Consider the following 47,806-nt stretch of genomic DNA (forward strand, 5'->3'; position numbering starts at 1 on the left):
TTGCTTGACGCTGCTCTTCTACTTTCTTGAAGAAAGCATCAGCTTGTGCACGTTGCATTTCCATTTGCTTCATTACTTGTTCAAAGCTAGCTGCTTGTGGCATGGAGTAGCCAGGCATCATCATTTGAGCAGGCATTTGTGGTTGCATCATTGGCATCTGACCTTGAGCCGCAGGCGCTTGCATCGTTGGTGCTTGCATCATGTTTGGCATACCGTAGCCAGCCCAAGGGTTGTTGCCGTAGCCGTTACCATTCTGGGAAGTGTTGCTGTAGCCGTACATGTTGTTGTAGCCATTGCCGTAGCCATAGCCGTTACCTTGCAGGTTGCTGGCTGCGTTGCCACGGCCATTGCCTGCAACGTCAGAATCCATGTTGGTTTTGCCTTTGCCTTTGAATGTGATGCTGAAGTCAACATCGCCGTCAGCATTGCCGTTACCACGACCCCAGCCATTTACGTCGCTAGCGCCAGTGCCGTAGCCTTGACCAGTACCACTGGTGCTACCTTGGCTTGAACCGTAGCTTTGGCCTGTGCCGCTACCATTGTCAAAACCATCGAAGAATTCAGCAGAAGCGATGCCGGAAGCAGCCAGCAGAGTAGCCATCAGTGCGATTTTTGTAAGTTTCATGAAATATTCCTCTAGCAGATTAAAGCGCTTGGTGAAGCGCAAATAGGGTTTACTTAATATAAGCAAATCATAATATACTTATTGTTAAAAGGCAATATCTGTTAGGTGGTTTTCCAGTTTTTTCATGACGGTTTTTTGATTTAAGTTAGAATAACGGCTTAGTTTGCTGAATGGATAACAACATGATTACTTCGGAAGAAGCTGCCCGCGTATTGGCAGAGGCTGACCTGTTACACTCTGCGGAAGAAGTCAGCGCCATGCTGGATACAATGGCTGCGGAAATTACTGCAAAACTGGCGGATAAAAGCCCGTTGGTGCTGTGTGTAATGACTGGGGGCGTTATCGTGACCGGACATTTGTTGACGCGCCTAGGGTTCCCGCTGGAACAGGATTATTTGCACGCCACCCGCTACCGGGGGGCGACCAGTGGCAGCAAGACCATTACTTGGCTGCACAAACCAGAAACGGCATTGGCAGGCCGTCACATCTTGTTGGTTGATGATATTTTGGACGAAGGCTATACCTTGCGCGAAATTTGCCACTGGTGTCGGGATCAAGGTGCGGCTTCGGTAAACGTCGCCGTGTTGGCAGACAAGCAGCATGAGCGTCGGGTGGAAGGTATCCACCGCGATTTTTCCGCGATCGAATTGGCCGACCGCTACGTGTTTGGCTTCGGGATGGATTATAAGGAATACTGGCGCAACGCCAACGGTATCTACGCAGTAAAAGGACTCTAACACATGACAATTGAATTTGCCGTGATCGGCGGAACCGGCCTGACCGCTATCGAAGGGTTGGAAGTCATCCATCGCGAAGTGGTGCATACCCCTTATGGGGAGCCTTCCGGCCCGGTGACGCATGGCATGATTGAGGGCAAGCGTATCGCGTTTTTGGCGCGGCATGGCTACACCCACAATATTCCGCCACACAAGGTTAATTACCGCGCTAATTTGTGGGCGCTGAAAAGTTTGGGCGTGGAAAAGGTCGTGGCAATGGCCGCCGTAGGGGGAATTACCCCAGAAATGAAGCCAACCCGTTTGGTAATTCCTGATCAGATTATCGACTACACCTACGGGCGGGCGCATACCTTTTTTGAGGAAGGGCTGACGGACGTTACCCACATTGATTTTTCGTGGCCGTATTGCCCTGAAGTGCGCAATGCTTTGCTGGCTGCGGCTGAATGCGCCAAGCTGGATGTTGTGCCACGCGGCACTTACGCCGCCACCCAAGGCCCCCGGCTGGAAACAGCGGCAGAAATTGCGCGATTAGAACGTGACGGTTGCGATCTGGTGGGGATGACCGCGATGCCGGAAGCCTCACTCGCCCGCGAATTAGGCTTGTGCTACGCCAGTTGTGCAGTGGTGGCAAACTGGGCAGCGGGCAAAGATACCGACGAAATCACGATGGCAGAGATTGAGCAAAACCTGCTGCTTGGCATGGCGAGTGCGCGTGCTTTGTTGCGTGCGCTGGTCTGCTAAGCCGCGTTGGATAATCAGCCGCCCTTGTATTTGCAGCCAGTGGCTTCGCGCCAACTGGCTGTTTTTATGGTGGGAACGCATGGGTTAGCAGCCGTCGTGGTGTTGCTGATGCCTGCTTTGGCGCTGGGGTGGAAAATCCCTTTGTGGTTGTTGGTGGCGTTTTCGTTGCGCTATTTCTGGCGTTTGCATATTTCCCGTACCGCACCACAAGCGATTCAGGAGGTGCGCTTTTATCAGGTCGACAATTGTCTGGTGCGCCTGAGGGCAGCGGGTGTGTTTGCGCGGCTGGATGACAGCAGTTTTTTGCAGCCGTGGCTGTGTGTGTTGAATTTGCGAACCAAGGCGGGCAAGTTGCATAGCTTGGTTTTGTTGCCAGACAGTGTGCCGCCGGATGTGCTGCGGCAATTGCGGGTGCGGGTGAAATTCAGTAGCGTTGATGCTCCCACAAAATAAAAACCCTCCGGCGCAGGAGGGTTCAAGGCATTAAGGGCTGTGAATTTTTATTTATGTCATATTTTAAGGGACTCTTGGGCTTTGAGTTCTCTATGGTTAACGATTAAGCTCGGTTTCGGTTGACACACAATGAGAGTTTTTTAGTAAATCCATGCAAACCCTTGATGCCAAAGCTGTCCCGTTAGCGGGAACTAACCTGATCGAAGCCAGTGCCGGAACCGGCAAGACTTGGACTATTTCTTGGTTATACCTACGCCTAGTGGCGGTGTATGGCTTGCCTGTCGACAAGGTTTTGGTGGTAACTTACACCGACGCGGCCACCGCAGAGTTGCGCGACCGTATCCGCAAACGCTTGGCCGATGCGCTGGCCTATCTGGAAAACCGCCCGCACGAAGAAACTTACGCCGAATTACTGAGCGAAACCGCCTCACCGCAGGACTGTATTCAGCGTCTACAACTGGCGTTGGTCAGTTTTGATGAAGCAGCCGTGTTCACCATCCACGGTTTCTGCAAGCGGGTACTATCAGAAAATGCGTTTGAAGCTCGCCTGCCGTTTGAAAGCGAACTGATGACGAATGAAGATAACCTGCTGACAGAATTGAGCGATAAATTCTGGTATCAATACTTCCTCAAGCCTGACCCGCTGCACTTTATGCTATTGCAAAAAGGCAACCTGACCCCGGATAGCTTACTGGCAACGGTACGCCATTTCATCGGTAAGCCTTATTTGCACGAAGACATCGCCGAAGTCACCGTGGAAACCTTCAGCGCCTGCAATAATGCCTTTTTGGCGCAAGTCGAGGTTTGTGCCGCTTGCTGGCATGACGCTGGCGCGGCTATCCGCGAGTTGTTGCTGAATGCCTTGCAGGCCAAAGTGTTAAACGGTCAAAGCTATAAAGCCGACAAACTACCTGAGTGGTTTGCCACCTTAGATACCTTGTTTGCCAACAAAGTGATGCCCAAAGGTGCGGAAAGTGTTCTGGAACGGCTGACCACGCCTTACCTGCAACAAAAAACCAATAAGGGTAAACAGACCCCAGCCCATGCCTTTTTTGACGCACTGGAACAATTGCTGGTGTTGCAGCAGCCTTTACAGGCGATGTTGCCGCTGGCGCTGGAAAATGTCCGCCTGAAATTGCTGCACCACTTGCGTCAGGAATTGCCGATCCGCAAGCAGCAACTCGGCGTCTTTACCTTCGATGACTTATTGCTGCATTTGCGGGAGGCGTTAGAGCGACATCCTGAACTTGCGCCGCGATTAGCAGCGAAATATCAGGCGGCCTTGATTGACGAATTTCAGGATACTGATCCGATCCAATACGAGATTTTCGAGCGCATTTACCGTGACCAGCCAGAACAGCCCGTGTTTTACGTCGGCGATCCCAAACAGGCAATTTACGGCTTCCGTGGTGCAGATATTTACACCTATTTGAAAGCCGCCAAAGCGACCAGCCATCACCATACCCTGACGTATAATTTCCGTTCCCACCCGAACTTGTTGGCGGCGCTCAACCACTTGTTTGCGCAGTCAGACCAGCCTTTCCGTAGCGATATTCGCTATGAAGCGGTGGAAGCGGGTAAAGCCCAGGATGATTTGGTGGTGGAGCCAGCACTCTCGGCAGTGCGCCTGTGGGATTGGGATTCGCTGGAGGAAAGTGATAAGTCCAACGTACAAATGGATGTCGCCGCCGCAGTTGCCAATGATATTGCCCGCTTATTGAATGCTGCGCGTGCAGGCAAAGCCCGTATCGGTAATCGCAGGGTCATGAGCAGCGATATTGCTGTGCTAGTGCGTGAAAATAAGCAGGGCGAACAAGTGAAGCAGGCATTGCTGGCACGCGGTATTGCCAGTGTGCAGAAATCTCGGGATAGCATTTTCAGTACCCGTGAAGCTACCGAATTTCGTGCTGTGTTGCGGGCGATTGCTGAGCCGGGTAACGAAGCTGTTTTGAAGTCAGCGCTCGTCACGGAATTATTTGGGTTTACTGCTCAGGCGTTATTTGAGCTGGATGAAAACCCCTCGTTGTTGGAAACCGAGTTGGAGGCTTTTCAGCGTTGGCATAAAACGTGGCATTCGCACGGGTTTATGCCGATGTTCCGTCAGTGGATGTTACAACGTGGCCATTATGCGCGTTTGCTGAGGTTGTCGGATGGTGAGCGCCGTCTCACCAATTTGTTGCACCTTGCGGAGCTGGTTCATGCCGAAAGCCGCTTGCAAGGCCACGGGATGCACGCCTTGATCCGCTGGTTGCAGCAAAAGGCAGAAGCCTCTGAAAAGAACGATCTGCATGAGTTGCGGCTGGAAAGTGACGAGAATTTGGTACAAATCACGACTATCCATAAAAGTAAGGGGCTGGAGTATGGCATTGTCTATTGCCCGTATTTGTGGTTGGAACGTGATGCAGATGTCAAACCCAGCACTTGGTTCAGTTGGTATGATACGGATACTGAAGGGGGAGTTTCGCGTCTACAAGCGGAAACCTTGGCCAGTAAGATTGCTCAGCAGCGTTATCGTGAAGCCGAAGAGGCTGAAAATTTGCGATTGTTGTACGTTGCACTGACGCGTGCCAAATACCATTGCACGCTTGTGCTGGCCAGTGGGCACATTAAATCGTTCGATTATTACTCGGGATTGGGCTGGTTATTGTTTGGTAAGCTAGCACAGGGGGACGATATCCTTGGTAAATGCTGCTCTAAGGGGGTGATGCAAGCACCCGAGCGTCAAGCCTTGATGCATCAGCAACTGGCGCAGATTGTCGCGACGTCTGCTGGGAAGATCAGTCACGAGTCCTTGCCGGTGGCTGACTCGCTGGTGCTGTGCGAGCCTGAAGCAGGTGATGTGCAAACCGCTATTCGGCGTTATCAGTCGCATTATACGATGATACCTAAGGTTGGTAGTTTTAGCGGGCTATCGTCAGGCAAGGAAGATGAGCGCCCGGATTACGATACGCTGGCATTCGCTGCGGTCACGTTTGCGGCGACTACGCCCAACGACCGGAACGCGATGTTCCCTCGTGGGACGAAAGCGGGCAGTTGTTTGCATAAAATGTTGGAGGAGCTGGATTTTACCCAGCCGTTGGACGGGCAACGTGAGAAGGTGTTATTGCCTGCGTTGAAGCGGCACGGCTTGCCAGAACGCTGGCGGCCAGCAGCCGAAGTTTTGCTGGAAAATACCCTCAAGACACCTTTGTGGAAAGCAAGTACGCAGGGACAAGAGGGTATGTGTTTGGCTGGTTTGACGAAAGAGCAGCGTTTGGATGAGCTGGAGTTCTATTTTCCGGTGAAGTGCTTGACGCTCAAGAAGTTGCAGGCGTTATTGCATCAGCATCTGCCGCCCGAGTGGGAGATTATTCATGCGGCTATCGACAAGTTGAAGTTTGCTGATTTGACGGGCTATATGAAAGGCTTCATCGATCTGGTGTTTGCGGCGGATGGGCAGTATTTCGTGGTGGATTACAAGTCCAATGATTTGGGGGCAACCCCGGCAGATTACACCCATGCAACGATGCAGCAGGCGATGGCGGATCACCATTATTACTTGCAATACCTGATTTACTGTCTGGCCTTGCACCGTTATTTGCGGCAACGGGTGGCGGGGTATGATTGGGATGTGCAAGTTGGGGGGGCGTTGTACCTGTTCTTACGTGGCATGACGCCGGATCAGGCAGGTTCTGGGGTGTTTTTCCATAAGCCGGATGCTTGCCTGATCAGGGCGTTGGATCATTTGATCCAGTAAACCACTGCGACCAATATGCCGATACTGACAACCAGCCAACGCAAGGTGGTGGGGTTGATACTGCTTGCGAGTTTGCCGCCGAGTACCCCACCGATGAGTGCGCCAATGGCCATGACAAGGGCGAGTGACCAGACGACTTTGCCAGAGAACAGGAAAAAGCCTGCCGTGGCGATATTCACCCCAAATGCTACCGCTTGTTTCAGGGCATTTAGGCGTGTCAGGGAATCATCCAAAATCAGTGCCAGTGCTGCGAGCACGATAACACTTAAGCCCGCGCCGAAATAACCGCCATACACGGCTGCTAGCAGGATTAAGGGGACGACCCATACGGTAGGAATGCCTTGAGCGCTGTGTGCTTGTAAGCGCCGGTTGAGCCAGCCTCGCAGGGGGGCTTGTACCGCCAGCAACAGCGAGGCGGAGAGAATCAAAAAAGGCACGAGTGACTGAAAAACCTTTTCGTCGGTATTTAGCAGTAAGATGCCACCTAGCACACCGCCGATGATGGCTGCGGGTAATACCAGCCACAAACGCTGTGATTGGCTGCGAATGTCATTCAGTTGTGCGAGGGTTGCGCCGAAGTAACCAGGGCACAGCGATACGGTGCTGGTGATATTGGCAGCGATGGGGGGAATGCCTAGGGCAATTAAGGTCGGAAAAGTAATCAGTGTGCCACCACCTGCCAGTGCATTAATCGCACCCGCTGCTAAGGCTGCTAAGGCTGCAAGTAAATAGGCAATCCAATCAGGCATGGTTATTCCTTAACAAGGTAAAAGATTTTGCTTGGGTTAATGCGGTAAATCGCGAGCATATTCGAGCAGCGCTGTTTCTAACATGGCGAAAGCTTCCGGTTTTTTACTGGCACCTGGAAAACTTTGGTAGAGCAGTTGTTTTTGCTGGCCATCAATGCTGATGTCTAGGCGTTGAGTGTAATGACGTTGGCCAGTTTTTGCACCTCCAAATGTTTCATGCTTGAGTGCTAAAACACCACTCTTTTTTACAATGCTGTAAAGGTTATCAAGGTCGGCGTTGGGTAAAGCCATGCTGATCGTTTTTAAATCATTCTTTTCCCAGCACGGGCTATTTTTTATCCATTTTTCACAGCGTCCGGTGGTGTCTTCAAAATAGGTGTAATTGAGAATGCCATGGGTGAGTTTGATTTCAGTGTAAAAACTTTCACCTGTTGCTAGAAAACGCAGGGAGAATTCGCTGCCCGGTAGGCTTTGTTGGGCAATATTGGGGATTTTTAGGGCGTTGGGTTTATCCAGTTTAGTTGGGCTGATTGGCATGGCGTTCGGCTCCGTCGTAGCAGGTGGTGGGGAAGGCTGCATCGCTATGGCTGTGGTGTTGGCTGCGGGGGCAGTTGTATCCATGGATGTTGAAGCAGGTTTTAGCTGGTCAGCTTGCGGGATAAGCACAGGTTCGGCTTGAGGTGGGGGCGGTGTTTCATTACGTTTGTCGCAGCCGTGTAGGCTCAATATGACAAGCCCGGCGAGCAGGCAGTAAACGAAGGTGTGGGAGCTTGGTAGTTTCATCCCCTGATTTTAGTCTATCAGGGGATGCTTGGGGAGATTAACGCTTAGCCATGACCGGGTGCAGACGTTTGATCATTTCCTTGAAGACTTTGGGATTGGCTGCAACCACATCGCCAGTTTTCAGGAAGGTATTGTCACCTCTCATGTCGCCGATCAGGCCACCGGCTTCTTGCACCAGCAAAACACCAGCAGCCATATCCCACTCATTCAGGCCAAATTCCCAGAAGCCATCAAAGCGGCCACTGGCAACATAAGCCAGATCCAGCGCGGCAGAACCCGGGCGGCGAACACCTGCGGTATCTGGTAGCAGTGCTTTGAGGGTTTGCAGGTAAAGGTCAAGGTTTTGATTGGCACGGAACGGTATGCCAGTACCTAGCAAGGCACTTTGCATGGTAGTGCGCTCGGAAACACGAATACGACGTCCGTTCAGGGTGGCTCCTTCACCACGGGCTGCCGCAAAGGTTTCATCACGTAGTGGGTCATATACCACGCCGACTAACAGCCTGCCATTGTGTTTCAGGGCAACTGACACGGAATATTGGGGTATGCCGTAAAGGAAGTTGGTCGTACCGTCTAAAGGGTCTATCACCCATTCATAATCACTGTTGGGGCCATGTTTGCCACTTTCTTCGCCTATGAATGCATGATCGGGGTAAGCACGTTGTAACAGGCGCACGATGATTTGCTCGGCCTCTCGGTCGACGTTGCTGACGAAATCATTGTGTGCTTTGTTTTCAACATCCAACTTTTGCACTTTGTTGGCGTGGTGGCGGATCGATTCACCTGCTTCGCGGGCGGCTTCAATGGCTTTTCTGAGCATCGGGTGCATCAACAAACTCCGGGTATTGGGCAATATTACGGGGCATCAGGATAGCACATGCGCCCATGTTTCTGCACGGTGTTACGCAAGGGGATCGGGGAAGAACCATCCAACAGTTTTTTTTATTTACATTAGAAAAAAAATCAACTGGCGTTTTCGCTTGTGTAAATTATGCTCAATAGGGTAGTGAAAAAAAAGTTCCCTAATCATAAATACGGCACGGAGGCATATAAAATGATGAGCGAAACAGTTTATAAAGGATTGGTGGTTATGTCGTTGATGTTGGCATCGCTAGTGGGTGTACAGTCTAATGCGATGGCAGATGTGACATTATCAAAAGTATTATTGGTGGCTACTGTAAATAGTGGTCCTGCAATGCTACCACTGACATGGAAAATATACCGTTTGGATAAGGATAAGTCGACTTTAGCGACGTCTTTGAGTCGTCATTCGGCCAATATCCAGTTAGAACCGGGTGTTTATCGTGCAGATGTCACGTTTAATGATGGCAGCGTGAGTCGTTCTCGGACATTCGATTTACGCACTGTTAGTAGCAGTAACGTGATTGTCGCTATGGATTGAATAGTGAAAAAATGAATTCAAGTCTATCTTCACTTTGAAGTGGCGCGAGGTGCTTTTAAGCATCTTCGTGTGCTTATTATTACGACATAGTATTTTTTTGTAAAAAAGTTCCAACAGTTTTTTTATTTAAGTCAGAAAAAAAATCGAATTGTTTTTTATTCACAGTAACTTACTCTTATATGGTGGTAACAAGGAAGTGTTACTGAATCATAAATACAGCAATGAGGTATATAAGATGATAAGTAAAAAATTGAGTAAAGGGTTAGCCGTAATATCGTTTGTTTTTTTATCACTAATGTCAGCACAATCTAATAGTGCTCCAATTAATGCGGTAGCAGGTGCGGATGCACCGTTATCAAAAGTATTGTTAATGGCTACGGTCAATAATGGGCCTGCTATGCGCCCAGTGACGTGGACAGTGTACCGTTTAGATAATGGCAAGTCTGTTTGGGAAAGATCCTTGAGTCGTCATTCAGCTAGCATTGAATTGAGTCCGGGTGTTTATCGTGCAGATGTGACGTTCAGTGATGGCAGTGTGAGTCGTTCTCGCACATTTGATTTACGTACGGTTAGTAGTAGTAATGTTATTGTGGCGATGGATTAATAATGATAATGAGCTTTAAGAGCAGATTCGTATAATTATTATGCGAACCTGCTCATTTAGTATGGCTCGTATTAGTGCGTAATACGCGCTTTACCGTCTTGGCTGGTTAATATTTTAACTTGTTCGCCGATTGTAAAATGTTCATCTGCTAATTGAGCAATAGCGACTGTGCGGTTATCTTCCAGCTTTACCGTAATTTCAACCCCCTCTTTGGATTGAATACTGCGATCGAGTGCAATGCCGACTGTGCCACCAATGACAGCTCCGGCAACGCTACCGATAATTTGCCCTTTACCCTCGCCTAAATCGTTGCCTGCAACGCCACCGATTACGCCGCCTGCGACTTTGCCGGTTTCAGCATTGTCTTCGCGGATCATCACATTGCGTAAACCGACAACCGTGCCGAATTTAACTTCCTGCAAGGTGCCTGCCTGTGCGGTGGTGTAAGTGTTGCTGGATGGCATAATCGAACAAGCACCCAATGCCAGTGGGAACAACAGCATCCCCATATAAAAGCCCAATTTCATTGTATTTCCTCATCGTTTTTTTAAGCACTCAAGATACGCTGCCTCATCCGGTGCTGTCTGGTTGCGCTGGGTAAGCCAGATGCTTTCTGCCAGACAGTCCATCATGCGGTGTTCAGCGTCGTTATTGCCGTATTGGATCACTAATTGTTGGTAAAGTTCGCGAATTCCCGTCGGGCGGTTAGTGGCTACCTGTTCACGGATACCGAGATGCAAGCCCATGTGCAAGAACGGGTTGGTTTCACCGTTTTCGGGTAGGTAGTCGCGTTGCAGGGCGCTGTCAGTGCGTTCCAGCAAGGCGTGGTATTCTGGGTGTTCGGCAATGACGCTGGCAACTTGTTGTTCCAGCGCATCCATTGGCTGCTTTTGCTGGCGCTTCTGCCAGCATTGCAGGTAATAGCGGCGCATACTCTCACGGTCGTTGCCAAACATCAGCAGGTTTTCTCCTTGAAATCACACAGGTCAGCGATGATGCACTGCCCGCATTTGGGGGTACGTGCCACACAAGTATAACGCCCGTGCAGGATAAGCCAATGATGGGCATCCAGCAGGTATTCCCTGGGGATGTGCTTGAGCAAGCCCTTTTCGACCGCTAACACGTTTTTGCCGGGGGCAAGGCCAGTGCGATTGGCCACCCGGAAAATATGCGTATCCACTGCCATCGTCGGCTGGTGGAATGCTGTATTGAGGACAACATTGGCGGTTTTGCGCCCGACACCGGGTAAGGCTTCGAGCGCCTCGCGCTGTTGTGGTACTTCTGAATGATGTTTGTCGATCAGGATGCGGCAGGTTGCCATGATGTTTTTGGCCTTGCTGTTGAATAGGCCGATGGTTTTGATGTAATCCTTCAAGCCATCTTCACCCAGAGCATAGATGGCTTCCGGGGTATTGGCGACGGGGAACAGGTGTGCGGTGGCTTTGTTGACACCCTTGTCGGTGGCTTGTGCTGAGAGGATCACCGCAATCAGCAATTCAAAGACGCTGTGGTATTCCAGCTCAGTGGTGGGGCTAGGGTTGGCCTCACGCCAGCGGCGGAACATTTCCGCCCGCTTGGCAGGGTTCATGCGGCCTCACCGAGTGGTTGGCGGGTAATGGGCTGGCTGGCTTTGGCGGTTTGTGCCATGCGCTTGTCGATGTAATTTTTCAGCGCGACCAGACAGCCCAAACCGATGAAGGCACCGGGGGGCAGAGCAGCCAGCAATATGCCCTTGAAGTCAGTACCCAAACTGATAGTCATTCCGCGTGCGGCCTCACCAAACATCAGGTGGGCTTGCGCAAACAGCGTGCCATTGCCCACCAGTTCACGCAGCCCGCCCAACACCATCAGCACTAGCATGAAACCGATACCCATCATCAAGCTGTCGTACCCGGCGTGTAAGGGCGGATTTTTCGAAGCATAGGCTTCGGAGCGCCCAATCACGATACAGTTGGTCACAATCAGCGGGATGAAAATACCGAGAATGGCGTACAGTTCGGGAAAGTAAGCGTGGATCAGCATTTCAATCAGGGTGACATTGCCTGCAATGATCAACACGAAAGCGGGGATGCGGATTTCTGCCCGGATATAATCCCGCACCAATGAAATGGCGAAATTGGAAGATACCAGTGCTAGCAAGGTAGCCAGCCCTAGCCCCAAGCCATTGACAACGTTGGTAGTGACCGCCATCAACGGGCATAAGCCCAGCAGTTGTACCAAGCCGGGGTTATTGTTCCACAGGCCAGCAAGGGTCAGTTCGCGGTAAGTCGCATTCATGGCTGTGCTCCTTGGGAAGTCGCATTGGGGGTGAACAGGCTGTCAAAATGTTGTTGTGACCATTCAAGGGTGCGTTTGACTGCTTTGACGACGGCGCGGGGTGTGATGGTAGCGCCAGTGAACTGGTCGAATTCGCCGCCATCTTTACGCACTGCCCAGCCTTCGAGCGTTGGATTTTGCAGCGACTTGTTGGCAAAGCCCAGAATCCAGCTATTTTTTTCTGCATCAACTTTATCGCCCAGTCCGGGGGTTTCTTTGTGTGACAATACCCGCACGCCCGCAAGTGTCTGATCGGCCTTGATGCCGACCACCATGCGTATCTTACCGCTGTAGCCATCCGGTGCTGTCACAATGAATAGTGCTGCCACGGGTACGCCTTGCTTGCTGGCGCGATAAACCACTACATCTTCAGCACTGCCGAAATCGGCAGCCGGTAAGGTCAGGGTGTTTGCCAGCAAGTCATTGCTGTAAGACGAGGCAGGCACTAACACATTCAATTGCTTCAAGGTGGAGGCACGTTCATTGGCTTCCACTTTTGGTAAAGTTAAGTCATGGAAAAAAGCCAACGCCAGTGCTCCCAATAGGGCAAATCCAGCAAGGAAAGCCCCCGACTGGAGAATGTCTTTCAAGCGTTTGTCGCTCATCCTTGCTGCCTCTTGGTGCCGTATACGCGTGGCTGGGTGTAGTAGTCGATTAAAGGAACGGCCATATTCAGCATGATGACCGAGAAGGCCACTGCATCCGGGTAGCCACCCCAAGTGCGGATAATGTAGGTAAACGCACCAATCCCACCCGCATAATACAGCTTGCCCAACGGTGTGGTGCTCGCAGAAACCGGGTCGGTGGCAATAAAAAATGCCCCCAGCATGGCTGCACCACTGAACAAATGGAACAATGGCGAAGCGTAGACTTGCGGGTTGATCATCCAGAAAATACCCGCCATCAACGCGAGCGAACCCAACAACGCTACCGGAATGTGCCAACTGATAATGCGTTGCCAGAGCAGCCACAAGCCACCCAGCAACCACCCCATACTGACCCATTGCCAGGCTTGGCCTGCCAACAGCCCAAACTGCCCATTGGCATAAATCTCGTTCAGGGTTTTATGCAGCCCCAGATTCACCTTGACCGCATCCAGTGGAGTGGCGGCAGTCAGGGCATCCCAGCTTTGCGAACCACCCGCAAACACCTGCTGCACGGCTTGCCCCAAACCAATATGCGCGAAACTAAAATCCAATGGCGCAGGCCAAATGGTCATTTGCACCGGGTAGGACACCAGCATGGCTGCATAGCCGATCATGGCAGGGTTGAACGGGTTATAACCCAAGCCCCCGTACAAATGTTTAGCAATCACGACGGCAAACACCATCGCCAGCGCAATAAGCCACCACGGCGCGAACGCAGGCATCGCCACCGCCAGCAACCATGCCGTTACCACCGCGCTGTAATCACTCAGGAAGGGTCGAACCGGGCGCTGGCGCAGTGTCAACATGCCCCATTCCAGCAGTTCGGCAAATACAATCGCCAGCAGCAGGTTGCTGATCATGCCCCAGCCAAAGTACCAGATCAGCACTAAAGTACCGGGAACCAGTGCGTAGAGTACTTGGCGCATGATCACGCTGACATCTTGTTTGCCAGTCACGTAAGGGGAAGTGCGTTTGTTGAACATCATGCCGAGGTTTCCCCGTTAGCGGTTTGGGCAGCCGCTGCGTCGGCTTTTTTGGCCTTGGCACGTTCCAAGGCGGCTTGTATGGCGGCTTTTTTGCCGTCATCGGTATTGGTTTTGGCCTGTTCTTTGTGTTTTGCCAGTTTTTCGGCTTTTTCACGCTTGGCGCGTTCGATGCGTTCCAGATGGAATTCGTGGCGTTCGCGGGCAAGGTCGGCCTTGGCCTTGGCTTCGCGTTGGCTGCGGATTTCGGCTTTGGCAAAACGGTAATAGTCCACCAGCTTGATGTGGCTGGGGCAAACGTAAGCGCAGCAGCCGCATTCGATGCAGTCGAACAGGTGGTATTGTTCCGCTTTGTCAAAATCGCGGGAGCGGGCATACCAGTAAAGTTGTTGCGGCAGCAGGCTGGCGGGGCAACTTTCGGCGCAACGTCCGCAGCGGATACAGGGCAGGGCGGTTTGCTGTTCTGTCTCGGCGACATCACTGACCAGAATGCAGTTGGTGGCTTTGACCGCCGGAATCTGGTCGCTTTGCAGGGAAATGCCCATCATGGGCCCTCCCATTGCCAGCCGTTTGGCCGCAGCGGTGTAACCCCCGGCTTGTTCAATCAGGTGTTGAACCGGCGTTCCCAAGGGCACTTCGAGGTTGCAAGGCTCAGCCACACCCTTACCGGTGACGGTCAGGTAACGGTCAATCAAGGGTTCGCCCAACACAACCGCGCGGTAAATGGCGCGGGCGGTAGCCGGGTTGTGGCAGACGATGCCGACTTGGGCGGGTCTGCCGCCACTGGGTACTTCCTTGCCAGTGAGGATTTTGATGAGCTGTTTTTCGCTGCCACTGGGGTAAAGGGTGGGAATGGCGGCAATCTCAATGCGGCGCTCGCCAAGGCTGGCAACAGCGGCTTGCATGGCGGCTATGGCTTCGGGTTTGTTGTCTTCGATCCCGATCAGCGCGTGTTGGGTATTGATGATGTGCATCATGATTTGCACGCCGCGCAGGATTTCTTCCGGCTGTTCGCGCATCAGCATGTCGTCACAGGTGATGTAGGGTTCGCATTCTGCGCCGTTGATCACCAGTGTTTCGATGGGGATGTTGTCGTGGACATTGAGCTTGATGGCGGAGGGGAATACCGCGCCGCCCATGCCGACGATACCGGCGGCACAGATACGCAGGCGCAAAGTTTCGCCATCGACTTGGGTGTAGTCAGGGTAGGGTGACAGGCGTGCATTGCCCCAGTCGTCCTTACCATCGGGTTTGAGCACCACGCACAGGTCACTGAGGCCGGAAGGGTGCGCAATCGGGCGTTCTTCAATCGCGGTAATCGTGCCGGATGTGCTGGCGTGTACCGGCACTTTCATGAAGCCGGTGTGTGAGGCGATTTCCTGCCCTTTGTAGACGTAATCACCCACGGCGACGGTCAGCGTGGGCTTGTAGCCGGTGTGCTGTTGCAGGGGAATGATGAGCTCATCCGCCAGCGGAACATGCACCACGGGCTTGGTGTTGGAGATTTCCTTGTGGTAATCGAGGTGCAGGCCACCGGGATTGCGCCAGAGTTTGCGTAAGGTCTGGATCATGAAACCACCTTCAAATTAAACACAGGGTAAGGCCATTTCCAGGAAGCAGGTTCGACCTTGACGGGAACCATGTCAATGCAATCCACCGGGCAGGGGGGCAGGCACAGTTTGCAGCCGGTGCATTCAGCGGCAATGATGGTGTGCATGTGCTTGGCTGAACCAACAATGGCATCCACCGGGCAGGCTTGAATACACAAGGTGCAGCCGATGCAGGTGTTTTCGTCGATGATGGCGACCAATGGAATGCTGGAATGTTCGCCGTTTTCGTCGTTCAATGGTTTGGCTTCGACGCCGAGTAATTCGGCGAGTGCCTTGATGGTGTTTTCACCGCCGGGTGGGCAATGGTTGATGTCGGCTTCGCCTTTGGCAATGGCTTCGGCATAAGGGCGGCAACCGGGGAAGCCGCATTGCCCGCATTGGGTTTGCGGCAGGATAGCGTCTACTTTGTCGGCAATCGGGTCGCCTTCGACCTTGAAACGGATAGCGGCGTAGCCGAGCAGTACGCCAAAGATGGCGGCGAGGCCACCAATAATAAGCAGTGCTGCAATCATCAGTTTTTCACCAATCCAGAAAAGCCCATGAAGGCCAGTGCCATTAGCCCGGCAGTGATCAAGCCAATCGCGTTACCTTGGAAAATACCGGGTACGTCACCCACATTGATGCGTTCACGGATACCGGCAAACAATACCAGTACCAAGGTGAACCCGAGGGCAGCGCCCATGCCGTACAGGCCGGATTCGATGAAACCGTGGGTTTCCTGCACATTCAGCAGCGCCACGCCGAGTACCGCGCAATTGGTGGTAATCAGCGGCAGGTAGATGCCGAGCACGTTATATAACACCGGGCTGGTTTTGCGGATGACCATTTCGGTAAAGCCCACAATCGCAGCAATCACCAGAATAAAGCTGACAGTCCGCAAGTATTCGAGGTGGAAGGGTTCCAATAACCACGTATTAACCAAGTAGCTGGCAACGGCCGACAGGGTGAGGACAAACGTCGTCGCCAGCCCCATGCCCATCGCGGTTTCGAGCTTGCGCGACACCCCCATGAACGGGCATAAACCGAGAAAGTGTGAAAGGACAAAGTTATTGACCCACACCGTGCCAACAATAATCAGTAAGTAGTCTGTCATAAGATAAGGCTTTGGGAGTATTTCCAGTGAATAACTGAGCGGCGCATTTTGCCATATTTGGGTGTTATAACCTACAGCAAAGCCTGTGCCCATGATAATTGTCAGAAAGATCGTAGCAGTATTTTCGTGTTACCATTTCCCCATTGCATACCGTGAGGATTTTGGTTTGGACACTATCAATACTATTGCCACCTACATGCAGGGCATTGGTCAGCAAGCAAAGCAGGCTGCGCAAGTCTTGGCAAACACTGATACTAGCATTAAAAACAATGCATTGCTGCGTATTGCTGAGGTGATACTGGAGCGTGCGGACTGGCTGAAAGCCGAGAATGCTAAGGACTTGGCCGCCGGTCGTGAAAAAGGGCTGGATGCGGCGATGTTGGATCGCCTGACCCTGAGTGATAAAACGCTGGCAGGCATGGCAGAAGGCGTGCGCCAAGTGGCCACACTGGCTGACCCGATTGGCACGATTACCGACCTGAGCTACCGCCCGTCGGGGATTCAGGTGGGTAAAATGCGTGTGCCCTTGGGTGTGGTCGGCATCATTTACGAATCACGCCCGAATGTGACGGTGGATGCGGCGGCGCTGTGCCTGAAGTCGGGTAATGCGACGATTTTGCGCGGTGGTTCGGAAGCTATCCATTCCAATCAGGCGATTGCAGCGTGTGTGCGTGCCGGGCTGGAAGCGGCGGGTTTGCCTGCGGCGTGTGTGCAAGTGGTGGAAACCACCGATCGGGCAGCGGTGGGCGAGTTGTTACGCATGGCACAATACGTCGATGTGATCGTGCCGCGTGGTGGTAAAAGTTTGATCGAGCGAGTCAGTGCGGAATCCCGTATTCCAGTTATCAAGCACTTGGATGGCATTTGTCATGTGTACATTGATGATCAGGCTGATCTGGATAAAGCGGTTAAGATTGCGGTGAATGCCAAAACACACCGTTACGGCGTGTGCAATGCGATGGAAACCTTGCTGGTGGCGGAAGGTGTGGCTGCGCAAGTATTGCCTGCCCTCGCGGAAGAATACGCCGCCAAAGGGGTGGAGTTGCGCGGCTGTGAGCAGACCCGTGCGCTGTTGCCTGCGTGTGTACCTGCTACCGAAGAAGATTGGAGCACGGAATACCTTGCGCCGATTTTGGCGATTCGGGTGGTGGCAGATATGGTTGCGGCGATTACGCACATTAATACTTACAGCTCGCAACATACCGATGCGATTATTACCGAAAATTACACGCGGGCGCGGGCATTCCTGCGGCAAGTGGATTCGAGTTCGGTGATGGTGAATGCATCCACGCGCTTTGCCGATGGCTTTGAGTATGGGCTGGGGGCGGAGATTGGGATTAGCACCGACAAGATTCATGCGCGGGGGCCGGTTGGTCTGGAAGGGCTGACTTCGCAGAAGTATGTGGTGTTGGGGGATGGGCATATCCGGGTGTGATGAAGAAGGACTTAAAGTCATGTTGAAACAGATTTTGCTCAAAAACTTCAAGAGCTACCGTGACCAAGCATTGCCGCTTGCGCCGCTCACACTGATGATCGGCGCGAATGCGTCCGGTAAAAGCAATGCGATTGAGGCATTCCGTTTCCTCAGTTGGCTGAGTGGTGGGCAGAAGCTATCTGTTATTCAGCAGCACTTAGATGATTCAGACCAAATTTTGCGCGGACAAAGTAAAGACTTTGGATATTTGGGTTCTCAGCAATTTACGTTGGGCTGTATGCTTGATGTTCAAGCCGCAAATCATGAAGCTAAAGCTGATTGGTCAAATGCTGGTGTTGATATAGAGTATTACTGGCTCAACGGGCTGAGTGAGGATGATATGAAGGAACGGCAGCAACTTCTTTATCCAACGGCGTTTTTGGGTGAGCCAACTTTTCCTGGCTTTCCATTTTATCAGTTAGAATGGCGCAACTTTGAAATTACATTGGAAATACGAAGTAACGAGTTACATATTGTTCAAGAACAGATAACTTCCCATGTGGGTAATACAGAAACATTTCCATTATACTGTGTTAGCAAATCTTCTGATGGGTTGGGAAGTGATATTCGTATCGCTTATAACAACTTTAAGCGTGGAAAGAATAAACCACAAATTACTTGCACCGATCAAATAGCAGTGATGTGCCAACTGGAAAGTCCAGCAACTTTTGCTCATGAACATATTAGGTCAAAACAAGAAATACCTACAACCATTAAATATTTTCAAGTATTTCTGGAAAACACTCTATTCCTTGATCCTGTTCCTGCTCTCATGCGCGGCGATAGTTTTTCTGAAAAAAAGCTACGCGGAAATTGCTCAAACCTGTCAGGCGTGCTTCATTACCTTTGGCAACAAGAGAAAAATCGGGTGGCGATTCTTCAGTTTATTCAAAGCCTGCCTGAGCAGGATGTAAAAGACCTGAAATTCTTTGAAGACCGTCGTGGTCGGGTTGCTCTGGAGTTGGTCGAAAGTTTTGGCGGAAAAGATAAGTCATGGTCAGTTGAATTGTTATCGGATGGTACGTTGCGGGTGTTAGCTATCGCTGCCGCTGTCTTATCGGCTCCTGAAGGCTCGACGGTAGTGTTGGAAGAAGTCGATAACGGTGTGCATCCTTCCCGCGCCCATCACTTGCTGACAACCATGCAGAATGAGGCTAAACGCCGCAACATCCGCTTGTTGCTCACTACGCATAATCCCGCACTGATGGATGCCTTGCCCGACGAGGCGTTGGGTGATGTGGTGTTCTGCTACCGTGACCCACAAGAAGGGGATAGTCGTTTAGTGCGCTTAAGTGATTTGGATGATTATGCGGGACTGATCACGCAAGGACCATTGGGCGAATTGGTAACAAACGGTATTGTTGACCGCTTCGTAAAGTCACCAGTAACACCGGAAGCGAAGAAACAGAATGCGCTCGACTGGCTGGCACGTCTGCAAGGAGATGAGGCTGCATGAGCAGTATTTGCTTGATTGATACCAGCATATTAACCAATTTACTGAATGTTCCTAATCGAAACCAACATAAAAAGATGGTTAGTCGAGCTTATAAAGAATACGTAGAGTTAGGTTGTACATTCATTTTGCCAATGGCAAGTATCATCGAAACAGGCAATCATATTGCTCAGAATGGTGATGGCAGAATGCGTCGTGAAGTTGCACAGCGGTTTGTGATAGCCGTTAAAGCTGCATTTGATGGTACAGCTCCATGGAAGCCCAGTGAGTTTCCTAGTAGCAAAGAAATTTCAGTGTGGTTGGATGCGTTCCCTGCGTTGGCAGGTAGAAACAAATCGGTTGATAAGCTTAATGAAGGTACGAGCTTTGGCGATTTGAGTATCATCAAAGAATTTGAAAAGTGCTGCACTCGCTTTGCAATGAGTGAGGTTTTTGTATGGTCGCTAGATAGCGATTTACAGCAGTTACATGTGAGAGGTAAGGCGTAAATTCAAGTAATAGGTACAAACACATCAATTTACGCACTAGCGTGGAAATCGAAATCTTGTTTTGATGCGTTTAGAAACCGCCCATGTGCCTTACAAGGTATATGGGCGGGTAAAGAACCTGCTACTGCACCTTACAGCAACCCGATACCACCTGCTTGTTATTCAACACGGCGGTGATGCTGTAAGGGTATTTCACCTCCGACATGCCATCGTTGCAACTGTCTACTTTTTGCATGAATGCTTGGGTATTGTTGGTGCCGGTTGCGCCGCCAATCACGGCGATGGTGGTGTTATTCGCTGATGTTTGGCGGAAGGTTACGGGTACGGTGTACTGCGGGCCATCTGACATATTGACGTTCAGCTTCGCGTCGCTCACATCAATGCGCCAGAAAGGCTCTGAGCCTGTACAGACCAGTGTATTAGTCGCTGGTTTTGCCGTCGCTGAAGTGACGGTGGTCGGTGTTTTTTCTGGCGTTACAGCGGCAGCTGGTGTTTTGCTGGCTTGACCGGCTGGTTGCAAGTAGCTTGTGCTGACCCAACCGCCTACGCCGTTCCAGTAAACTTTAGCCCAATTTGTGCTGCCGACTTTCTGTTCTTCGCCCGTCGTGACGATACCTTGGCCATTGTAGGGAATTCTGCCGGTAATGGCATTGTTGATGCCTGCGCCTGTTCGCATATTCAGGAATTCTCCTGAGGGCACGCCACTGACCACATACACATCTGTTGCTGCTTGTACGCTGGATATGCTCAGGGTCAAAGCCAAGGCCATTGCCGGGAAGAATGAAAACGCTTTCATGGTTTGTTCCTTGAATTATCTATTGTTGCCTGCTGTTGTTCAGGCATTTACTTAAAGTCTGACTATTGCTGATTTAACGGTTTGGGAGGTGTCATGTAAGACGGTACTTTCACCGACGGCATCATTGGTGGTGCGGTAACCTTGTAAGGTGCCATGACGGCCATTATAGGTTTAGCCTGTGATGTTGCGGTGGTTTGGGGCTTTGTGGCTACTACTGGCTTAGCAGGCTTTGCCGGTGCTGTAACAGTGGTGCGCTGGTTGGCGGGAGATAGGTAACTTTTGTTGACCCAGCCACCGATACCATTCCAATAAACCTTTGCCCAAGTTGTACCATTGATCTTTCTTTGTTCACCTGTGGTGACAACACCTTGGCCGTTGGCAGGAATCCTCGCCGTGATGGCACTACTGGTGCCCACATCGCTGCGCATGTTTAAGAATTGACCGATTTGTACGCCGGTGACGGCATAGACGTCAGTTGCTGCTTGTACGCTGGATAGGCTCAGGGTTAAAGCTACGGCCATTGCCGGGAAGAATGAAATCGCTTTCATGGTGTATTCCTTATCATCTTGTAGACTTGAAGTACCCTTTTGGGGCATTACACCCACAATTTTAGTCTGTTTTCGCGAAAAGTTGTTTGCTTTCGGGAGAGCGGGGATAATAGCCGTTTTCCAAATGCTCAAACGACGGACAAAACGGACACATGGCAGGCAAAATTTTTATCGAAACCCACGGATGTCAAATGAACGAGTACGACTCAGCCAAAATGCTGGACGTGCTGCATCATGCACAGGGAATGGAACTCACCAATGACCCCGCAGAGGCCGATGTCTTATTAATGAATACCTGCTCGATCCGCGAAAAGGCGCAGGAAAAAGTCTTCTCACAATTGGGACGTTGGAAAAAGCTTAAAGATAAACGTCCGCACATTGTTATCGGTGTAGGCGGCTGTGTCGCCAGTCAGGAAGGTGAAGCCTTGCGCCAACGCGCCCCGGTGGTGGATGTGGTGTTCGGCCCGCAAACCTTGCACCGTTTGCCGGACATGATCCGTCAAGTGCGCACGGAACATCACCCGGTGGTGGATATTTCTTTCCCCGAAATCGAAAAGTTCGACAACTTGCCAGAACCGCGTGCTGACGGCCCCACCGCGTTCGTATCGGTGATGGAAGGGTGCAGCAAATATTGTACGTTCTGCGTGGTTCCCTACACCCGTGGCGAAGAAATTTCCCGTCCCTTCGATGATGTGATTACCGAAATTGCCCAGCTCGCCGCGCAGGGTGTGCGCGAAGTCAATTTGCTGGGGCAAAACGTCAACGCCTATCGCGGCAAAATGCACGACGGTTCAATTGCCGATCTGGCGATGCTGATTACGTTTGTGGCAGCCGTGGATGGTATTGACCGCATCCGTTACACCACCTCGCACCCCAATGAGTTCAATGACAACCTGATTCAGGTGTATGAGGATGTGCCAGAACTGGTGAATCACCTGCATTTGCCGGTGCAAAGCGGTTCCGATCGGATTCTGATGGCGATGAAACGCAACCACATGGCGATTGAATACAAAGCCAAAATCCGCAAGTTACGTAAAATCCGCCCAACGCTCAGCTTGTCATCCGACTTCATTATTGGTTTTCCCGGCGAAACCGAGCAGGATTTTGCCGATACCATGAAGCTGATTGAAGAGATGAACTTCGACCTGAGTTTCAGCTTTATCTACAGCCAGCGCCCCGGCACACCTGCCGCGAGTCTGGCGGATGATGTGCCGCAGTCAGTGAAAAAAGACCGCTTGCAACACCTGCAAACCCGCATTCTGGCGCAATCCAACGCTATCAGCGCGGCAATGGTCGGCACGGTGCAACGGGTGTTAGTGGAACGCCCATCCCGCAAACATGATCAGATGGCGGGGCGCACTGAAAATAACCGCGTGGTCAATTTCGACGGGCATCCGCGCCTGATCGGGAAATTTGTGGATGTGCGTATTACCGAAGCCCAACCGAATTCTCTGCGTGGCGTGATTGTCGCGGTGGAAAGTGACGTAGGGCGGATGGTGATGGAATCCGTTCAGTCGTAATGGATTTTCAAAAACTTTTTTGAGGGCAGGGCAAAATACCCTGTCTTCAAATCCAGAAAGCATCGCCAGTCGGCAGCAAGAATCGGCTGAAAGCCAAACGCAAATTAGAGGTAGATTAAGTCACATTAGCAGCATAACTCAGCACTTAGTCAGCACCATTAGTTTATTGTTATATACTTAATTTCAAAGGATAAACCCCAAAACCCTCACGGCTAAACTTCTATGCATTAATAGATCAATAAAAATCATTAAAAACGGAAATAAAGTATCAGCATTGTTATATACCGTATCAGGATGCTCGGATTATTGGTGATACTCTATTATCTGCATTGAGAGGAATGCTTATACTTTTCTGCATCAGAATATCACTTCCGATGTGGGATTTTACAGCCACCGGAGGAGAGCTGTATGAAATTTACCCGTCTTTCTACCGCTAGTAGCGGTGCTATTCTGTTGGCGTCAGCCACACTCACTCACGCAGCCACGGGGCTGGTTGTTGCCGTCGGCATCTCCACTAAAGGCGATGTTGGGCTGATGGACAACTGCGACCCACCGGATTCTTCTTCCAATCGTTTCAATGAAAGCCTCACAGGTTTCTGCTGAGCGTGAAATGCAACGTTCAGATTGCTTCAAAGCCCGTTGGGGCAGTGTAAGCCGATTTTAAATAAATGGCAGTTCGCCCCGGTATAGGAGCAAGTGGATGGGACTGGTACTCCCTACCATTTGACCGAGGCGAACCGCACCCTTAGCGCTCAGTAATGAGCGCACTTATAGTAACACAATAGGTAAGTGCAATGAAAACGAGTGTTCGGTTGAGTGTTGTCAGTAGTTTGGCTGTTTTGTTGATGAGTGCTGGCGCAATGGCAGCAGATGCAGCAGCTTCCCCTAGTAAAACCTTTACCTTTGGTGGTGATGTCGAGTTAGACATTACGTCGAATGACCGTTCAGATTCAGGCAATAACTTTACCCACGGTGGGCGTATCAAGCTCAATGCTGTCGGTGAAAGCAAAGGTGAAGATTACTTCATCAAAGGCGTAGCGCAACCCTTAGTGCCCTTCCAAGGGAATACTTTGGGTTACGACGATGTATACCTACAAATGGGGCGTGAGAAGTGGGATGTGCAAATCGGGCGCTTTGAAGCTTTCAATCTGTTCCCGCTAGGTAAAGATACCCTCATCACCCATGCCGGTGCGGGAGAAGCCAAAGTCTATGAAGCCAACAAGGTGCGCGGTCGTAAAAATGACGCGCTGCATGTTGCGTTGCATTCCAACCCGTCTGACCAGCTCAAGCTGGAAATGGGGCTGATGGCGAATAAAGCGGGTGATGATGATAGCTTCACTGGGGTGCGCCCGGCGATGCAATACAAGATCGGTAATACCACCTTGCACGCAGGCTTTGAAAGTGTGTCCGACAAGGCTACCGATGGTACCAAGTTGACTCAGAATGGTGTTGGTCTTGGTGCAGCCTTTAAATTGGGCGCGACAGATGTGAATGCCAGTGTTTCCCATCTGAAGGAAAAAAATACCGGCTTGGCCGATGCAAATGTCACCTCATTAGGCGTGAATATGCAGCGTGGTGCATTGGGTGGTGGTTGGATTACCTCCACTACCGATAATGGTGCAGCGGCTGACCCTAAAGTTAACACCTTGTATGCCACCTACACGGTGCCGGTGTTCAATAGTAAAGACGCCACCGTCACCTTCGCGGCGAATACTTCCAAAGCCGACAATGTGGTCAAGGATGACACGTTGAATGCTGTCCGTATGCGTTTCAACTACGCCTTCTAAGGAACTTACCCCATGTTTGTTGTTTGTGGTGAAGCGTTGTTTGATGTGTTTGTCCCGGAAGGGGTGAGTCAGTCAGCATTTGCTGTACCGTTTGCGGCGCGAGCCGGTGGTTCACCGTTCAATGTTGCGATTGGTCTGCGCCGTTTGGGGCAGCCCGTTGCGTTATTGACCGGTGTTTCCACCGATTTTTTGGGTGACCGCTTGATGGCGGTGCTGCAAGCGGAGCAAGTATCTACCGATTTCATTGCCCGTAAAGCCGCGCCGACGACCTTGGGTTTCATCCAGAAAAACGCCGTGGGCGTGCCCAACTATGCGTTTTACGGTGAAGGTGCTGCCGATCGGCTATTAGCCCCGGCGGATATTGCCTTTGATGATGCAGAAATAACAGGTATTCACATGGGGTCGTATTCGTTGGTGGTTGCCCCCACTGCGGATACCTTGCTGGCACTTGCTCGTCGACAAGCGGGCAAGTGTTTGTTGTCACTTGACCCGAATATTCGTTTGACGGTCGAGCCAGATGTGTACCAATGGCGTGAGCGTATCACCCAATTGTTGCCCTTTATGGATGTTGTCAAAGTCAGTGATGAAGATTTGGCAGCCTTATACCCGGGTATTGCACCCGAAAGCATTATCGCCGACTGGTTAGCGGTTGGCGTAAAACTTGCAGCGTTAACCCGTGGCAGTGAAGGTGCGTCGTTGTGGAGCCAACAGGCGCAAGTGACTTTGCCAACCCCGCGTGTCAACGTGGTGGATACCGTTGGCGCTGGGGATACTTTCCAAGCGTCGTTATTAGACAGTTTGCTGGATTTACAAGCCAATACGGCTGATTGGGTAGCAGCATTAACAGCATCAACCTTGCAGCGTATTGGGCAAAAAGCGGTGTGTGCTGCCGCCATTACCTGTTCACGCCAAGGGGCTGATCTGCCATCGGCTAAAGAAGTCGGGTTGGCACTTGCTGATTATCCAGAGGAATTACTTGTATGAGTCATGTCATTATTCCGGTTGAGGTCTTTGATCTGGTTATTTTTGGTGGCACGGGGGATCTGGCCTTACGCAAGTTATTACCCGCTTTGTTCCGCCGCGATGCTGTCGGACAAATTCCGCCACAAGCCCGTATTATTGCGTTGGCATTAGACCACCAAACGCTTGAGGAATACCGTGCACAGGTTGCTGATGCCCTGCAAACCCATTTACGTGCGGTTGAGGCTCAAGCAGAAACCCTGGCGCGTTTTCTAGAGCGCTTGGAATACCATGCAGTGGATCTGATGAGTCCCGCCAGCTTTCAGTCACTGGCAACCATTCTGGATACTTGCCCGGAACGGATTCGTATTTATTATCTGGCGGTAGCACCTGCCTTGTTCAGCGCTATTTCCCACGGCTTGGCAGGCGCAGGATTGGCGGGTAACAATGCCCGTCTGGTATTGGAAAAGCCCTTGGGGCATGACCATGCCAGCGCCGCCTTATTGAATGCGCAAGTTGGTGAGGTGTTTGACGAGCACGCCATTTACCGCATCGACCATTATCTTGGCAAAGAAACCGTGCAGAACCTGATGGCACTGCGCTTTGCCAATGCTTTGTTTGAGCCTGTCTGGAATGCTCAGTGTATTGACCATGTGCAAATTACTGCCGCCGAGTCCCTCGGTGTCGGTTCACGCGGTGGCTATTACGATACCGCTGGTGCTATCCGCGATATGGTGCAAAACCACCTGTTGCAGTTGCTCTGCCTGATCGCTATCGAGCCGCCCTATCGTTTTGAGGCGGATGCAGTCCGCGATGAAAAGTTGAAGGTACTGCGTTCCCTGCGCCCTCTCTCCGGGCGAAAAGTTCTCGACCATACGGTTCGCGGACAATATTTGGCAAGCTCCTCCTCTCCTGCTTATACCCAAGAAGTAGGAAATCCCGCCAGTATGACCGAATCGTATGTTGCGCTGAAAGTCGAGATTGATAGTTGGCGGTGGTCAGGCGTGCCCTTTTATTTACGTACCGGCAAGCGTTTGAAAGCCCAATCCGCCGAAATTGCGGTGGTCTTCAAACAGCCGTCACACCTTATGTTTGGTGATCTGCCGACACCGATTCTCCCCAATGTCTTGACCATGCGCTTGCAGCCAGATGAAGGTTTGAGTATGCACATCATGACCAAAGAACCGGGGCCGGGTGGTTTTCGTCTGCACGACATTCCACTGGATATGGCTTTTGCGGAAGGTCAGAACGAAGATTGGCGGATGCCGGATGCTTATGAACGCTTACTGATGGATGTAGTACGCGGCAACCAAACCCTGTTCATGCGTGGTGATGAAGTGGAAGCCGCGTGGAAATGGATAGACCCCATCATCGAGGCATGGCAATTATCCGGTAGAAAGCCTGATGGCTACGATCCGGGTACTTCCGGCCCTATTTCTGCCATTGAAATGATGGCACGCGACGGACGCCGCTGGCGGGAGATCGAATAATGAGTAATCACACGCTTCACCCACAATTAGTGGCAGTCACCCAGCGCATTGAAGCTCGTAGTGCGGCGAGTCGTGCGGCTTACATGCAACAAGTGGTAGCGGCTAACCCCGTGACCCCGCGCAGCAAGCTGAGTTGCGGCAATCTGGCACATGCAGTTGCAGCTGCTCCCAATGCGGACAAGCTGAAACTGGTGGAATGGACAGCGGGCAATCTGGGTATTGTCACCGCATACAACGACATGCTGTCGGCGCACCAGCCCTTCGTTTACTACCCCGACCTGATCAAGGCGGCCGTGCGTGAAGTCAGCGGAACCGCTCAGGTTGCCGGGGGCGTTCCCGCGATGTGTGATGGCGTAACGCAAGGGCAGGAGGGCATGGAATTATCCTTGTTTTCCCGCGATGTGATCGCCATGAGTGCCGCCGTTGCCTTGTCACACAATGTGTTTGATGCCGCCGCTTTTCTGGGGGTATGCGACAAGATTGTGCCGGGCTTAGTGATCGCGGCAGCCAGTTTTGGGCATTTACCGTGCATTTTCCTACCCGCAGGCCCGATGGTGTCGGGGCTGGCGAATGATGTGAAATCCAAAGTGCGCCAGCAATACGCTGAGGGCAAAGTGGGGCGTGCGGAATTGCTGCAAGCTGAAATGCAATCCTACCACGGCGCGGGTACTTGCACGTTCTACGGCACGGCGAACAGCAACCAGATGTTGATGGAATTCATGGGTTTGCAATTGCCCGGTAGCAGTTTTGTCAATCCGGGTACGTCGTTGCGCGAAGCCTTGACGGTTGCGGGGGCGCAGCGTGCGTTAGCGATGACGGCAAAGGGGCAGGATTACACGCCTGCTGCCAACATCCTCACGGTCAATGCGTTTGTGAACGGCATTGTTGGTTTGAACGCCACCGGTGGCTCGACCAATTTGCTGTTGCATCTGGTGGCGATGGCGCGGGCGGCGGGCATTGTACTGTGTCTGGAAGATTTTGCTGATTTGTCCGCCATTACTCCGCTGATAGCGCGGGTCTACCCCAATGGGGTGGCGGACGTGAACCATTTCCATGCGGCCGGTGGCTTGCAGTTCGTGATCCGCGAATTGTTGGCGGCGGGGCTATTGCATGAAGAAGTAGACACTGTTGCCGGGAAGGGCTTGCATCACTATACGCAAGAAGCCGTGCTGGCAGCAGATGGAACCGTTACATGGCGCGAAGGTGCGAGCACCAGCCATGATACGGACGTTTTACGCCCGGTTGTCCAGCCGTTCCAACCTTCCGGTGGTTTGGTGCGGTTATTGGGCAATCTGGGCGATTCGGTTATCAAGGTGTCGGCAGTTAAGCCGGATAAACACCTGATTGAAGCCCCGGCGAAGGTTTTCCACGATCAGGCAGCGGTTAAAGCTGCGTTTGAGGCGGGTGAGCTGGAAGGGGATTTCGTGTGTGTGGTGCGTTTTCAGGGGCCAAAAGCCAATGGAATGCCGGAGTTGCACGGCCTGACGCCAGTGCTGGGCTTGTTGCAGGATCGTGGGCAACACGTCGCGCTGGTCACGGATGGTAGAATGTCAGGAGCCAGCGGCAAAGTTCCGGCGGCTATCCATGTCAGCCCAGAGGCGATGGACGGGGGCGCAATAGCCAAAATCCGTGATGGCGATTTGATCCGGCTGGATGTGGATAACGGTCATCTGGAAGTGCTGACAGCAGGGTTTGCAGAACGTGCACCGGTCAGTGTGGATTTGAGTGCCAACGGCTCTGGATGTGGGCGGGAACTGTTTCAGGTTTTCCGTTCCCATGTCAGCGCCGCCGCGAGTGGGGCAAGTGCCCTGTTTACTGATACAGAGAGGGCATAACCATGTCAATTAGAAGTATTTGCCAGCAAGTGCCGGTCATTCCGGTACTGGTCGTTCATGATGTCACGATTGCCCACCCCTTGGCACAGGCATTGGTCAGCGGTGGTTTGCATGTGTTGGAAGTGACTTTGCGTACCCCGGTTGCCTTAGAGGTGATCCGGCGCATGAGTGAGATACCCGGCAGTATCGTCGGCGCGGGTACGGTGTTGACCCCGGCTGATGTGAAAGCGGTGAAAGCGGCAGGTGCCAGTTTTGCGGTGTCGCCCGGTGTCACCGATAGCTTGCTGTCGGCGGCAGAAGATGAAGGTTTGCTGCTATTGCCCGGTGCTGCAACGGTATCCGAGGTGATGAAATTGCTGGAACGTGGCTATGACACCCTGAAGTTTTTCCCGGCTGAAGCAGCGGGTGGGGTGAAAATGTTGAAATCCATCCATGGACCTTTGCCTGATGTGCGTTTCTGCCCAACCGGTGGCATTAGCGTGCAAACCATTCGCGAATACTTGGCATTACCCAATGTATTGTGTGTGGGTGGTTCGTGGTTGACCCCTGAAGATAAAGTCCTCGCCCATGATTGGGCAGGTATTGAGAGCATTGCCCGCTTTAACTGCGAATTGGTTAAAGTGGCCTGAATGTCCACAGTCAGGTATTGAGTCGACTCCTCTACTTTTCTGGACATTGGAGCCGTTAGTGTAGTCTGGTTTAACGGCTCTGGTTAACCCTTCCCTTATGTTGAGTCATTCATAAGGGAAGGGTCTTTTTAACAGTTTCTTTCACGACTCCTCAGTTACCTCCCTCAGCCTAGAGGGGGGGTTTTTTAAGAGAAGTCATCATCTATTATCAGAAAGCTTTTTGGTTTTTACGACCATTTCGCACTGCATCTTGCAGATTAAAGCGAGATAATCCTAAGTCTTCTAATTCGCGATCATTAAAAGAACGTAATGTATTGATGGTTTTGTAAATGCTTACTTCTGTTTTACAAAATGCCCATAAATTAACGATGATGGTTGGAATGCTAAACATGATTATTTCCTCTATTGGGATGTTTTTGATGAGGTCACTTTACTCCCGATGTTGCGCTGCAACAAGTGAGAATAAATCAAGTGTAGGGTTAGTTTTTGTAACCAGGATGCATTCGCCAATAACAACAGAAGTTCCCAGAATCCAATAGGAGAAAGCAAGATGTCTACCCAAAATCCGCGTTTCATCAGACTGCTGACCAAGAATACTTTGGCCTTGGTATTGGCTGGAGGGCGTGGTTCACGCCTGTATGAACTCACCGACCGGAGAGCCAAACCCGCTGTTTACTTTGGCGGCAAATTCCGCATTATCGACTTTCCGTTATCCAATTGCGTCAACTCTGGTATCCGCAAAATTGGGGTGTTGACCCAGTACAAGGCACATTCCCTGATTCGTCATCTGGTGCATGGCTGGTCAAATTTTCGCACTGATTTGGGCGAATTTATGGAAGTATTGCCCGCCTCGCAACGTACTTCCGGCAATCACTGGTATGAAGGCACGGCAGACGCCATTTACCAAAACCTCGACATTGTGGAAGCCTTGAACCTCAAGTATGTGCTGATCCTTTCCGGTGACCACGTGTACAAAATGGACTACGGCGAAATGCTGGCGCAACACGTGGCTAGTAACGCCGATATGACGGTTGCCTGCGTGGGGGTGTCGTTGGAGGATGCCAAAGGCTTCGGCGTTATGACGATTGATGAAAACAAGCGGGTGATAGCATTCGACGAAAAGCCTGCTAATCCGCAACCCATGCCGGGGTCAAGCGACACGGCGCTGGCGTCGATGGGCAATTATATTTTCAACACGGAATTTTTGTTCGAGCAACTGCGGCAGGATGCAGCTAACCCGAATTCCAGCCGGGATTTCGGTAAGGATATTATCCCTTCGATTATTGCCGACCATGCGGTGTATGCACATCTGTTCCTCGACCCGGTGACAGGCGAGCAACCCTACTGGCGTGATGTGGGCACGATTGATGCTTTTTGGGAGGCGAATATGGAACTGGTTTCTGTCGAGCCAGAGCTGAATCTGTATGACGAAACTTGGCCTATTCTGACGTATCACCGCCAGTTACCGTCCGCTAAATTCGTGTTTCAAGATAAAGAGATAGGGCGCGAAGGCAAAGCGTTGGATTCTATCGTATCGGCGGGTTGTATTATTTCTGGGGCAAGCGTGATCAATTCCTTGCTGTTTTCCAATGTGAAGGTGCATTCCTATAGCGAAGTGCGTGATTCGGTCATTTTGCCGGAGGTTAATATTGGTCGTCACTGCCGGATTAGCCGGGCAGTGATTGATCGTGGTTGCCAATTGCCCGACGGGACGGTGATCGGCGAAGACCCGGTGGCTGATAAAGCGCGATTCCGGGTGACAGAAAAGGGAGTTATCTTGGTAACGCCAGAGATGTTGGGGTAGAAAGGATCAGCAAGTGTGAAGTGATGCTAGCGGCAGGTGGGCAAAGCGCCCTCCTGCGGCTTGTTGCTGCTATTGAAGCTGCTTTAGGAGCGGGTAAGTAGCCCGGTAACGTTGATAGGCATCTTCATAGGCTGCTGTTAACGCTGATTGTGGAGCTATGCTCTGTTTAATCAGCGGTGGTGTGCAGACTGCCAGCGGATCGGCATCATTGGCGGCAATCAATGCTAACCTTGCAGCTCCGAAAGCCCCGCCGAAATCCCCATCTGCGGGAATATCCACGGGCAGGTTCAGTACGGTAGCGATCATACGCAGCCAGTAATGCGATTTTGAACCACCCCCGACAGCCGTCAGCCGTTGCAGATTAGTACCAGCGGCATTCAGTGCTCCCAGATTGTCACGAACGGCAAAAGCCACACCTTCCAAGACAGCCTGCGTCAGGTGTTGCCGGGTGTGCTGGTGTTCAAGGCCGATGAATGCCCCTCGAATGGTGGCATCATTATGCGGGGTACGTTCCCCCGACAGGTAAGGCAGGAAGGTGATGCCACTGGGGGCGGTCAGGTGTTCCCCCAACGCAGCGGTCAAGGCCGCAGCGGGAATAGCGGTAATGCCTGCATACCAATTCAAGGCATCGGTTGCGGAGAGGATAACCCCCATCTGATGCCAGGTATCCGGTATGGCATGGCAAAAAGCGTGTACCGCACTGCCAGGATTCGGTAGATACGTGGCATTAGCCGCAAACAGCACCCCGGATGTTCCCAGCGAAACAAAAGCGCTACCCGCTTGTACAACTCCCATGCCGCAAGCCGAGGCCGCATTGTCACCTGCGCCACCGGCGACCAGCGGCGATTGCTGCATCCCCCAACGTTTAGCCAGTACAGTACGCAACGCGCCGCTGTTTTCAGTACCTTCCACCAAACGTGGCATTTGGCTGCGTTGCATACTGCTGGCAGCCAGCAATTCATCCGACCAGCAGCGTCCGGCGACATCGAGCCATGACGTCCCGGATGCATCCGACATATCTGACACCGTTTCGCCGGTTAGCCATAGGCGTACATAATCCTTGGGTAACAGGACTTGCGCTACCTGATCGAAAATAGCGGGTTCGTGGTGCTTCACCCACAGCAATTTGGGGGCAGTAAAGCCCGGAAAAACGATGTTCCCGGACATCTGGCGAAACAACGGGTTGGCATCTAGCGCGGCGGCTTCCACATGACTGCGGGTATCGTTCCACAAGAGGCAGGGGCGCAATACTTGATGATCTTTATCCAGCAGGGTCGCACCGTGCATCTGCCCAGACAATGACAGCCCTCGGACTGCCGCCATTGCAGCGGGAAACTGTTGGGCAAGCGTGTCCAAGGTGGTTTGTGTTGCGCTGATCCAGTCTGCTGGATGTTGTTCCGACCAGCCAGAATGCAAGCGGGTAACGTTTAGCCCTGCATGGGCTGAGCCGATAATGGTTTGTTGCTCATTCATGAGTAACGTTTTTACACCCGATGTGCCGATATCGATACCGATATACATGATGTCCTCTCCTTAAACAGTGGCTGTTGTTAGGCTAAATTAGATTATCGTTATGTAGTTATATACTTAATTTTAAAGAATAAACCCTGAAAGTCTTACTACTAAACTTTTATGCATTATTGGATCAATATAAATCTCAAAATATGAAATAAAGTATCAACATTGTTATATACCGTATCAGTGCGATCAGGTTGTTGGTGATACTCTATTATCTGCATTGAGAGGAATGCTTCTATTTTTCTGCATCAAAATATTACTTTTGATGCCGGATTTTTACAGCCACTGGAGGAGTTGTATGAAATTTACCCGCCTTTTCACCGCTATTAGCGGTGCTATTCTGTTGACGTCAGCCACACTGTCTCACGCAGCCACTGAATTGGTTGTTGCGACCGTCAACAATGGTCACATGGTCGAAATGCAAAAGCTCAGCAAGCATTTCGAGGATGCCAATCCTGACATCAAACTTAAATGGGTCACGCTGGAAGAGGGTGTACTGCGTCAACGTGTTACAACTGACATCGCCACTAAAGGCGGTCAGTTCGACGTTATGACCATTGGTATGTACGAAGCGCCTATCTGGGGTAAAAAAGGCTGGATCAAGGATCTGACATTTGATGATGCCTATGATGTGGGTGACATTCTGCCTGCCATCCGCGATGGTTTGTCTGCTGATGGTAAATTGTATGCCGCACCGTTCTACGGTGAAAGCTCCATGCTGATGTATCGCAAAGATCTGGTGGAAAAAGCTGGCATGGATATGCCTGACAACCCAACATGGGATCACGTTGCTGAAGTTGCCGCTAAAATTACCGATAAAGATAACGGTGTTTACGGTATCTGCCTGCGCGGTAAGCCGGGTTGGGGTGACAATATGGCACTCATCACTACCATGGCGAATACCTTCGGTGGTCAATGGTTCGATATGGACTGGAAGCCGCAACTTGAATCCAAACCTTGGAAAGATGCTGTTGGTTTCTACGTTGACCTGATGAGCAAATACGGCCCGCCGGGTTCTGCTTCCAACAGTTTCAATGAAATCCTCGCGCTGTATAACGAAGGCAAGTGCGGGATGTGGGTCGATGCCACCATCGCGGCATCCTTCATTACTGACCCAGCACAAAGTAAAGTCGCTGACAAAGTAGCTTTCGCACAAGCACCCACCAAGGCGACGCCTAAAGGTGCCAACTGGTTGTGGGCATGGGCGCTAGCCGTGCCTGAGTCTTCCAAGCACTCCGCCGAAGCTCAAAAGTTCATTGAGTGGTCTACTTCCAAGGACTACATCAATCTGGTCGCCAAGGAAGAAGGTTGGAGTAAAGTACCTACCGGTACACGTGCTTCCACTTATGCCAACGCTGATTTCCAGAAGGCAGCAGTCTTTGCAAGTGCAGAGAAAACAGCCATTGACAGTGCTAATCCAAATGATAGCACCTTGCCCAAGTCACCTTACACAGGCGTACAGTTCGCTGCTATTCCTGAGTTCCAGGCTATTGGTATCGCGGTCGGTCAGCAACTGAGTTCTGCGTTGGCAGGCAAAATGTCTGTTGATGATGCATTGAAAGCCTCACAGGTTTCTGCTGAGCGCGAAATGCAACGTTCGGGTTATTTCAAAAAATAGTCTCTCTCCACTGGGAACCCCTCCTCAAGTCCTGTCCTTGAGGAAGGGGTTCATCTGTCCAGACTCAGATACGGAAGCTTGATTATGCGCTCATCTACCCCCGGTCATCGCTGGGTTCCCCGGCTATTAATGACCCCCGCTGTTGCAACCCTGCTGTTATGGATGATAGTGCCGCTCGGCATGACCATCTATTTTTCCCTCATCCGCTATAACTTGATGCAACCTGATCAAACCGGTTTTGTCGGTTTGATGAACTACGAGTTCTTTCTTAGCAACCCTGCATTTACAGACGCCGTTATGAATACACTGCTCTTACTGGGTAGTGTGGTTATTATTACGGTGGTACTCGGGTTAGCACTGGCGCTCTTGATTAATGACCCGTTTCCGGGGCAAGGCTTAGTGCGAATTCTCCTGATTTCCCCGTTTTTTGTGATGCCGACTGTGAATGCATTGTTGTGGAAACACATGATGATGAACCCGATTTACGGGGTATTGGCGCAAATATGGCAATTCTTTGGCCTGACGCCGATTGACTGGCTGACGGATATGCCGCTGGGGTCGATCATCATTATGATTAGTTGGCAATGGTTACCGTTTGCCTGCCTGATTTTTATTACCTCGCTGCAATCCATGGATCGTGAGCAACTTGAGGCTTCGGAACTGGATGGTGCAACCTATTGGCAGCAATTACGCTACCTGTACCTGCCGCACATGGGGCGAGCCATTTCAGTCGTGATTATGATTGAGGTGATTTTCCTGCTGAGTATTTTCGCCGAAATCTTTACGACCACAGGGGGCGGGCCGGGCACGGAGAGTACCAATCTGGCTTTCCTGATCTTTACCGAAGCACTGCTTAACTTTGATGTGGGTGCGGCTTCCGCCGGTGCGCTGTTGGCCATCGTTTTGGCGAACATTGTTGCGATTTTCCTGATCCGCATGATCGGCAAGAATTTGGAGCGATAGACATGAGTAAACCTGTCAGAACCGGCAAATACGATTGGAACATGCGACTGGTGTCACGCACGCTGTTGGCATGGGCAATCACCTTTATTATTTTCTTCCCACTGTTGTTTATGTTTGTGACCGCATTCAAAACGGAACTGCAAGCGATTGCCGTCCCTAGTGTGTGGGTTTTTACACCGACATGGGAGAACTTCGCTCTGGTGCAAGAGCGCAGTGGTTACTTCGACTATGCGTGGAACTCCGTCATCACCAGTGTGGGTTCAACCATCCTGGGGTTGCTCATCGCTGTTCCGGCGGCCTACAGCATGGCGTTTAGCCCGACCAAACGTACCAAGGATATTTTGATGTGGATGCTGTCCACCAAAATGATGCCTGCGGTGGGTGCATTGCTACCCATCTACGTGTTGTGCCAGACATTCGGCCTGTTGGATAACGTCATTTCGTTGATCATTATTTTCACGATGATGAACCTGCCGATTATGGTGTGGATGTTGTATTCCAACTTCAAGGATATTCCGATTGAAATTCTCGAAGCAGCCCGTATGGACGGCGCTAGTTTGAGTGAGGAATTCCGCCATGTCTTGCTGCCACTGGCAATGGGTGGCATGGCATCAACCGGCTTGCTGTGTCTGGTGCTGTCGTGGAATGAGGCATTCTGGGTATTGAACCTGACAGCAGCTAACGCGGGCACATTGGCTTCGTTGGTGGCTTCGTATTCCAGCCCTGAAGGGTTGTTCTGGGCCAAATTGTCGGCCGTTTCTGTGTTGGCCATTGCACCGATCGTGGTGTTTGGTTGGTTCAGTCAGAAACAGTTGGTGCAGGGTCTGACGTTTGGTGCAGTGAAATAGGAGGAAGAGGATGTAGCGAGGCGTTATAAATGGCTGTAGCGAAGCGTTATAAATGTGAAAGCAAGTTATTACATATTTCATAATCTTATTATATATTTCATAATCAAATTTCATAAATATCTAGCGTAATCGAATACCCAGCCCCACTCTGTACAGGCGTCATTGCTGCCTGTGGCTTTCCGATGAACGTGCCCTCAACTGGATGCCGCACATCTGTCGAATTGGGGTACGCTATCACCATCCACGCACCTGCCGGATTATCCTCTTCTCCTTGCATAATGGCATTGCGGACTGTTTTTGATAGTCCACGGAAGACCAACGCTTGGCGGCGCTGACGCTGTGGCGCAGATTTCGCCAATAGCCCGCCGCCTTGCGCCGTCGCAAACTCTGCTGATTCGATTTGTTGGAATGAGCTGGCCTCAGTATCAAATCCAATATTTAGGGGTATCGATTTCCCCATGTACAGATCACCCGCCACATAATTGACGCCTGTACTGAGACCATTGATCTCCAGAGTATATGATTTGAATGTTTTTACATCTCCAGAAATAGCCCACGACGACATTGCAGCAAACCGCCCTGCATTATTAGCAAGAATGGCTCCACTATCGTATACCACTGCACCGGATGGCGGTGTTCCCGCCGCAAATGCATTGGAAAACAGCTTGAGCTTAACAGTCGCTGTAGCAGGTAACGAGTGAGAAAATAGCCCGAACATATCGCATGAAATCGCCGCTGAACCAACTGCAACAGAGCCATAAATAAAAGCTGTCGCATCCACGATAGACGTGATAGTCGCCATCATACCTCGCTGATGATTCAACAGGTTCTCTGAATCCGTTGCCCCCACTGCGCTGGGGCAAAGATTAGTCAGCGCAATTTTTGGACAGTCCGGCGGGATAATCTCAACAGTTGGCATAGATGGGCAAACATATGTCCCTGCATGCGCATCGACAAGCACACCTAATTTCACATCGCTAGCCACAGGAACGCGGCATGTGCCAATTATCCCATCTCCATAGCTTATGTTGTAACGCACATTTGCAGCACTGGGGTAATTAGCCGCGTATGCCCCGGTAATTGTGCCACCAGCATAACTGACACCAGCCTTTACGTTTGATGCAATTGGGTAGTCACATGATGATCCTGCTGATGAGAGCACAACCGAGCCTGTATCCGTCAGCATTGTTATGTTGATAGCCGTCCCATCAATCGCGTAGATATTGCCATCAGCCGGGAATGGATTCGCTGCCGATCCAACGATTGTTTTAACGTATGCCCTGCCATAAACACCTGTGGCACTAACACCATTTGATGCGCTATTAGAGGTGATATTTCCGGATACAATTAATACTGTGTTTTTTGTTGTTCCATAGGATTTTGCTCCAAACGATCCCGCCCCATTGCCACCAATTGCAGCACCGTTGATGTAGCACACATTATCATTGTTTGTCGTGTATGCGCCATGCGCTGCCCCGGCACTACCGCCATAGCAATTTCCGTTGATCGTCAGTCTTCCTCCGGAAGCATATGCGCCGTATTTTGCTGCTGTCGTATTGCTGCCCGTGCAATTGCCGTTGACTGTAGCCGCCTTCCCCGCTGTTGTCGTTAGTGCTGTTGTCGTACCGCCATTAACATGGCAGTTAAGCACTGCTGTGCCAGCTAGCACAAAACCACCACCCGTTCCGTTGATGCTAGCTACAGTAATATCCTGATTGATCGTAACCGTGTAGCCGTTTGAGAAGACGTCATCCCCTACCGCCGGTAGCGTGCCGCTGCTCCAGACAGTTGGATCACTCCATGAGCCTGCCTTGATTGCGTTGATTGTTGCCATTATTTCTATCCTCTCTTATCTATTTGCATATACTGCATACATCTCAATACCACTGACTCCAGCCCCAAGATACGTTGGCTGATTGCCATTGGCAGCCACACCGAGGTTCCTCAATCCAACTGTTGTATAGATGGCTGATGCAGGTGCTATCCCGCTAATCTCGCAGCGGTAGAACCCGCCGTTACACGGTGTGATTGAAGCTGTGACACTCCCGGATGTCCCATGCACTCCACTGCCATCTACCTTCCCTCGCGCCAGATCAAAGTCTGCCCACAGACCCTCAGCACTCCCAGCCGACACATAGGCCAACCGCACATCCCGCCCGGCGCGTTTGAAAAATCCACCGAAGGTGATCGGCGTTGTCGATGCTCCGATATTTTTGAATGCGTAATGCACGTTTGTCGCTGAATCCTCAATCAGTCGATCAGCAGCCCCAGCGTTGGGGATAGGTGTGCCGCCCGTATTCATGCTAAAGGAACAGCCTGTTACTCCAGCCGCATTGCCTGCTGCGTAATTAAATACATCATCAAATACGTTATTACAGTAGCTCGACTCATCACAGACCAGTGTATTATCAACAATTACTTCAACCTCAGACAGAAATCCTCCACCACCTGCACGGATGACCCGCGTAACACTGGCATAACGCTTACCACCCAGCGCAGCAAAATCCAGCAGCACTGGTGAACCGGGCCTTAGATATGACAGGAATGCATTCACACCCATTACAAACCGGTAGCGATAGCGCGTCTCTGCCATTCTGCTAGCCCAGTATTTCAGCTCACGGTATAACTCATCTTCCGGGTTTGCCCCGCTCGGACATGATGAATACGCCAAATTAACCACAACTGCATTATTGGCAGCCAGCGTATTGCTGCTGTATTTGAACAGGTTTCGGTAGGAATCCCCAGTAATTGCCAGCGCTGGCCGATTGTTGTAGCGGTTGGCAAACTCACCTGCCTTCACAAACACTGGGTCTAGCTTTTTAATCAAGCCGAACACTTGCAGCGAGTCACGCACAATATGCCCATCGTGGATCGTTGCAACGGGTATGACAGTTGACAAGCTAAAGGTAGGCTCAGGAACCTCATAACCCGGCGGGATTGTGTCGCAATTGATACCATTGTCCCTCACCGACAATACAGATTGTAATTGTGTCAGCGCAAACGACGAGCCGTTTTCAGCAATATATGCATGACCCACCGCTGCCAGCGCTTTAACAGCATCCAGCGCTGTTGCACCACTACTGGCTGGCCAATGCATAGCAACCGTCGTATTCGCGCAGTTTGCAAACAAGCTATAAAACAAAAGCAAGGGCGCACTTGTTCCAGCATTCGTCCCCAGCGCTGTGACAGCTTGTTGCAACGTGATACGCCCAACACAGGTAAAGTCACACAACACATCGGCCTTCGTCCCTAATGAGAATTGCCCAGTAGCAAATAGACCATTGTCACCCACCGCTTGAGCCACACCATTGATCCACGCAGTAACGCTGGTAATAGCTGCATCATTCACTCGGTAAATATGCGCTGTACCCGATTGCCCCACGTATAACGCGGGGACATTGCACGGCTTGCCTACGGATACCGGATACTGCACGATCGCGTCATTGATATAAAAATCATTCAGGGCGGTATTTTCCAGCCTAAACAACCCGGCGGGCTTAGACTCCAGCTTTAATGATGTGCCCCCCTCATTCGTTGCATTACTGATTAGGCCAAAATGTATAACCATGTATGTTGGGTAAGGCGTGCCACGTACATCTGTCATGCTGATGCGGATTGACTGACCGTAAAAATCGTAATCAATAAACCCCTCGAAACCAGACGGAACCGTGATTTCCGTTACTGCCGTATCACTGCCACCCAGCACATTACTGATCACCGGGATCGTTTCCATCCATGGCAAATAGTCAGCAAAGGCTTGATGCCATTGAGTACTGAAGAAAAATGTTTTTTGCTCACCTGTTTTAATATGCTGCGCTGTCAGCTCTACAAGCCATGCCCGGCAGTGATCATGCACAGGGTTAGTCAGCCATTCACTTTGATTCATGCATAGTCTCCTTCGGTAACAGGTGTATACGTCGCTTTTGCGACCAGACGACGCTGATCATCCACGATGTCGCGCCGCTGCTGAATAGCAAAAGCACTGTATTGATTGCTGTCGCGCCGAGCAGCATTAGCTGTGTTATTCAGTCCGCGTATTTCTTTCAGCAGCTCATCGAGTTTTGATACCAACGCATCACTATTGCCAGATACCGCACCTGCCTGTCGTGATGAGCGCACAATCGAGACCACGTTATCACGCAGGCTGGCAGATTGGCTGGCGCTGAATATCATCTCACTGTTATGGATAACAGCTGCCTGATCCCCTTGCACGTAATCAGACCCGATAGCATATTGAGGGAGTGCATCCATTTCGCTGACCGCTGGCGCTGTTTTTGTGTAGCCAGCCAGTGCAACTGGCACCCCATTCTGCAAAAAGGTGGATAGATCACCGGCCACCCCTGTTCCCGCGCCCATCGCATCGGTTAGCGAAACAATTGCATTGGCGTACTGCATGGCGCCGACATACGCCTCCTGCCCCGCTATCGTCGTTAGGTCAAGTGACTCAATATACGCCCGAAACTCGTCCTTAGTATCAATTAACGCAGTACCGGCATAGCCGATGGATTCGCTCCAGCTTTCCAGCCGTTGGCGTGCTGAGTCAATAATGACTTGGCGGCGCTCTTCGTCGCCGAAGAAGTTTTGCAAGTAGTAGTCATTTGCTGCTACGAGGTTTTGCAGGCCGCCCGCTACATCAGCAAGCCCTGCTGTCGCAGCCAAGGATGCCTCTTTGGTATACCCAAGATTCAGGCCGAGTGTTTGCAGCACAGGAACAACGGCATCGCGCATCGTAAACAAGTCATTAATGCGACTCAAGACCTCTTCAGCACTGCCATTAAAGTTGATCAGACTTTTAAACGACTCGTCAAAGCCGCTGGAAATAATGCGCAGCCTGTCGACAAAGAGCTGATCCAAATCCAATCCAGTGTGTGTGTAATTGGCAAGCTCCGCTTTAATGCGCTCTACCTCGGCAGTCGGCAGGAATTTTACGAGCGCATCATCCACTTGCGTCATCTGCTTGATGAATGCTTGCAGTTTTGCTTCGCCTTCTGACCCCAGGTCATGGGTACCGTGTTCTTGGAAGCCAAATGTTCCCAGCTTGCTTTCTGCATAGAGGTTTCTGCCACCACCTGTGCGCCAGCCATCCGTCGGTGTGCCGCCCGTGAATGCGGCACGCGGGGAATCGTCATCTTCAAACAGTCCGCCCGCAAAGTGACCCGCCAACGCACCAAGCGCCATACCGATAGGGCCTGATGCGCTCATCGCCATTGCAAGTGCATTTCCAGCAGCACCGCCAATGCCCGCGCCGATTTGCTGTTGTTGCGAACCGCCAAGGATCGCGGATGCCGACATAGCCAAGCCTGCGGATGTCGCCGCACCACCCCAGCCACCGGCTTGCATAGATGTCATGCTGCTGCTATACGCTTGCTGCAAGCCGCTCCACGGGCTTTCTTGCCCTGTCATCACACCGGTTAACCCGTCACTGATAGCCTGAGTGATTGGCTCAATCGTGGGGCGTAGCACCAAGTCAGAAAAAGCGGTTTCAAACGTTTGAGCAAGGCTCTCGGCAAGGTCGCCACCATCCGTGACGGCTGACATCAGGCCATCCAGCAAGCCATTGCCAATCTTGTCAGCGGCGGCGCGAATTTGCTTGGTTTTTTCCAACAGCTTTTCGGCCTGCCGAATACTGTCTATTTGCGCGTCGTTATAGCCGTCTTGCGCCAGCGCAATACGCTGCCAAGCATCGGCGGACAGCGATAATTGCCGCGTTTGCTGTTCGGTGTCGTGGAGGATTTTTGCGGTTTCAGCAACCATCTTGCGCTGCACGAGGTCAGCAATTTGTTCCTGGCTAAGGTTTTGCTTTTCCAGCTCACGACTGTATTGCGCTGCCATGCCGTTGCGGGCAGTGAAGGCATCCTGCTCCAGCTTGGCCTTTTCAGTGGCATAATTCGCCGCCTGCTCATCCAGCAGGATAGCATCGGCTAGCGTTTTATTGCCCGACAGTACAATCTGATTGTATTGCAGGGCATTGAGTTGCTGACGGCGATAGGCTTCGCCAGTGAGGGTGACTTCAGCAGTGTGGTCGGTAGCGGACTTGATCAACTGCTTGGCGGCATTGCCCATCTTGTCGTTGATCAGGCCATGCAGTTGGTCGGCAGTGACGCGAGCGCCGTCGAAACTACCGGAGTATTCAACTAGGGTGGTTTCGGTTTTGGCGGCAGTGCTTTCGAGTGTTTCCCAGTACGGCACGCTGGCTGCCACGACCTTTTGCGCGGCTTCGGTGTTGGTGCGGTATAGGTCGGTGTAGGCCGCGACTTTGCGGACGTAGTTCTGGGTTTCTTTGTAGGGTGGCACACCATTGTATTTGCCAACCGCACCGGGGCCTGCATTGTATGCAGCAGCAGCTAATGCCTCACTTCCACCGAACTTTGCCAGCATCTGCTTGAGGTATTGCGCCCCTGCCATGATGTTCTTTTCGGGATCAAAGCGCTCAGCAGGTGTGATACCAAGCCCGCGCCCAGTATCCGGCATGATTTGCATGACACCGCCCGCACCGACCGGGCTAACAGCCCGCGCACGTCGATCAGGGTCTTGCAGATAGCCTGTTTCTTGCTGGGCAATCGCCTTGATGAAGGCAGCGCTCACGCCTGATGCTTGCGATGCCTTTTGAATGAGTGCATCAAAGTCCGAGGTGGTCTTTGCCAGCTTGCCAACGGCTCCCGTCGTCACACCATCACGGGTGGACTCGAAAGTTTTGGAAGCATTGCTGATGGCTGTGTTGTATTGCTCAGCGGCTTTGATGGCCTTGGATGCGGCGCTTTCAGCCGCACTGAAGTCATCAGCGATAACCAACCCGGCATTGCTCAGCTCTAGATTGTACTGATCGACTAGCCCGCCGGTGATGCCAACGGCCTCTTCTGCCAGCTTTTTACGTTCTGCGAGGTAGTTGTTGTATTGGCCTGCGCCGGTGGCGGCCTTGGCTTCAGCTTCCGTTAGGCCATTTAGGCGTTGCGTGTAGTATTCGGCAGCGAGCTTGCCTTGCTCCAATTCAATGCGCTGCTTGGTGAGGGATTCAATGACTGACTTTAGGGCATCGCCGTGCTCGTGGGTAACTTCTATCGATTTTTTGTCAGCGGCTGATTTGGCCTTGGTTGCGCCCGTGCCGTCATCCAGCGCTTTGTTAACGGCCTCTTGGTCGACGCGGTACTTTTTGCCGGACGCGCCCGCGCCGTCAATGCTAGAGCCAAGCTTGGCGAACTGGCGCTCGGCCTTGCCCATTTCAATGGTGCGTTCGCGATTGCCTTCCGATTCGACCATCATGGCGTGAGCATTGGCAAGTGCGTGTTGCGCTGACAGTTTGCTAGTCGTCGCTTGCAATGCCGAGATTTTCGCGGCTGATGCGGATTCGTTGGCGGATGCGCGGATACCATCAGCCATTGCCTTGAATCCGCCCGTAACCGCATCTCCAGCGCCTCTTGCTGAACCTGCCATGCTACGCAGACTCGCCTCGGCGCTTGCAGCCTTTGCCGACAGCCCCTCCATCCCTGGGACATCGGCAACACTAGCCAGCGCACTACTAACCGCTCCAGCCATAGCGGCTAACTTATCAATTACCCAGCCAATAACCTTGCCAGCAATACTGGCGATTGCGCCAAAGCCTTTGCCTGCAAATTCCACCAATGACACAAAGACATTGCTCGCCACAGACTTCACCAACTCAAAGCCAGCAGAACCCGTGTGTACCCATGACATGCCGTAATCAATCAACGCCTGAAATGCAGCAACGGCAAATTGCGGAAGGTAGGTAAAACCGATGCGGAATAACTCCACCAGCTCGCCAACGCCTTGCCCAAGTCCAGAGAGCACCCAGTCAAATGCATCGCCAATCCACGCCCATGCATCGCCCGCAGCCTGAGCCGCCGCCTCTGCTGCCGGGGGCATATTAGCGAACGCCATAGACCATGCGTCACCTATCGCCGCGCCTTCATCAACCGCGACAGCAGCCATTTCCGTTAGCGATGTTGTGGTTGCAGCAATTGCCGATGCCGCCGCTTCACCAAAGGTATTGAATATTGACGCACCCGCCATGCCCATTGCATTGGATACACCCGATAGCGCGGTTTCCAGCAGCATGAGATTGTGGGCGGCTTCGGTCAGCACTTCGTTCTGATCGGCGGTGATGATTGCGCCGGACTCGCGCATGATGGCGTCGATTTCACGCAGCTTGGCGGCGTTGTTGTCCAGCAGTGGCAGGAGTTTGGTTGCGTCGTTACCGAGTGATTCCAGCAAGAACGACTTTTCACCCTGTGACATATCCTTAACTTTGGACATGGCTTCGGCGACTTTGAGGAGCTGCTGATCAGGGGATAAATTGATTAGCTCTTGCGCGGATAGCGAAAGCTCTTTGAAGACATCGGCGGCTTCGCCACCGCCGGTTGCGGCGAACTCACCGATTTTCTCCTGAATGTCTTTGAGCACATCGGCAATTTCGACGCCGTATTGCTTGCCCGCATTGCCCCACACTTGCAGGGCTTCACGCGAGACAAACAGGTACTCGTTCATCTGATTAATTTCGGTATTGAACTTAATCAGGTCGACGGTATTAGCAGCGATGGCATCGACGGTGAATGCCGCTAGCAATGCACCACCGACACCCTTCAGGACACCCATGAAACCTGTGGCTTGAGCGCCCGCACCATTTAGCTGCTGCTCTAGTTGCTCAATGCGGCTCATCGCATCATCAAGCGCCTGAGTGTCGGCGCCAACCTCAATATTGTGATCTGCGCCTGCTTCCGCCGATAACTCCCTTAGCAGGCGCAGCGCATCATCAATGCCAGCCGTATTCGCATCGATATTGAGCATTTGATCAGAGCCAGCGCCAGAGAGCCGCGCCAGTGCATCCAAAGCGCGTTGCACATCGGCATCATTGACATTCAACTTGACAGGGCGAACACTAGAACCCAAAGCATCCAGTTGATTGCGGGCTTGCGACGTATTGGCTGTGATCTTTAAATTAACCTCAAGATTACTCATGCCGCCTCACTCATTAACTGTTGCCGGTCTAATCATCTGACCCTCTCCAATACTCCAAAGCACCAGCGGCAATTTGCCTGATTTGAGGCCATAGCCACCGCGCCTGACGCTTTCGCCCTGACAGTTCCAGCCACTTAAATACCGTTGCAGCATTCAAGCGGTACGGCTTGCCACCCATCGGCGGGTAGTCCCACTGATCAGCAATTTCGGTGAATACCACTAGCGCCTCCCAGTTTTCAGGCCAGACCCAGTAGGCATCAGGCTGCATGGCTGTGGCAGCCTGAATGACCGATTCGGAAATACCGAAAGCCGCAGCGTCATCTGCCGCGTCATCGCTTATGCCGCCACCGGCTCCGGCGCTTGCCCAGAAAGCACCGGCGCCTCGGCGTTTTTTGCTTGCGCCTCCTCCACGACCTTGCCTTCTGCTAATCGCGCCAGTGATTCTGCCAGCGGGTTGGCGTATTCCACCCATTGCAGCAGTGCATCCAACGCGGCGGGCGACCACTCGACTAGCTTGTCGTTCGCATCCAGCAAGCCGTCAACGCTATGCAGGTGCTCACGAATGCGGGTTTTGCTTTCCGCTTCAATGTTGCTGAGGGTGATTTCAAATCCAGCAATATCGGGGGTGTCGCTGGCCAAGCCAGTTTGCGCAACCCGGATGTGGGACAAACTATTTAGGCGCTCTTTCAGTAGGTCTTTGCGGGTCTTGCTATCCGGGCGTTTCCATACCGCAACAAAGCGGGTGATTTCCACGCCGGTGGCATCCAGCACTTTGACGGTATCTCGAATGGTTGGGGTGGCGGCTTTCAAAAACATGGTTTACTCCGTGATGATCGACAGTTTTGAGGTTTGGCGCAGGGTCATTTCAATGCCCAATTCGTCACCGATTTCCACCTCCTTATAATCCGTCACTTGCAATGTCGGGTAACTCAGGATCAGTGCGCGAGCACCATCAACTTGTACTGCCTTAAACTCCAGTGGATATTCCTTGCCGATGTAGTCATCCGGGTTAAACTCGGTGGTGATATTGGGGTGTTTGAACGTGATCGTGATGTCATTGTCGGTAACGGGGGATGGTTGCGCACGCGAACCGCAGGAGAATGCCGTCCAAGTCGGATTGAGCCGGAACAGGTTTTTGATTGACAGCTTGGTCATGCACACTTCGATAGCATTAAGCTTAACCAGGCTAATGCTGGCAGGCATTTGGGTTTCAGCAAGACTACTTAATGCTGTCGTCGCTGCTGCTGTCAAAGCGGTGGCGTTTTCAACCGCCAGCGCGGAGCCGATGAAGTTAAATCCGAAGCGCGGGATTTTGCCAATTTCCCAGTCGAGCGAAACACTGCCCCGCGAACCCGCCATCTTTCGGGCGAGGTGCGCAGCGCTGGCGCGTTTGCGGCGGATGTGCGCAGAGCCAGACTTGGCGGTGGAGGTGTCATCCAGTTCAGTGTATGTCAATCGCGCAGGCACGGCGGGCGGCCCCACCACTGCTGCGGAAAATGTGGCGGGTTTTGCGCCACATGCTTCAAACAGGGGTGCAAGTGCCAGCAAGCCAACTGTAGCAGAGGTTGGCGCAACCGCAGGCCAAGTGAGTGGCACTTTAAAGGAGGCTTCGCTGTGCTTATCACCAATCACTTCTTTACGGACAGCGCCAATGTCACTGCCCCAAACTTCTACCGCGTCTTTTTCAGCAACAACGGGAGTGATAGCTAGGTCCTCGGTCATAATGAAGGACGCAGCAGTGGCATTGACCAGTGTGCCCTCGGTGGCTTCCAACAAAAAGAACAGGGCTTTTTGTTTGTGGATAATGGATTCAGCCATGGGTGTATCTCCTACATCTGGCACGGGTTGTATTGAGTGATCTGTAGACGACTGGTTTCAAACACCAAGTCGTATTGCCAGACACCATTGTCTTCAGTCACGAATTGCTCACTGATAGCCGCAACGGGTTGCCAGTCATCCGGCGTCCAGCCTTGCAGCGTTGCCAGCACCGCATCAATCAGCGGGTACGCACCGGCATGAGTGGCAAGGTTACGCACCAACAGCGTCACGACAATGCGGGTGGTGCGGGTTTGCACGCCGTTGATCATTGGGCTGTAGCGACTGCTGGGGATAACCACGAGTGCCGCGCCAACCGGGTCAATCATGCTGTAATCGGCTGGCCTATCAGGATAAGGCTCGACCGATATACCGAGTGACGCACTAGCAAGGTTGCTGATGACAGCATCTTCCAGCGCTAGCAGCGGGCTACTCATCGTTTAGGCGGCTCCACACGCTAGGGGCTGACACAATCACAGCAACGTTATCCGTGCTCGCCGGTGGCGGGGTTTGAACAGTTCGATTAAAATCTAATTAAATCTACTCTATACTAATCAATATGAATAGATTAGTCCCGATCAGTGAAGCCTCAAAACTCCTTGGTGTGTCAGTTCCCACCCTGCGCCGCTGGGAAGCGGAAGGTCGGTTAATCCCAGAACACACCTCCGGTAACCACCGCCGTTACGATATGTTGAAACTCAAGCCGGAGCTATTCCGTGCCACAGAAGATAGCCGTAAGACGCTTGCCTACGCCCGCGTATCCAGCCACGACCAAAAAGACGATTTGGAACGCCAAAAGCAAGTGCTG

45 protein-coding genes (1 of these 45 only partly in view) are annotated in these 47,806 nt (G+C 51.9%); 21 read left to right on the forward strand and 24 right to left on the reverse strand.

Annotated elements, in window-relative coordinates; translation table 11 throughout:
* On the reverse strand, positions 1 to 625 hold the 5' portion of the coding sequence (locus tag Q394_RS22675; protein ID WP_028488050.1) for a hypothetical protein. The gene continues 161 nt to the left of window position 1, outside the view; the window shows 625 of its 786 coding nt (coding positions 1-625); the start codon lies at positions 623 to 625; the stop codon falls past the left edge of the window.
* A 182-nt stretch (positions 626 to 807) separates the two neighbouring features.
* On the opposite strand from Q394_RS22675, the gene Q394_RS0103485 reads away from it, so the two are divergent.
* From Q394_RS0103485 to recB, 4 genes are all read left to right on the forward strand, one after another.
* Positions 808 to 1,362 (forward strand): hypoxanthine-guanine phosphoribosyltransferase, encoded by a 555-nt coding sequence (locus Q394_RS0103485; protein WP_245606726.1) that lies wholly within the window; start codon positions 808 to 810, stop codon positions 1,360 to 1,362.
* Between the two features lie 3 nt (positions 1,363 to 1,365).
* Entirely contained in the window at positions 1,366 to 2,103 is a 738-nt protein-coding gene (locus tag Q394_RS0103490) for an S-methyl-5'-thioinosine phosphorylase (protein ID WP_028488052.1), read from the forward strand.
* 6 nt (positions 2,104 to 2,109) lie between these two features.
* Positions 2,110 to 2,556 (forward strand): protein YgfX, encoded by a 447-nt coding sequence (locus tag Q394_RS0103495; RefSeq protein ID WP_156946724.1) that lies wholly within the window; start codon positions 2,110 to 2,112, stop codon positions 2,554 to 2,556.
* A 151-nt stretch (positions 2,557 to 2,707) separates the two neighbouring features.
* Entirely contained in the window at positions 2,708 to 6,292 is a 3,585-nt protein-coding gene (gene recB, locus Q394_RS0103500) for an exodeoxyribonuclease V subunit beta (protein WP_028488054.1), read from the forward strand.
* Here the strand turns inward: recB and Q394_RS0103505 are convergent.
* From Q394_RS0103505 to Q394_RS0103515, 3 genes are read right to left on the reverse strand one after another with little or no spacing between them, the layout of a single operon-like run.
* Entirely contained in the window at positions 6,277 to 7,041 is a 765-nt protein-coding gene (locus Q394_RS0103505) for a sulfite exporter TauE/SafE family protein (RefSeq protein WP_028488055.1), read from the reverse strand. The genes recB and Q394_RS0103505 overlap by 16 nt on opposite strands.
* 36 nt (positions 7,042 to 7,077) lie before the next feature.
* Complete coding sequence (locus tag Q394_RS18990) at positions 7,078 to 7,824, reverse strand: hypothetical protein (RefSeq protein ID WP_156946725.1); 747 nt, start codon at positions 7,822 to 7,824, stop codon at positions 7,078 to 7,080.
* A gap of 37 nt (positions 7,825 to 7,861) precedes the next feature.
* Positions 7,862 to 8,653 (reverse strand): inositol monophosphatase family protein, encoded by a 792-nt coding sequence (locus tag Q394_RS0103515; RefSeq protein ID WP_028488057.1) that lies wholly within the window; start codon positions 8,651 to 8,653, stop codon positions 7,862 to 7,864.
* A 225-nt stretch (positions 8,654 to 8,878) separates the two neighbouring features.
* Between Q394_RS0103515 and Q394_RS0103520 the strand changes: the two genes are divergently transcribed.
* A complete protein-coding gene (locus Q394_RS0103520; RefSeq protein WP_156946726.1) occupies positions 8,879 to 9,226 on the forward strand; it encodes a hypothetical protein in 348 nt (115 codons plus the stop codon).
* 370 nt (positions 9,227 to 9,596) lie between these two features.
* Positions 9,597 to 9,830: a DUF2057 domain-containing protein gene (locus tag Q394_RS22260; protein WP_156946727.1), complete on the forward strand. Its 234-nt coding sequence runs from the start codon at positions 9,597 to 9,599 to the stop codon at positions 9,828 to 9,830.
* A 71-nt stretch (positions 9,831 to 9,901) separates the two neighbouring features.
* Here Q394_RS22260 and Q394_RS0103525 read toward each other — a convergent pair whose 3' ends face one another.
* Genes Q394_RS0103525 through rsxA form a run of 9 tightly spaced genes read right to left on the reverse strand, consistent with a single transcriptional unit; the run spans position 9,902 to position 16,479 of the window.
* Positions 9,902 to 10,357 carry an outer membrane lipoprotein gene (locus tag Q394_RS0103525; RefSeq protein WP_028488059.1) on the reverse strand — a complete coding sequence of 152 codons (456 nt, stop codon included), beginning with the start codon at positions 10,355 to 10,357 and terminating at the stop codon, positions 9,902 to 9,904.
* A 9-nt stretch (positions 10,358 to 10,366) separates the two neighbouring features.
* Positions 10,367 to 10,786 carry a DUF1841 family protein gene (locus Q394_RS0103530; protein ID WP_028488060.1) on the reverse strand — a complete coding sequence of 140 codons (420 nt, stop codon included), beginning with the start codon at positions 10,784 to 10,786 and terminating at the stop codon, positions 10,367 to 10,369.
* On the reverse strand, positions 10,786 to 11,418 hold the full coding sequence (gene nth, locus Q394_RS0103535; RefSeq protein ID WP_028488061.1) for an endonuclease III: 633 nt from the start codon (positions 11,416 to 11,418) through the stop codon (positions 10,786 to 10,788). The genes Q394_RS0103530 and nth overlap by 1 nt, the downstream gene beginning before the upstream one ends.
* Positions 11,415 to 12,107, reverse strand: a complete 693-nt coding sequence (locus tag Q394_RS0103540) for an electron transport complex subunit E (RefSeq protein WP_028488062.1) — start codon at positions 12,105 to 12,107, stop codon at positions 11,415 to 11,417. Before Q394_RS0103540 ends, nth begins: the two co-directional genes overlap by 4 nt.
* A complete protein-coding gene (gene rsxG, locus Q394_RS0103545; protein ID WP_028488063.1) occupies positions 12,104 to 12,751 on the reverse strand; it encodes an electron transport complex subunit RsxG in 648 nt (215 codons plus the stop codon). The genes Q394_RS0103540 and rsxG overlap by 4 nt, the downstream gene beginning before the upstream one ends.
* Positions 12,748 to 13,779 carry an electron transport complex subunit RsxD gene (rsxD, locus tag Q394_RS0103550; RefSeq protein ID WP_028488064.1) on the reverse strand — a complete coding sequence of 344 codons (1,032 nt, stop codon included), beginning with the start codon at positions 13,777 to 13,779 and terminating at the stop codon, positions 12,748 to 12,750. Before rsxD ends, rsxG begins: the two co-directional genes overlap by 4 nt.
* Entirely contained in the window at positions 13,776 to 15,347 is a 1,572-nt protein-coding gene (gene rsxC / locus Q394_RS0103555; protein WP_028488065.1) for an electron transport complex subunit RsxC, read from the reverse strand. The genes rsxD and rsxC overlap by 4 nt, the downstream gene beginning before the upstream one ends.
* Positions 15,344 to 15,898, reverse strand: coding sequence for an electron transport complex subunit RsxB (rsxB, locus tag Q394_RS0103560; protein WP_028488066.1), 555 nt, complete (start codon positions 15,896 to 15,898; stop codon positions 15,344 to 15,346). The genes rsxC and rsxB overlap by 4 nt, the downstream gene beginning before the upstream one ends.
* Positions 15,898 to 16,479, reverse strand: coding sequence for an electron transport complex subunit RsxA (rsxA, locus tag Q394_RS0103565; protein ID WP_028488067.1), 582 nt, complete (start codon positions 16,477 to 16,479; stop codon positions 15,898 to 15,900). The genes rsxB and rsxA overlap by 1 nt, the downstream gene beginning before the upstream one ends.
* A 196-nt stretch (positions 16,480 to 16,675) precedes the next feature.
* On the opposite strand from rsxA, the gene Q394_RS0103570 reads away from it, so the two are divergent.
* From Q394_RS0103570 to Q394_RS0103580, 3 genes are read left to right on the forward strand one after another with little or no spacing between them, the layout of a single operon-like run.
* The gene (locus Q394_RS0103570; RefSeq protein WP_038140418.1) at positions 16,676 to 17,914 is read left to right on the forward strand and encodes a glutamate-5-semialdehyde dehydrogenase; all 1,239 of its coding nucleotides are present in this window, start codon (positions 16,676 to 16,678) and stop codon (positions 17,912 to 17,914) included.
* 19 nt (positions 17,915 to 17,933) lie between these two features.
* Positions 17,934 to 19,409: an AAA family ATPase gene (locus Q394_RS0103575; RefSeq protein WP_028488069.1), complete on the forward strand. Its 1,476-nt coding sequence runs from the start codon at positions 17,934 to 17,936 to the stop codon at positions 19,407 to 19,409.
* Complete coding sequence (locus Q394_RS0103580) at positions 19,406 to 19,894, forward strand: hypothetical protein (protein WP_028488070.1); 489 nt, start codon at positions 19,406 to 19,408, stop codon at positions 19,892 to 19,894. The genes Q394_RS0103575 and Q394_RS0103580 overlap by 4 nt, the downstream gene beginning before the upstream one ends.
* Before the next feature lie 121 nt (positions 19,895 to 20,015).
* Here the strand turns inward: Q394_RS0103580 and Q394_RS0103585 are convergent, their stop codons facing one another.
* Together Q394_RS0103585 and Q394_RS0103590 are read right to left on the reverse strand one after the other, a co-directional pair.
* Positions 20,016 to 20,690 (reverse strand): SH3 domain-containing protein, encoded by a 675-nt coding sequence (locus Q394_RS0103585; protein ID WP_028488071.1) that lies wholly within the window; start codon positions 20,688 to 20,690, stop codon positions 20,016 to 20,018.
* Between the two features lie 62 nt (positions 20,691 to 20,752).
* Positions 20,753 to 21,238: an SH3 domain-containing protein gene (locus Q394_RS0103590; RefSeq protein WP_028488072.1), complete on the reverse strand. Its 486-nt coding sequence runs from the start codon at positions 21,236 to 21,238 to the stop codon at positions 20,753 to 20,755.
* A 152-nt stretch (positions 21,239 to 21,390) separates the two neighbouring features.
* Here Q394_RS0103590 and miaB point away from each other — a divergent pair, with 152 nt between their 5' ends.
* The 7 genes from miaB (at position 21,391) to Q394_RS0103625 (ending at position 29,459) form a co-directional block, all read left to right on the forward strand.
* Positions 21,391 to 22,758: a tRNA (N6-isopentenyl adenosine(37)-C2)-methylthiotransferase MiaB gene (gene miaB, locus Q394_RS18995; protein WP_051542718.1), complete on the forward strand. Its 1,368-nt coding sequence runs from the start codon at positions 21,391 to 21,393 to the stop codon at positions 22,756 to 22,758.
* A 408-nt stretch (positions 22,759 to 23,166) separates the two neighbouring features.
* A complete protein-coding gene (locus tag Q394_RS0103600) occupies positions 23,167 to 23,361 on the forward strand; it encodes a hypothetical protein (protein ID WP_028488073.1) in 195 nt (64 codons plus the stop codon).
* 191 nt (positions 23,362 to 23,552) lie between these two features.
* The gene (locus tag Q394_RS0103605) at positions 23,553 to 24,545 is read left to right on the forward strand and encodes a carbohydrate porin (protein ID WP_028488074.1); all 993 of its coding nucleotides are present in this window, start codon (positions 23,553 to 23,555) and stop codon (positions 24,543 to 24,545) included.
* A 12-nt stretch (positions 24,546 to 24,557) separates the two neighbouring features.
* Positions 24,558 to 25,529, forward strand: a complete 972-nt coding sequence (locus tag Q394_RS19000) for a carbohydrate kinase family protein (protein WP_051542722.1) — start codon at positions 24,558 to 24,560, stop codon at positions 25,527 to 25,529.
* Positions 25,526 to 26,995: a glucose-6-phosphate dehydrogenase gene (zwf, locus tag Q394_RS0103615; RefSeq protein ID WP_028488075.1), complete on the forward strand. Its 1,470-nt coding sequence runs from the start codon at positions 25,526 to 25,528 to the stop codon at positions 26,993 to 26,995. The genes Q394_RS19000 and zwf overlap by 4 nt, the downstream gene beginning before the upstream one ends.
* Complete coding sequence (gene edd / locus Q394_RS0103620) at positions 26,995 to 28,830, forward strand: phosphogluconate dehydratase (protein ID WP_028488076.1); 1,836 nt, start codon at positions 26,995 to 26,997, stop codon at positions 28,828 to 28,830. Before zwf ends, edd begins: the two co-directional genes overlap by 1 nt.
* A 2-nt stretch (positions 28,831 to 28,832) precedes the next feature.
* The gene (locus tag Q394_RS0103625) at positions 28,833 to 29,459 is read left to right on the forward strand and encodes a bifunctional 4-hydroxy-2-oxoglutarate aldolase/2-dehydro-3-deoxy-phosphogluconate aldolase (protein ID WP_038140356.1); all 627 of its coding nucleotides are present in this window, start codon (positions 28,833 to 28,835) and stop codon (positions 29,457 to 29,459) included.
* Positions 29,460 to 29,667: 208 nt separating this feature from the next.
* Here Q394_RS0103625 and Q394_RS0103630 read toward each other — a convergent pair whose 3' ends face one another.
* A complete protein-coding gene (locus tag Q394_RS0103630; protein WP_028488078.1) occupies positions 29,668 to 29,850 on the reverse strand; it encodes a DUF1127 domain-containing protein in 183 nt (60 codons plus the stop codon).
* Positions 29,851 to 30,009: 159 nt separating this feature from the next.
* On the opposite strand from Q394_RS0103630, the gene glgC reads away from it, so the two are divergent.
* The gene (gene glgC, locus Q394_RS0103635) at positions 30,010 to 31,263 is read left to right on the forward strand and encodes a glucose-1-phosphate adenylyltransferase (protein WP_028488079.1); all 1,254 of its coding nucleotides are present in this window, start codon (positions 30,010 to 30,012) and stop codon (positions 31,261 to 31,263) included.
* 69 nt (positions 31,264 to 31,332) lie between these two features.
* Here glgC and xylB read toward each other — a convergent pair whose 3' ends face one another.
* A complete protein-coding gene (gene xylB, locus Q394_RS0103640; protein ID WP_028488080.1) occupies positions 31,333 to 32,784 on the reverse strand; it encodes a xylulokinase in 1,452 nt (483 codons plus the stop codon).
* A gap of 295 nt (positions 32,785 to 33,079) precedes the next feature.
* Here xylB and Q394_RS0103645 point away from each other — a divergent pair, with 295 nt between their 5' ends.
* The 3 genes from Q394_RS0103645 (at position 33,080) to Q394_RS0103655 (ending at position 36,210) form a co-directional block, all read left to right on the forward strand.
* Positions 33,080 to 34,399 carry an ABC transporter substrate-binding protein gene (locus Q394_RS0103645; protein ID WP_028488081.1) on the forward strand — a complete coding sequence of 440 codons (1,320 nt, stop codon included), beginning with the start codon at positions 33,080 to 33,082 and terminating at the stop codon, positions 34,397 to 34,399.
* 84 nt (positions 34,400 to 34,483) lie between these two features.
* On the forward strand, positions 34,484 to 35,362 hold the full coding sequence (locus Q394_RS0103650; RefSeq protein ID WP_028488082.1) for a carbohydrate ABC transporter permease: 879 nt from the start codon (positions 34,484 to 34,486) through the stop codon (positions 35,360 to 35,362).
* 2 nt (positions 35,363 to 35,364) lie between these two features.
* Positions 35,365 to 36,210, forward strand: a complete 846-nt coding sequence (locus Q394_RS0103655) for a carbohydrate ABC transporter permease (protein ID WP_084260334.1) — start codon at positions 35,365 to 35,367, stop codon at positions 36,208 to 36,210.
* A gap of 103 nt (positions 36,211 to 36,313) precedes the next feature.
* Here the strand turns inward: Q394_RS0103655 and Q394_RS0103660 are convergent, their stop codons facing one another.
* The 7 genes from Q394_RS0103660 to Q394_RS0103690 form a co-directional block, all read right to left on the reverse strand.
* Positions 36,314 to 38,044: a hypothetical protein gene (locus tag Q394_RS0103660; RefSeq protein ID WP_028488084.1), complete on the reverse strand. Its 1,731-nt coding sequence runs from the start codon at positions 38,042 to 38,044 to the stop codon at positions 36,314 to 36,316.
* A 15-nt stretch (positions 38,045 to 38,059) separates the two neighbouring features.
* Positions 38,060 to 40,096 (reverse strand): phage head spike fiber domain-containing protein, encoded by a 2,037-nt coding sequence (locus Q394_RS21270; protein WP_028488085.1) that lies wholly within the window; start codon positions 40,094 to 40,096, stop codon positions 38,060 to 38,062.
* The gene (locus tag Q394_RS21275; protein ID WP_051542725.1) at positions 40,093 to 45,183 is read right to left on the reverse strand and encodes a transglycosylase SLT domain-containing protein; all 5,091 of its coding nucleotides are present in this window, start codon (positions 45,181 to 45,183) and stop codon (positions 40,093 to 40,095) included. The genes Q394_RS21270 and Q394_RS21275 overlap by 4 nt, the downstream gene beginning before the upstream one ends.
* 28 nt (positions 45,184 to 45,211) lie before the next feature.
* Positions 45,212 to 45,451, reverse strand: a complete 240-nt coding sequence (locus Q394_RS22560) for a DUF1799 domain-containing protein (RefSeq protein WP_028488086.1) — start codon at positions 45,449 to 45,451, stop codon at positions 45,212 to 45,214.
* A 68-nt stretch (positions 45,452 to 45,519) separates the two neighbouring features.
* Positions 45,520 to 45,999 (reverse strand): hypothetical protein, encoded by a 480-nt coding sequence (locus Q394_RS22565; RefSeq protein ID WP_028488087.1) that lies wholly within the window; start codon positions 45,997 to 45,999, stop codon positions 45,520 to 45,522.
* A 3-nt stretch (positions 46,000 to 46,002) separates the two neighbouring features.
* Positions 46,003 to 47,001, reverse strand: coding sequence for a phage tail tube protein (locus Q394_RS0103685; protein ID WP_028488088.1), 999 nt, complete (start codon positions 46,999 to 47,001; stop codon positions 46,003 to 46,005).
* A gap of 11 nt (positions 47,002 to 47,012) precedes the next feature.
* Positions 47,013 to 47,435 (reverse strand): Gp37 family protein, encoded by a 423-nt coding sequence (locus Q394_RS0103690; RefSeq protein WP_028488089.1) that lies wholly within the window; start codon positions 47,433 to 47,435, stop codon positions 47,013 to 47,015.
* A 122-nt stretch (positions 47,436 to 47,557) separates the two neighbouring features.
* Between Q394_RS0103690 and Q394_RS0103695 the strand changes: the two genes are divergently transcribed.
* A partial coding sequence (locus Q394_RS0103695) for a MerR family DNA-binding transcriptional regulator (protein WP_038140361.1) occupies positions 47,558 to 47,806 on the forward strand: 249 nt, incomplete at its 3' end.

It is taken from the genome of Thiothrix lacustris DSM 21227 (genome assembly GCF_000621325.1).
Classification (GTDB): domain Bacteria; phylum Pseudomonadota; class Gammaproteobacteria; order Thiotrichales; family Thiotrichaceae; genus Thiothrix; species Thiothrix lacustris.

Excerpts from the sequence above, each read along its gene's own strand:
- Q394_RS0103485 (WP_245606726.1), top strand. The coding sequence starts at position 808 with ATGATTACTTCGGAAGAAGCTGCCCGCGTATTGGCAGAGGCTGACCTG.
- Q394_RS0103490 (WP_028488052.1), top strand. The coding sequence starts at position 1,366 with ATGACAATTGAATTTGCCGTGATCGGCGGAACCGGCCTGACCGCTATC.
- recB (WP_028488054.1), top strand. The coding sequence starts at position 2,708 with ATGCAAACCCTTGATGCCAAAGCTGTCCCGTTAGCGGGAACTAACCTG.
- Q394_RS0103505 (WP_028488055.1), bottom strand. The coding sequence starts at position 7,041 with ATGCCTGATTGGATTGCCTATTTACTTGCAGCCTTAGCAGCCTTAGCA.
- Q394_RS18990 (WP_156946725.1), bottom strand. The coding sequence starts at position 7,824 with ATGAAACTACCAAGCTCCCACACCTTCGTTTACTGCCTGCTCGCCGGG.
- Q394_RS0103515 (WP_028488057.1), bottom strand. The coding sequence starts at position 8,653 with ATGCACCCGATGCTCAGAAAAGCCATTGAAGCCGCCCGCGAAGCAGGT.
- Q394_RS0103520 (WP_156946726.1), top strand. The coding sequence starts at position 8,879 with ATGATGAGCGAAACAGTTTATAAAGGATTGGTGGTTATGTCGTTGATG.
- Q394_RS22260 (WP_156946727.1), top strand. The coding sequence starts at position 9,597 with ATGGCTACGGTCAATAATGGGCCTGCTATGCGCCCAGTGACGTGGACA.
- Q394_RS0103525 (WP_028488059.1), bottom strand. The coding sequence starts at position 10,357 with ATGAAATTGGGCTTTTATATGGGGATGCTGTTGTTCCCACTGGCATTG.
- Q394_RS0103530 (WP_028488060.1), bottom strand. The coding sequence starts at position 10,786 with ATGTTTGGCAACGACCGTGAGAGTATGCGCCGCTATTACCTGCAATGC.
- nth (WP_028488061.1), bottom strand. The coding sequence starts at position 11,418 with ATGAACCCTGCCAAGCGGGCGGAAATGTTCCGCCGCTGGCGTGAGGCC.
- Q394_RS0103540 (WP_028488062.1), bottom strand. The coding sequence starts at position 12,107 with ATGAATGCGACTTACCGCGAACTGACCCTTGCTGGCCTGTGGAACAAT.
- rsxG (WP_028488063.1), bottom strand. The coding sequence starts at position 12,751 with ATGAGCGACAAACGCTTGAAAGACATTCTCCAGTCGGGGGCTTTCCTT.
- rsxD (WP_028488064.1), bottom strand. The coding sequence starts at position 13,779 with ATGATGTTCAACAAACGCACTTCCCCTTACGTGACTGGCAAACAAGAT.
- rsxC (WP_028488065.1), bottom strand. The coding sequence starts at position 15,347 with ATGATCCAGACCTTACGCAAACTCTGGCGCAATCCCGGTGGCCTGCAC.
- rsxB (WP_028488066.1), bottom strand. The coding sequence starts at position 15,898 with ATGATTGCAGCACTGCTTATTATTGGTGGCCTCGCCGCCATCTTTGGC.
- rsxA (WP_028488067.1), bottom strand. The coding sequence starts at position 16,479 with ATGACAGACTACTTACTGATTATTGTTGGCACGGTGTGGGTCAATAAC.
- Q394_RS0103570 (WP_038140418.1), top strand. The coding sequence starts at position 16,676 with ATGCAGGGCATTGGTCAGCAAGCAAAGCAGGCTGCGCAAGTCTTGGCA.
- Q394_RS0103575 (WP_028488069.1), top strand. The coding sequence starts at position 17,934 with ATGTTGAAACAGATTTTGCTCAAAAACTTCAAGAGCTACCGTGACCAA.
- Q394_RS0103580 (WP_028488070.1), top strand. The coding sequence starts at position 19,406 with ATGAGCAGTATTTGCTTGATTGATACCAGCATATTAACCAATTTACTG.
- Q394_RS0103585 (WP_028488071.1), bottom strand. The coding sequence starts at position 20,690 with ATGAAAGCGTTTTCATTCTTCCCGGCAATGGCCTTGGCTTTGACCCTG.
- Q394_RS0103590 (WP_028488072.1), bottom strand. The coding sequence starts at position 21,238 with ATGAAAGCGATTTCATTCTTCCCGGCAATGGCCGTAGCTTTAACCCTG.
- miaB (WP_051542718.1), top strand. The coding sequence starts at position 21,391 with ATGGCAGGCAAAATTTTTATCGAAACCCACGGATGTCAAATGAACGAG.
- Q394_RS0103600 (WP_028488073.1), top strand. The coding sequence starts at position 23,167 with ATGAAATTTACCCGTCTTTCTACCGCTAGTAGCGGTGCTATTCTGTTG.
- Q394_RS0103605 (WP_028488074.1), top strand. The coding sequence starts at position 23,553 with ATGAAAACGAGTGTTCGGTTGAGTGTTGTCAGTAGTTTGGCTGTTTTG.
- Q394_RS19000 (WP_051542722.1), top strand. The coding sequence starts at position 24,558 with ATGTTTGTTGTTTGTGGTGAAGCGTTGTTTGATGTGTTTGTCCCGGAA.
- zwf (WP_028488075.1), top strand. The coding sequence starts at position 25,526 with ATGAGTCATGTCATTATTCCGGTTGAGGTCTTTGATCTGGTTATTTTT.
- edd (WP_028488076.1), top strand. The coding sequence starts at position 26,995 with ATGAGTAATCACACGCTTCACCCACAATTAGTGGCAGTCACCCAGCGC.
- Q394_RS0103625 (WP_038140356.1), top strand. The coding sequence starts at position 28,833 with ATGTCAATTAGAAGTATTTGCCAGCAAGTGCCGGTCATTCCGGTACTG.
- Q394_RS0103630 (WP_028488078.1), bottom strand. The coding sequence starts at position 29,850 with ATGTTTAGCATTCCAACCATCATCGTTAATTTATGGGCATTTTGTAAA.
- glgC (WP_028488079.1), top strand. The coding sequence starts at position 30,010 with ATGTCTACCCAAAATCCGCGTTTCATCAGACTGCTGACCAAGAATACT.
- xylB (WP_028488080.1), bottom strand. The coding sequence starts at position 32,784 with ATGTATATCGGTATCGATATCGGCACATCGGGTGTAAAAACGTTACTC.
- Q394_RS0103645 (WP_028488081.1), top strand. The coding sequence starts at position 33,080 with ATGAAATTTACCCGCCTTTTCACCGCTATTAGCGGTGCTATTCTGTTG.
- Q394_RS0103650 (WP_028488082.1), top strand. The coding sequence starts at position 34,484 with ATGCGCTCATCTACCCCCGGTCATCGCTGGGTTCCCCGGCTATTAATG.
- Q394_RS0103655 (WP_084260334.1), top strand. The coding sequence starts at position 35,365 with ATGAGTAAACCTGTCAGAACCGGCAAATACGATTGGAACATGCGACTG.
- Q394_RS0103660 (WP_028488084.1), bottom strand. The coding sequence starts at position 38,044 with ATGGCAACAATCAACGCAATCAAGGCAGGCTCATGGAGTGATCCAACT.
- Q394_RS21270 (WP_028488085.1), bottom strand. The coding sequence starts at position 40,096 with ATGAATCAAAGTGAATGGCTGACTAACCCTGTGCATGATCACTGCCGG.
- Q394_RS21275 (WP_051542725.1), bottom strand. The coding sequence starts at position 45,183 with ATGAGTAATCTTGAGGTTAATTTAAAGATCACAGCCAATACGTCGCAA.
- Q394_RS22560 (WP_028488086.1), bottom strand. The coding sequence starts at position 45,451 with ATGCAGCCTGATGCCTACTGGGTCTGGCCTGAAAACTGGGAGGCGCTA.
- Q394_RS22565 (WP_028488087.1), bottom strand. The coding sequence starts at position 45,999 with ATGTTTTTGAAAGCCGCCACCCCAACCATTCGAGATACCGTCAAAGTG.
- Q394_RS0103685 (WP_028488088.1), bottom strand. The coding sequence starts at position 47,001 with ATGGCTGAATCCATTATCCACAAACAAAAAGCCCTGTTCTTTTTGTTG.
- Q394_RS0103690 (WP_028488089.1), bottom strand. The coding sequence starts at position 47,435 with ATGAGTAGCCCGCTGCTAGCGCTGGAAGATGCTGTCATCAGCAACCTT.